The organism is Limosilactobacillus gorillae, assembly GCF_001293735.1.
GTDB classification, from domain to species: Bacteria; Bacillota; Bacilli; order Lactobacillales; family Lactobacillaceae; genus Limosilactobacillus; species Limosilactobacillus gorillae.
In genome coordinates this window covers 1-57,671 of sequence record NZ_BCAH01000007.1, presented here as the reverse complement: position 1 = coordinate 57,671, position 57,671 = coordinate 1, and the positions used below count along the sequence as shown (strand labels likewise).

Sequence of the window (57,671 nt, the reverse complement as noted above, 5' to 3'; positions counted from 1 at the left end):
CGGCACCAGATGGGCGCCGGCCTTTATTTTTAATACCAGGAGTTGTGTGTCAGTCTTAAGTTCCGCAGTTGCGCTGCGTAGCCGACGTACAGGGCCTCCGCAAATTGTAACCACGTGTAAGCTAGCAACATTGCCCCAATCGTGTCGGATGGGTAGTGGGCCTGCAGGTAAACCCGGGAAATAGCCACTAAAACAACGGCAAAGATTAGAACCAGCTGAATGATCACCCGAATGGCCCCGCTCTTAATTAAGGGAACCACCACCAGGCTAATAATCGCCGCCACCAGGAAGAAGCCCAGGACGTGGCCACTTGGGAACGAGAAGCCCGTGTCGGAAGCCAGGTGTTGTGCTGGTCGTTCTCGCTTGATGATATGCTTGATAATTACCCCTAGCACGTCTCCCCCAAAGAGGGTAAATAGTGCCCACAGAGCCGGGATTTTTCCCTTAAAGCCCCAGAGGAAAAAGGCAATCACTAATACCCAGATAATATCCATCTTGGGACTAGCCAAAAAGGCTGTCATGGTCATCAGGCCGTGGACAAAGCCCGTCGTCTTGCTGGAGGCAAAGAGGGCTTGGAAGACCGTGTCCACCGTTGTGATTAACATCGAATTTTTGTAGACCATGGCCGCAACCACCACGAAAATGACTGCCGCTACGATCAGGCGCATCGGACGCTTTGGATCTCGTTCAATTAACATCTTTATGATTCTCCATTTGTAAAGTATGAGCTGAGTATACCACGATGTCGGGTCTCAATCACGCTTTTTCCAACCCTTTAACTGACTAAAGGGGGCGGCATGCCAGTGATGGCGCCCGTAAATAGCCGTGTTAATTAGGTCCCCAAGCCCGAAGCCTAGCGTGATGGCCCCAGCGATCACGATCACCTGGTAGAGGTAGCCTAAGGACACCCCGTAATTTCCTAAGACAAAGTAGCGAACCACCTTATAGGCTTGGCCGCCTGGTACAAAGGGCACCAGGGCCGGAACATTATACAAAATCATCGGCTGACGCTGAAGCTTGGCGGCTACCATCGATAAAATACCGATTAAAATTGCCGCTACCAAATTAGATAAGGCTAAGCCGACGTGCAAATGATAGTAGATAACTACATACAGATCCCAGGTAGTCCCTCCAATCAGCCCGCCGGCCAGGAAGGCGTGCCGGGGAACGTTTAGCAAAATGGCAAAACAAATTGTTGCCACAAAGGCAAAGCCAAAGTGGATCAATAAACGTTCGATCATTTTCCTCCTCCTATAGGTAGCGCAAGACTAAGACAATCGCGCACCCGATTGCCGCGGCCGTCAGCAGGGCCTCTAGCATGCGGGTAATTCCCGAAATACCGTTACCGGAAACAATATCGCGAGCGGCGTTAGTAATTGGCACCCCCGGCACTAGCGACATAATCGAACCGATGATGATATCATCAACCCGCTGAGCCAAGCCAAAGTGCACGACCGTACTGGCGAGAGCACCGATCATAAGGGCGGTACAAAATTCACCTAAGTACCGAACCCTGAAGGTGCTTACCAACCAGAGATAGACCCAATACGAGCTCCCACCAACTAAAAAGGCCGCCAGGGTGTCCTGAGTATCGCCAGTAAAGACAATCATTAGGGTAAAGCTCATGATCGCCGCCGCCAAGCATTGCAATAAAACCGGCTGCTTGGTAGAAGTCTGGTCCACCATGCTCAGGCGTTGATAGGCCTCCTTGAGTTCGATCTTATGGTCGGCAAAATCACGGGAAATGGCGTTAACCTGGGCAATCCTAGTTAAATCGTTACGTCGAATCCGAACATCGACCACCTGAGCGTTGGCACAGTGGTCTGATGACGCTACCACCCCAGTTACAGTCGTAAAGGCCTGAAAGGATTTCAAGCCTGCGTTGGCTGCAATCCGGTACATGGTGTCGTTAACCCGTTCCATGTTTGAGCCATTTTCAATTAGGATCTGGCCCGCCAGCAGGCAGGTGCTGACAGCGAGATTCATTTCTTCCTGCGTCACTTCTGGTCGCCCCCTCATTCAATAGACTTATTATGCAAGGGCGCCCCCATAATTGGCAATAGTTTGACACAAAAAAGGGCGGTGCCTGGTAGGCACCGCCCTTGAAAAGATTAAGCCTTGGAAACGTTGGCTGCTTGGAGTCCACGGTCGCCGGTTTCAACATCGAACGTTACCGCTTGGCCTTCTTCCAAAGTCTTGAAGCCGTCGCCTTGGATGGCAGAGAAGTGAACGAACACGTCGTCACCAGCTTCGCGGGAAATGAACCCGTAACCTTTTTCGTCATTAAACCACTTAACAGTCCCTTGTTCCATAAATGAATCCTCCTGTGTAAAACAAATGTATCAAACTTGGTAATTCTACCTGAGCAAATTGGGAGATTCCTTCAATGAAACAATTTACCATTCATACCCGAGTTAAACTACTTTACGACTATAGCATGGTCCCCGTCATAAAGCTACTTATTTTTCTTCAGAGGCAATAAAAACGTTATGGGCGGCTTTGTAAGAGATGTTTAGCTTTTCTTCATCCGTCAACCGTTCTACAACCACGGGTCCCTCAAAGGGTTCGTGCTTTAAAATTTTGATGTGATCCCGTAACCTTAACCCCACTTCGCTTAAATAGGTTAGTAGGTCATGGTTGTCCAAGAAACGTTCAATAATTACTTCTTCGCCGTCTTTGCCATCGGCCAGCATCCGGTGGCTGATGTTGGTAAAGTGACCGTTAGCACTCGGAATCACCCCGCCATGCGGGCAGTACGCCGGGTGACCCAAGAAATCATCTAAGGCGGTTGCCAAGTGATCACTGGTCTTGTGTTCCAAAACTTCAGCCTCAGGATGGACGTCAGTCATATTATAGTGTAGCTTATCTACCAAGAAGCTTTCCCACAGACGGTGCTTACGAACCAATTCGGCTGCGTAGCGTCCTCCCTTTTCCGTCAGAGCGATCCCTGCGTACGGTTCGTGTTCTACCAAGCCCTCGTCGGACAACTTGGTAATCATTTCGGTAACGGACCCGGCAGCAATTCCCAGTCCTAATGAAATTTCCTTGTTGGAAACCTTCTTACGTCCTCCCCCTAGTTCAAAGATAATCTTTAAATAATCTTCTTTCATCGGCGTCATTGTTATCGCCCCAAACCTTCTTTCTTTTTCATATGGATCACTTTGTCCGGTTGAATCCAGAATGATTATAGCATATCATTAATTTAACGATTTGGATAACCTAAACTTTTGTTTTCAAGGAATTAATTTTACTTCTACGGGAGGAGCAACATGCATAACCACCAGATTAGCGGTGGACGTTTTTTTACCGTTACCATTTTAAACGTTGCTATCACGGTCCTAGAGATCATTGGGGGTCTTCTATCGGGAAGTCTAGCCCTACTTTCAGATGCCTTTCACAACTTAGGCGATTCGCTGTCGATTGTGATGGGGTATGTCGCCCAGTCGATTGCCGGGCGACCGGAAAATCACCGGCGCACCTATGGCTACCGGCGAGCCGAGATCCTAGCAGCAATGCTCAACGCCCTTTTTCTGATCATTGTTTCCCTCTTTTTGATCGTCGAGGCCATCAAACACTTCCAACACCCCGAACACATTAACGGGCCGGTCATGCTGACGGTGGCGGTCGTCGGACTCTTAGCCAACCTCGCCTCTGCCCTTCTCTTGCACCGGGGTAGCCGCCACAGCCTGAACGTTAAAGCCACTTACCTGCACGTCCTATCCGACGCTTTATCCTCGGTGGCCGTCATCATTGGCGGGATTATCTTAACCTTCTTCAACGTTCCCTGGCTGGATCCTGCTTTAACCATTGCCGTAGCGGTCTACATCGGCTACGAGGCACTGCCAATTATTCACCAGACCCTCAGTATCCTGATGCAATCCGCACCCCGGCTTGATTACGATCAAATCAAACACGACCTCCTAAAAATTGACGGGGTCGTCAACGTCCACCACGTTCACGCCTGGTCGATTGACGAACACCGAATTATCTTCTCTGCCCACCTAAACTGCCAGGACATGCTCTTGAGTCAAGTTGAAACCGTCTATCACCAGGCTGAAAAGCTGCTCAAGACTAAGTATGGGATCTGCCACGTAACCATCCAACCCGAGTGTTTACGGGGTCAAGATGAGGACCTCTTCGATACCCCGCCGGACCGTCAAAGTATTTGTCAATAATTAACTAAAACAACGCCCCTCTATGTTTCCACCGAACGCAGAGGGGCGTTGCTATTTACCTAAAATAATTTTCCAACTCCATAGTGAATAATGATCGTGATCAAACCGATAACGATGTTTCTGATTACTGCCACCTTGACCAAACCATTGCCCAATTTGGAGGAGATATAGCCGGTTAAGGCCGACGAGAGAATGACTGCCAGGATCGTAGTGGGCCACTTATAGCCTGCCGGGGTCAGAATCATTGCCATCAGTGGTAAGATCCCCCCGAGGGATGCCGCAAACAGGGAGGCAAAGGCCGCATCCCAGGGATTTAGGTAGTGCCCCAGCTCAATGTCATACTTGACTCGAACCACCGTCTTTAACGGTGACTTATTCATCAGGTCCTCGGCAATCGCTTCAGCCGTCTGTTTACTGAGACCTTTACCACGGTAATAATCACTAACTGCCTGGAGCTCGCCAGCCCAGTCCGTTTTCAAGAGGGCCGCTTCCTTTGCCACCGCCGCTTTTTCGGTGTCCTTTTGGGTTGATACCGAGGCATATTCTCCCGAGGCCATTGAAAAGGCACAGGCCAAGAGGTCGGCCAAGCCAGCAATTAAGATCATAAACTGGTCAGCCGTGGCCGCAGCCACCGAAACCAGCACCCCGACAACGGTTAGTATCCCGTCATTGGACCCCAATACCCCTGCTCGCAAGGTATTGAGTCGTTCCTCCATCGTCTGCTTATGAAGATCTTTTACCTTAACTTCTTGCACATCAATCCCTCCTTAACTTAACGAGCCAAAAGTTGGCCGATAATGAAGGTTACGCCCATCGTGAGCAAACCGGCTACCACGTTTCGGACCACCGACTTACCCCGCTTTGCATCACCCAGGACGGCCGCAAAATACCCAGTGATACAAAGGGCAACTAAGACGGCCCCCACCGTTGCCTCGATTCGCACCTTAGCCGGGGTCATCATTACCGCCACCATCGGTAAGAGGGAACCCAGCGGGAAGGAAATAAAGGAGGCAATGGCTGCGGCGTAGGGGCTGGTAAATTCGTGGGGGTTAAAGCCGTGGCGCTCTAAAACAACCGTCCCCAGGGCATCCTTTTCCATTAATTCACGGGTAGCTTGGTCAGCAAGCTCCGGGGCAATCCCTTGGTCCAGGTACCGTTGCTTCACAAAGTCATATTCACTCTGGTAGTTTTCATCAAGGCGTTCCTTCTCTTCAATCAGGGCCATTCGCTGGGAGTCCTTTTGAGTTGAAACGGACACGTATTCACCCATTGCCATCGAAATTGTCCCGGCCAAGGCTCCTGATAGGCCAGCAATTAAAATTGAATAACCGTTACTCGTGGCGGCCGCCACCCCAATAACAATTCCGGCCACTGAAATGATCCCGTCATTGGCTCCCATTACGCTAGCCCGTAAGATGTTAATCCGCCGTGCTAAGGAAACTTGTTTTTTCGCCACGATAACACTCCTTTTCAGTTACTTTAGAATCATTATAATATAACTAACTATAAAAGCAACCACTTTTAACTGATTTTACTAACTAAATTAGAATAGCTATAAAACCTAAAAAGGGCGTAACCAGCTTTGGCCACGCCCTTTTTAAATAGGATGTTATTGGTAGGTCCGTACTTCTTCGGTCCGAATCACAAAGACAGACGTCCCAGCGTGTTTAGTCATGTATGAGGCCTGTGAACCAACCGCTTTCCGGTTCCCCGGCTTGCTAATTGACCCCACAATCAACAGGTCCGGTTGGAATTCCGGAATCACGTGGTTACAGATCCGTTCAGCGGGGCGATCACCTTCGTCAACAATGGCCGTAATCTTCTTAGGGTCGATCCCGTAGTCAATGGCGGCTTGAACGTACTCGTCGATCCGCTTTTCCAGGTCCTGACGGCTTGAGTGAACATATTCCTTATCAAGGGCTTGAAAGACGTTTACTGAGTTGGTCTCGTAAATCGAGACAATCCCCAGCTCACTTCCGTCGCGCTTAGCCTTACCCACCGCGTAGGCAAAGGCCGCCCGAGCGTCGGGGGCATCATCAACCCCGACCAGGATCTTATGGAACGTTTTTGGCTTAATTTCAAACATGAAATTTCTCCTCTCTTTCGGGGGCCGGCAACCCGGATACGTTCCCCCTAACTATGTTCGTAAATTAGTATTACACTAATTACGATGATTGTAAATTGATTTTTTAGCCAAGCCTAATTTTATTTTCTAACTTTAGAAATTTCCGACCTAGGACGTTAATTAAGGAACGGGTGATAGCACAATAAGGATTATTTCCCGGGAAAAGCTAACAACCTTCATGCCCAACAACTAGCCCAAATTCTTTTTCCCGGTCACTGACTCACCCAACCCCATAGAAGCAAAACAGCCCCCCGCTGGCAGTATTTAATCACCCTAGCGAAGAGCCATCATAACTTAAAAGCGAAAATCAAGTCGGTAACCAAAGTGTTGATCCTCACCGATCAAGCGGTTTGCGTGGCGCTCAATTACCACCCGTCGCCGACCATTAAGCATCCAGATCGTCACCAAGGCAAACATGGCTAGTTCAACCAGTACTGCCAACCAGTTGGTCCAGTCAGGCGTTCCGTTCATCACCGTTGTGCCACTGACACTAAAGGAGAACCAGTCAAGCAAGAAATGCATTAGAATTACCAACCAAAGCTGGCCCGTGTACAAGAATACAATGGCAAAGAAGAGGCCGATGCCAGTCACCCCCACCACCTGATAAAGGGTGATTGCTAACGGCTGGGTCGTCAGGTTAAGCAGGTGAGCAAGGCCAAAGAGCAGGGCCGAGCTAGTAATGGCCAGCCCTAGCTGCCATCGTGTATTCCGAAGGGCTAGCAACAAGACGGTTAGGATGACAAAGCGAAAGAGGGCCTCCTCACTGACGGCTGCACTAACGGCCACCAAGATGTTACCCTCGTCCAAGAGACGATGGCCCAGTCCCTTTACGATACTACCTCCCACCGTGTTGTAAACGGTAAAGAGCAGGTCGATTACGATTAAAGCCGCCAGAGTCCACCACGACCAGCCCCAGCCAAACTTAGGCCAGAGACCTGGCCAGGCAAGTTTCCAGGCTCGCATCAGAGTAATAGCAGTGATTAAAAAGGCCAGCGCCCCAACAACGTCGGAGGCCGCAATTGTCTGTATAACGGGCGGGCCAGCAAACTTTACCGGCAGGGAAATGGTTATCCCATCCACAATCATTAAAAACCAAAAGAAGCTATAACCGATTCGAGTGGCAGCCCACTTGAATTGGCCGCCGATCTCGCTTGCAAACGGGGCGAACATAATTAAATAATACAACAGCGCCAGCACAACCACTCCACGGGCCGGCAAGTGCAGGCGCACGATAATCTGACGGGTGACGATCCCCCAAACCATGATTAAAGTTAGGGGTTGAAAGATGGCCTGGAGCCCCTGGTTGACCAGTTCTAACCAGTGCGGAACCGCTGGTAGGGAGGAAACAATCAGCCCAAGTACCATGATTATACCTAAAAAGATCATCAAGTAGCCCTGATTGATCCCAACATAAACTTCCCACCCACTAATCACGAGAACGAAGAAAAGCGTGGCGACCAATTGGGTTTCGTACCAGATGTGCAGGTAATCCCTTCCTGACATCTCATTACCTCCAATCAAACTTCTATTTGTTCATTATATTGATCATAACAAAGCACCCGGCCAAGAAAAAGGGCTAAACAAAGAAATCCTCGCCCAAAACTGAGCGAGGATTATTAACTATTCCGTTACTGCCGCTTCCTTTTTAGCGTTGGAACGGCGCTTCCGGTTATTACGTCGGTTGCGGGAGGAATTCTTCCCTCTCCCCTCTTCTGATGTCGAGACTTCCTTTTTTGCCCGGCCCTGAGCGTCGGCATTTAGAATCGTCACCATTGGAATGATCACTGGCCGACGTCCCGTTCGGTCGTACAAGAGCCGTTGAAGGCGCGAGACGATTGTCCGGTTAATGGCCCGGCGGTCAACCCGCTTATGATTCTTGAAGGTGTTTAGGATGGCCCAGAAGACTTCGTGGTTGGCCGCCTTGATTAGTTCCTGGGACTCGTGCATATAAACAAAGCCACGGGAAACGATGTCCGGACCTGCCACAATTTGGTAGTCCTTTAAGTCAACAACGGCCACAGCCGTCACAACCCCTTCTTCAGACAGCATCCGCCGTTCACGGATTTCAGGGTCCCCGACGGAGTCGTTTACGTCACGCCCATCAATGTAGACGTCCCCCATCGACTCGATGTGGTCGGCCAAGCGGCAGGAGTCCTTAGTCAGGGCTAAGACATCCCCGTTTTCTAAGATGAAGGTATTTTCCTTCGGGACCCCCGTCAGCTGAGCCAGCTTGGTGTGAATCTTTTGCATCCGGTATTCACCATGGACCGGAGCAAAGAACTTCGGTTTCATCAAGCGTAACATCAGCTCTTCGTCAATTTGACCCCCGTGCCCGGAAGTGTGAATGTTGTTAACGTAACCGTGAATGACGGTGGCGCCGCTTTCCTCAAGCTTATTGATCAATGTGTTAACCGAGGTCGTGTTCCCCGGGATCGGGTTGGATGAAAAGACCACTGTGTCTTCCGGCTGAATTGTAATCTGCCGGTGGGTTCCGTTGGCAATCCGGGACAGGGCAGCCATTGGTTCCCCCTGTGACCCCGTACACATGATCATAACCTTTTCCGGCGGGTAAGAGTTTAATTCGTTCGGGTCGATCAAGGAATCCTCTGGAATCTTTAAGTAGCCCAGGGCCTGACCAGCCGCAATCGCGTTTTCCATTGATCGCCCGAAGACAGCGATTTTGCGGCCCTGACGCATGGCGGCGTCAGAAGCTTCACGAAGACGATATACGTTAGAGGCAAAGGAAGCGAAGATGATCCGACCCTTAATTCGTTCAAAGACCCGCCGGATGTGGACATCGACCCAGCGTTCCGACTTGGTAAACTCTGGTCGTTCGGCATTGGTAGAGTCAGAGGTTAACAACAGGACCCCTTCTTCGCCTAGCTTGGCCATCTGTTGGAAGTTGGGCGCTGGCAGGTTGCCAACCGGCGTTAGATCAAACTTGAAGTCCCCCGTTTGAATGATCGTCCCCTGCGGGGTGTGAATCGCAATCCCAACCGTGTCTGGGATTGAGTGAGTGGTCCGGAAGAAGGAGACCCACAGCTTCTTAAAGTGCACCTCGGAGAATTCATCGATCTCATGCAGCTCCGTACTCCGTAAAAGGTGTTTTTCATCCAGTTTTCCCTTGATCAGGGAAGTTGCAAACGGACCGGCGTAAATCGGCACGTTCACCTTTTGCAAGAAGAAGGGTAGTCCTCCAATGTGGTCTTCGTGACCGTGGGTGATGAAGATCCCCTTAATCTTGTCCTTGTTCTCAACAAGGTAGTCGTAGTTTTGAATAACATAATCGACCCCAAGAAGTTCATCTTCAGGGAAGAGAACCCCACAGTCAATGATCACAATTTCGTCTTGGAACTGAACACAGTACATGTTCTTTCCGATTTCACCAAGGCCCCCGACTGCAAAGAAGGCCACTTCATTATTCTTGATTTGTAACTTACGCATAAGTACCTTTCCTTTTTAATTAAGTTGCGATAACGATCGGAACTTCTGGGTACACCAAAAGAGGGGCTTTCCCAGTTATTGCCGCCCCGAAGATTCAGTTTTCGTTATTTTTTCGTCCGTAATAAACTATGATTAGTTTACCACATGTGTCTGGTGAATCCTAGTTAGATCCCTTGCCTAAGCCTAAGCAAATCCCCCGCTAAATAAAAAAGCCCAGCAGTTCGTTTTTTACGAACTACCGGACTTTTGGGTAACCGAAGAGAACTTTGTTACAGCCCTTGCAAATTAGTTTTCCTTAATCAACTTAGCGTGATGCTCAGCATACCACTGCGCCCACGGTTTTTTCGGAAATCCCGCTTGGTCATAGGTCATGTCAAGGGCGCGCAAGATCCCCTGGTAAGAGGCCCGCGACATCTTCAAACTAATGGCGGTGTCTTGGTCAATCGTCCCCCGCCGATTTTCGGCGAGAACATGGTTAACTTCGGCCACTAAGCGGTCATCCGCCAGCGCCGCAATAATTTCCAAATCATCATTTTTAAAACGGGCCACGTAAAAGGGGACAAACCCTTCTAGCGCCACCGTGGCGGCCTCTTGACTCAGTTCATCAAAGCTTGCATCTTCTTGCACAGTTTAGACTTCCTTTCCCCATATTCAGTATTTTTCTACTTAATTAAGGGTAGCACTTTTTAAGCTGACTGGTGTCGGAAAGGGCGTAATTATTTTGTGTCATATAAGCGTAACTCAACGTGATCTTCTTCCTTAACCAGGGCCTCAACTGACATTTGCGGATTATCGGTCAGCGGTCCCAGATCAATACGGGTTCCCTCCCGAGTGTCCTCCAGGTCAAAGATTCGGTCAACGATAAAACGCTGGAAGTCCTTCATTTGGTTACGCTTTTCTTCTTCTTTAGCCACCGCAATTGGCAGGGTAAAGCCTTCGTCCAAGAAGTACTTAATCCCCATCACCTGAAAGAGCGTCGTTAAGCGATACTTGTGGCTTGAATTCTCCTGGAACTGTTCAGAATGGATATACCCCTTTCGTTCCCAGTAGCGTAATTGACTAGGTGAAACCTCCGTTGCCTCCGCCAGTTCGCTCATGCTGATCCGTAAGTTAGCACTAGCAAACTGCTTGCGATAGATTGACGTTAACGACACCATTTTCCCTCCCTCTCTAATTTAAAACAGAATTATTATCATATTTTTTGAAATCTTTGTCAAATTATTTGACAAAGATAACCAAAAGGGCTACATTTATCTCTGTTTGAAATTTACTAGATAATAAGAAAGAAGGCTTTATCTTGCAGTCCAATCAGCAACCAATGGACATCAATGGCAAGCCCTACAACCGAGCAATCTTGGTTGCTGTGCTGACCATTGGTTCCTTCTTCACCATGTTAACTGGAACCTTCTTAGCGACCGCTTACCCCGCTATCATGCGTTCCTTTGACATCTCCACTTCAACCGTTCAGTGGCTAACAACCAGCTTCATGCTTGTGACCGGGATTATGATTCCGATCTCGGCCTGGTTGATCAACAAGCTCAACTCGCGGGTAATGTACATATCAGCAATGACGACCTTTTTAATCGGGACGATCATTGCCTTTACCGCTCCAAACTTTGGTCTCCTCCTCACCGGACGGGTAATTCAATCGATCGGGGTCGGAGTTTCAATGCCGTTAAACCAGACCGTTATGTTATCAATTTTCCCGCCAGAAAAGCGAGGCGCCGCCATGGGGGTGGTTGGAATCGCCATGGGGCTGGCCCCTGCCGTTGGACCAACCATGTCCGGACTAATTGTTGATAATTGGTCCTGGCGGGACCTCTTTGGGATCATGATCCCGGCAATTGTAATCGTGATCGCTCTGGCCCTGGTTTACATGAAACCGGTCTTGAAGGTTCACCAACAGCCAATGGATATCTGGTCAATTATCACCTCAACCGTTGGGTTTGGGGGACTATTATACGGGGTCTCAGAAGCCTCTGATCGGGGCTGGGGTGACACCCTGGTCTTATCCTGCATTATTATCGGGATTATCTTCATCATCCTCTTTGCCCACCGTCAGCTTCACTTGGACGATCCGTTCTTAGACCTGACCGTCTTTAAGTATGGTGAGTTTACCCTAGCGGCCGTCTTGTCCAGTGTCGTTAACCTAGCCATGGTCGGGGTCGAAATGCTTTTGCCGCTTTACATCCAAAATATCCGTGGCGAATCAGCCTTCCACTCCGGATTGATGATGCTACCAGGGGCCCTGATGCTGGGGCTAATGTCACCAGTGACTGGGCGACTATTTGACCGCTACGGGGCGCGCTTCCTTTCGATCACCGGGTTGACCCTCTTGATCATTGGAACGGTACCGTTTTTAACCCTGACGAAGAACACGCCGGTTATCTCAATCGTTGTCTTTTACGCTATCCGCCTATTTGGGGTCTCGATGGTCTTCATGCCAGTGACAACCTCCGGGATGAACGTCTTACCAATTACGGAAATGGCTCACGGAACGGCCGTTAACAACACCTTCCGTCAGACAATGAGTTCAATTGGGACCGCCGTTATGACGACCGTGTTAACCAACGTTACTAACATGCAAAAGCCAAGCCACGCCCTATTGGAAAGGGCGCCGCTGTCTTACAAGGACCACTACACTAACGCTACGCTGGCTGGTTTCCACGCCGCGTTTATGGTTGCGGCCCTCTTTGCCGTAATCTCCTTAATTCTCGCCTTCTTCTTGAAGAACGGGAACCGGGCTCGCGAAATCGCCTTAAAGCAACAGAAGGGGGCCTAAGCAATGATCATCATCTTAGTATTACTATCAACGATTGCCTTTTACCTTTTCACTGCCGTTTGGCAAAAGATGCCGGGCCGGACGATTTGGTCTTTGATCAGTCTGGCTGTCCTAGTCTTTTCAATCGTCTCCTTTGTGCTCCACGATAATCGCCACATGGGGATGAAGCTTGAAACGACAACAACCACCTCTACCCTTGCTTCACCAAATAAGCAACTCGACATCTTAATTTACAAGCAACTCGGGTCTGGCAACGAAAAAGTCTACGTCTATAAGACTGACCCTAACGCTAAAAAGACGACGACTACTCGAGTGGCGGCAAATACAACTTCAACGATTAAAAGGACTGACGCTACTAATGCAACAGTGGTCAAGAAAACCAAGCGTTGGGTTTATAAGGATGGCTTTTCCAAGTTGATGTTTGGTATCTTAAGCGATAATAACGAGGTTGACCAGGTTAGCTACACCTTTAACATCAATAACCAGTGGCTGGTTCTTTCCAGCACCCAGGCAACCAAGTTACAAGCTCTAATGAAAAACACCACTGCCCAGGCTGAAATGAAAGCTAAAGTTAGCGCCCTAGTTAATGAAGAACTAACCGCTAAGTTAGCAGCCAACCCAACCATGAGTACAACGGAACAAGCTGCACTTCAGGCTTCCGCTCTCAAGAGTGCGGAAGCAACCGTCATCAGCCAAATGCTAAAATAAGTCAACTAACACAAAAAGGGACTCCGCTTTTGGGGGTCCCTTTTTGTGGTTAGAGTAGTTTTTTGTTGAAGAATACTTAATGTTAACGAATAAAATTTATACTAACCCATTCCATAAGGTCTTAAAGTCCGCTGGCATTTCAACGTCAAAAGCCAGGTCCGTTTGAGTAAATGGATCGGTGAATGCCAGGTGATTGGCATAAAGTGCCTGGTGATCGGTCATACTCAGATCACCCCCGTATAGGTGGTCACCCAAGAGGGGGTGCCCGATACTGCTCATGTGAACTCGGATCTGGTGGGTCCGCCCGGAATGCAAGCGTAGACGCACCAGTGACCACGGTCCCCGGCTTTCTTCAACCCAAAACTCGGTTAACGCCGGCTGGCCGTCTTCACTGATTTCGCGTTCAACCTGACCCTTGACCCGGGCGATCGGAGCGTCAATCATCCCGTGATCTTGTTCAAGGGTTCCAGTTACAATGGCCCGATATTCCTTTTGCATCGTGTGCCCCTCCACCTGGGGACTGATCATACTCGAAGCTACGTTGTGCTTGGCTACCAAAAGTAAGCCTGCCGTGTCGCGGTCCAGACGCGTAATTAAGTGGGGGCGCTGATCAATCGAATCGTTAGCAATCAGGTAACCCTTGACCCGGTTTAAAATCGATCCATTAGCCACATGGGGCCCTGGCACTGATGCGACTCCCACCGGCTTATCAACCACCAGCCAGTTAGCATCTTCGTAGACAATCGTTAGCGGCTCCTCGGAAACCGCCACACTCGAATCACTAGGTTCCGGTTGAACCGTCACGGTCAGCGGTTGATTGGGCAAGACCTTGGTAGTTGGACGCACCCGACGGTGGTCAACTTGAAACTCACCGGCCCCGTTTTTTATGTCGTTGAAGAGACGGTGCCCCATCCCTAGCGAGTGTAAGAAGGTTTTAATTTTAATTGGCTCTTGGCCCTGGTAGACCCATGTGTTTTCCATAATGACTCCTTTTCTGACACAAAAAAACTGGATCCGAAGACCCAGTTTCTCGTAATTATATACGGTCCGTACGAGACTCGAACTCGTGATCTCATCCGTGACAGGGATGCGTCCTAACCAGCTAGACCAACGGACCATTTAACAACAAATAATAGTATACGGGAGCGGTCCGGTACCGTCAACCATTTTTTCACTTTTTGTTTAAAAAATGAGCTCCCTTTCCCCATTCCCCGGTATAATGTAAGTAAATAGGAGGAAAAACATGAGTCACCTGATTAGTCAAGTTGAGACCCTTTGGGGACGCTATTCACGCTACTTAAAGGTTATCTTTATAATTTCTGTAATTATATTCGTAATTACTTCTTTAACTAGTTTCCTGCACGACGTAGACTGGAACCGGGTCAGCGACGGGCTAAGCTCGCTTTCGCCCTCAACGATCGGAATCCTGACGGCTGGTGGAATCCTCGCCGTGGTTCCGATGCTGGGTTATGATGTCGCAATTACCCACCTCTTACCGGGGAAGTTTTTAGTTGGTCACATCATTAGAAGCGGTTGGGTCACCAACACCCTAACCAACGTGGCTGGTTTCGGTGGGCTCCTGGGCGCCTCCTTGCGCGCCACCTTTTACGGTCAGCAAGCCAGCAAAAAGCAAATCTTGAACGCCATTGCTAAGATCGCTATCTTCCTGGTGGCCGGCCTGTCGGTAATGTGCTGGGTTGCCCTGATCATTATGTTTGGCTTCCATCAGGGAGGCCACTTCAACCGCTACGCCATCTGGCTAGTCGGAGGTGGATTGTACTTCCCAGCAGTTTTTGCCGTGACCCGTTGGAAGTCCAAAAGCCTCTTTGCTGACCTCTCCTGGAAACTGGAAGCCCTGATCATCACCTCTTCCATCCTGGAGTGGTTGGGAGTCTCACTCTTCTTTATCCTAGTCGGGGCCATGATGGGTGTCCACGTTAACCTCGTGGCTGTCTTTCCCCTCTACGTGGTTGCCCAGGTCCTGGGGGTTGTTTCAATGCTACCGGGGGCACTGGGCTCCTTTGATCTAATGATGATGGTCGAGCTGGTTATGCTGGGGGTCCCCCACGCCACCACCGTTGTCTGGCTGGTCTTGTTTAGGGTCTTTTACTACTTAATCCCCCTCGTCTTAGCGGGCGTCTTCTTTGTCCACCACCTCTGGATTCAATTAGACAATTTTTTTAACCACCTCCCCCAGGCAGCCGGGCGTCAGGTTGCCCATTTGGTGGTTACCACCTTCATGTACGGCTCTGGGATCTTGATGCTTCTAGCCGCTTCGGTCCCAGACCTAACTGACAACAATAAGTTCTTGCAGCAAGTCTATCCCTTTACCTTTTTCTTTTTGCACCAGCTGACGACGGTCGCCTTTGCCATCGCCCTGTTAGCCTGCGCCCGGGGGATTCAGGCTAAGGTCGCCAAAGCCTACTGGCCGGCGCTGGTCCTGCTCGTGATTGGGATCGTCAACACCCTCTGGTACTTAGGGACGCTGAGCCTAACCATCTTCTTGGCAGTCCTGTTTGTCCTGACCCTTTCGATGCGCCACGTCTTATACCGCAAAAAGCTCCAGTACTCACTGGGTAAGTTTACCCTGGATAGCTTCATTTACGCCGGCGCAATCATCCTCTATGTTATCGTCGGCCTGGTCAATAATCCAACCTACGTCGCTAAGCATACCGTTCCAAGTTTTCTACTCTTTCCGGGGGAAAAGGTGTGGCTGTCCGGTCTCATTGGAATCTTGATTGGGATCTCGATCATGTTTTTAATTATTTACTACTTTACCTCCGGACCCGATCCCTTTACTGGTGAACAAAAACTACCGGTTGACCGGATCAACGCCCTAATTGAGGAATTTGGTGGCAACGAAACCAGCCACTTAGCCTTCTTAAGGGATAAGAACCTCTACTTCTACCAGGTTGACGGCCATGACCGCCTCTTCTTCATGTACCGCCGGAAGTACGATAAGCTGATTGTGATGGGAAACCCCGTCGGTGATCAGTCAGTCATCCAAGAAGCTAGCCTGGCCTTTTTGGACGAGGCTGACCACTACGGTTACCAACTTGTCTTTTACGAGGTCGACAGCAAGTTAACAATGCTTCTGCACGAGTTTGGCTTTGACTTCTTAAAGACCGGCGAAGATGGGTTAGTTAAACTTGCCGACTTCACTTTGGCCGGCAAAAGGCAGCGTTCTCAGCGGGCCTTGATGCATAAGTTTGAGCGCGAGGGCTACCAGTTTTCAATCGTTGAACCGCCGTTTTCTGATGAACTAATGAAGGAAATGCGGGCCGTTTCTGATGACTGGCTGGGCGACCAAGTCGAAAAGGGCTTCTCGCTAGGCTTCTTTTCACCAGACTATATCAACACCGCCCCAGTTGCCCTAGTTGACGACAAGGACGGTAAGCTAGTCGCCTTTGCCACCTTAATGCCAACTGGGGGCAAGGAGATCTTGACGATTGATTTAATGCGTCACTCCCACGCCGCCCCATCGGGGATCATGGATATGATCTTTGTTTCCCTCTTCCTGTACGGCCAGGAACAAGGTTATACCTACTTCGACCTTGGGATGGCACCACTGGCCAACGTTGGTGAAACCCGCTACTCCTTTACCGAAGAGCGAGCAGCTCACTTTATCTACGAATACGGAACTAATCTCTACGGCTTTCAAGGGCTGCGCCGCTACAAGAATAAGTACGTCAGCGAGTGGCATTCCCGTTACACCGTCTACCGTAAGAAGAATTCCCTATTGGCCGCAATGATTGCCCTAGTCTCAGTGGTTAACCAACGTGCCGATCACCAAGTTGACCGCCACCCACTGATGATATGGTGGAAACAACGTTAATAAAGTGAAGAAACGCGGATGAAGTCGTGGTAGCTTCATCCGCGTTTTGTATTATTAGTGGTTTTGGCTCAGCAAGTATGGGTACAGCATCTGGTGGCTAACCTCGCTAGGGTCAACACCTAAGACACCGGCAATGCAGTAAGCAAAGGCTAGGGCAGTCGCTGGCCCCCGGCTGGTAATCAACTTACCCCCTTCGTCAACCACCGTGATGTCCTCGTGGAAGCGGCCACTTGGTGCCACCTGGGTGATCTCTTGGTCAACCCCTGGGTAGCAGGTGTAGTCGTGATTATCCAAGAGGCCATAGCGGGCAAAGGCAATTGGTGCGGCGCACATGGCAGCATTCCAGGCCCCGGATCTTTGACGCTGTTGCATCAATTCCATCAGCTGATCATTATCGCGCAAGGCTCGGGCCCCACCTGATCCACCAGGAAAGACCACGCAATCATAACTAAGCAAACCACTACCGACCTCGGCCAAGCTTGTATCGCAGGTTAGGTTGATTTGGTGGGCCCCCATTACCTGACGGTCATCTAAACCAATCATGATGGTTTCAATTCCCAGGCGCCGGAAAACATCAACTGGGGTCAGAGCCTCAATCTCCTCACACCCCGGGGCGATCATTACCGCAACTTTTGTCATCAAACTTCCTTCTTTCTATCAGTTAACAATCCTTTGAACCACTTTGAGGGCCTGAGTACTTTCTGGTGATGAGTAAACTGGGTAAATGTGAAAGAGGCTGCGCCCGATGTGAGTGGTCACCGGTACGTGTTGTTCACGTAGTCGCTGGGCAAAGTCCATTGCGTCTGGGTACATGATCTCTTCGGTTCCGACAAAGATCGTCACATCACGCAAAGGCGATAGGGTACCATACAGGGGGCTCACCCGCCAGTCACGGTGATCGCGTTTTCCCGCCCACATGGCGCCAAGCTGGCGCAGGCCACTAGCATTTAAGGTAACATCCTTCTCCTCGTAATCACTAACCTGGGGGTTGGCCAGATCAATGTCCAGCCAGGGTGAGAGCAGGATCAAGTGGCCAGGTTGGGGGAGTCCCCGCTCCCCCAAGTACTCGCAAAAGCCAGTCGCCAAGCCGGCCCCAGCCGAATCCCCCATCATCGTGACTCGGCTGACTGGTACCCGGGTGTAGACGTCATTGTAGAGCTGCTTTAACATGTTGTAAGCATCGTCAACCGTGTAGCTCGGTAATTGGGGGTAGATTGGAACGATTACCTCGGCATCCGTCACCCTGGCCAACCGGTCCAAAAAGCTCCAGTGCTCCTTTAAGGGGCGCTTAAAAAAGGCACCCCCGGTCAAGTACACGATGACGGGGCGTTCATGCAGCCCTGCATTCAGAATAAAACACTGACTATTTGCTATTGTTACTTCCTTGACCGGCACCGTTATCTTAACATCGGCAGGCAGACGCAGTGGCTGTTCATTTTCTACAGCCGTTGTTTGTAGAGCGTCAGCAAGTTTTGCCGGCGTGGAAAGCATCTTTTTAAATCCCGACACCCGGATCGCCATTTCGGTGATCGTCGCCTGTCGAGAACGATGATGACCACACTTAGTGGCCTCCGTTAAACTGGTCTTAATGCTCGCCACAATTCCACGAGCCAACTGGCCGTCAAAGTAGCGCCTCTTAACGTTCCTCATCATTCAAGTTCCCCTTCAAAGTAAATTCTGTGTCCGTTCGTTCTCTCACTCATCTTTATTAAGATCCTAACACGGAATAACGCCCGGCCGTTAGCGTTTCCCCGTTAAGTTTTGGTAAAGGGCACGGGCTAAAAAATCCCAACTTTGGGTGGTCATAAAAAAGGGGTCGTGACAAGCTGTCACACCCCCTTTTCACATGGCAGAAAAGCCATCTTTTTGAGCCACTTACCGAATTCCTGCCAGTCAGCCTGGACGGTTGGTTCTAGGCGCCGGGCATACAAAAAGGCAGCCGGGTGGTACATGGGAACGATGTAGTAATCCCTAGTTCCAATTTGATAGCCCGTCCCATCAGGCTTGGTCACCAGAACCGGTCGGTGGAGAACCTGACCATGTAATTCACCAATCTTCGCCCCGGGGCCCAGCAGACGTTGTAGGCTACTGTTACCCAGCGGAACCAACACTTTGGGGGCCACGGTGGCCAACTCCCAATCAAAAAGCGGACCAAAGGCCAGTACCTCCCGTTTGGTTGGCGTCCGGTTAGGTCGTTTTTCGACCTTTTCACCGGTCTTTTTGTCTGTAACCACCTTAATTGAATAGGGACGCTTGCGGACCACTGAAGTGATGTGGACCGTTTCTCGCGATAGGCCAACCCCTTCAATCAGCTTCATTAACTCCTTACCTGAGGTCCCACTGAAGGGAACCCTTGAATCGGTTTCACTCCGCCCCGGGGCCTCGCCAATCAGCATCACGGTTGGGTGCTTTGGCCCTGCTCCGGCCACAAAGCCGGTCAGGGGCCGATCCTTGACCGCCTCTTCCACCTGAGCTAATAATTTTGCGGGGTATTTAATTTGCATGTCCACAACCCCCTTTAACCGTTATGACGCCACTTGGTATCCGTCAAAACCCGGGCGGCTACCTGGCCAAGCGGTAAGAAAAATATAATCAGCATTGCTTGGGTCATCCAATTTGCCCCGCTGTGGATCGACTGGAGGCCAAGGTTGTAGACCGCCCGATACATATACAACCCGGGCACCATAATCACCACGGAGGGAATTGTAATTGCGATCCGCGGGTAACCAACCCGGTTACGAACAACCGCGGCCAACAAACCGCAGACTAGTGCTCCAATGAAGGCCGCCGGTCCCCCGGCCATCCCAAAGTCAACCAGCTCTAACCGAAGGGTATTTCCTAATGCCCCGATCACTCCCGCCGTGGCCGCCATCTTAGGGGAGGAATTAAACATAATCGAAAAGCCAAAGACTCCGCAAAAGGAGGCGGGTAATCGTAAGAGTAAGAGCTGCCACTTGTTTAGGGGGAGGGCCGCAAAGTTACCTGGCTGTAGGTGAACCATCAAGGCCACTAGCCAACCAACCAGCGTGGCGACGGTGATGATTAAAAGGGCGTAGGTCGCTCGCTCTAATCCCGAGCGCATGTCTAGCTTAGCCAAATCCAATCCCGATGTGATAAAGGGAAAACCAGGGATGATAAAGAGCATGGCCCCGATATAACCAGCCTCGTGGTGCACATTGATACCAAAGAGGTTTTGTAAAGCCATGAAGGGGATTAGGTATAACAGACAGGCCACCGCCACGGAAACCGCCACGCCGGCCAGAAGGGTAATGTGGCGATCGATCATCTTACGCCGGACAAAGTTACCACTCCCGGCCCCAATAAAGGAGCACAACATTTCAACCGGGCCACCCCCCAGCAAGAAAACGAAGGCCGAGCAGGCTACAGCAGCCGCCAGGGCTACCTGGTAGGGGCGGTAATTGCCCTTCATCTGTTCGATTTTGGTCAGGCGCCGGTCGATTTCGGCAATCGTCCATTCGTGGCTCCCTCGTTCGATCTCCTTAACAAACTTCTCCAGGGCATTCAAACGGGTCGTGTTGACCCCAGTGGTTGGTAACGAGATTGCCTGGGTGTAACTGTGATTGTCATCAATGCAGGTATATTCAATCGACACCAGTCCAATGTCAGCTGAGCAGGTCAGCCCCAGGGTCCGGGCCATCACGTTCATTGAATCACGGACACGCCAGGACCCGGTCCCACATGCCAGAATCATCAGTCCTACCCGGCCGACGATCATTGACCGTTCGACCAACGGGGCCTGTTTAGCCGGGGTGACGTTATCATCTTCCACAAAATCTTGCCACGGAATCTGCATGTGGTGGTGGTAGTCTTTCCCCACCGTTTGTTCTTTGTCCATTGTCTCTAATTCTCCTCATATGACCATGAAGGCCAGAAATTAAGTCTTATTATAGGAGGATCGGTTCAACTTGTGTAGGCGTAATTAGTCCACCCCAAATAGTTCAAGGTGCTTTAAGGCGTTAACCAGCATCTGTTCGTCTTCGCTTAAAACGTAGCCCTCACGGGTGGCCACCGAAATGAAGAAGCTGACCGGAGCCACGTCAGTCAAGGTTAACGAGACAATTCCCGGTTCATCTTTGACCGCATCCAAAACAATTAGGCTAATCCCAAGGTTTTGGCGAACCAGCTCCTTGATCCAGGAGATGTTGGGTAGCGGGTAGAGGGTGACCTCCGGACGGACCCGGGCCGCGTCACAGTATGCGTCAAAGGCTGCCCGGTGAACATACTGATCGCTGTAATTGATGAAACGTTCGTTAGCTAAGTCACTAAAGGCCACCCGTTTTTTCTTGGCCAGCGGGTTATCTTCACTAACTACCACGGTGAAAGGACGCTGGGCGACCCGATCGACAAAGAGGCCCGGTTCATTGATCGGAGCAATGGAACCCAAAACGGCGATGTCAATCTGACCATCCTTCAACAGCCGCATCAGCTCGCCCGATCCCTGGTCGGTAATCCGTAAACACGATAAGAGGTCGGGCGGGCAGTTTTTGACCAAACCTGGTACGTAAATCTTACCAATGATTGGTGGTAGTCCAAAGCGAATATCGCCGCGAGCGGCCTGGGCAATCGATTTTTGGGCGAGGTCGAGCTGATTATTGATCCGATCAGCAGCCTGGTAGAGTAATTGCCCGGCCCGGGTAATCCTCATCCCGCGTCTCCCCCGGGCCACGTCGACCAGTTGGGCGCCAAACTCCCGCTCCAGCCGCTGGATGGCCTGAGTGACGGTGGGCTGGGCGACCCCAAACTGGCCGGCAACCTGGGTATAGTTTTTCTTTTCCACTACCGCCGTAAAGTATTGCAAATCGCGCGTATTCATATGGGCGTTCCCCCTTTAGTTAGAAATTTTATCACAATTCAGTTCCTTAAACGTAAAAGCAGCCTGGAGCGTTCGTTACTTACGGGCGCCCCAGGCTGTTTAATTACGGTATTATTCGATTTTAGGTAAAGGTAACTACCACATACCCAGAACCTTCATCCACAGGCTTCCGACCCCGATCCAAACAACCAGGTAGAAGATCCCGAGGACTAGGTTCAACGACCACCACTTGCTTTGCGGAACGTAACCCGAACCGAACAAAACTGGTGCTGGACCAGAAGCATAGTGGGTCGTCGAAGCGTTCAAGTTTCCGAAGAACCCAAGCAACAAGGCAGCCAGCATTGGTGGAACATGAGCAGAGATGGCAACCGCTAACAGTGCGGAGTACATCGCCGTCACGTGGGCCGTAGAACTGGCAAAAAGGTAGTGACTGTAGAAGAAGAAGACAATTACAATGATCAAAACCACAAACCAGTTCATCCCGTGAAGCATGCTCCCAATGCTTTCAGAAAGCCATGGAATAAAGCCTAAGGTGGTTAAGGAACCGGCCATCATAACCAGAACGGAGAACCAGGTCAAGGTGTTCCAAGCCCCGGTTTCGTGCAGGACATCGGTCCAGCTCAGGACCCCAACGATCAAGAGCAAGCCCAGGGTTATGAAGGCGGCTAGGCTGGCATCGATCTTGGTTAAGCTTCCAGTCATCCAGAGGACCAGGGCGATCACGAAGATCACGGCCATTAGCTTTTCGGGCAGGGTCATTTTACCCATGTCAGCCAGTTCCTTTTCCGCCCACTGCTTAGCGTTAGGCGTTTCCTTGATTTCAGGCGGATACAGCTTGTAGATTAACCACGGAACGACGATCAAGGAAATGATCCCCGGAACCAGGGCGGCTAGGAACCAGCTCCCCCAGCTGATGTTGACGTGGCTTGATTTGGCCAGGGTTTGTACCAAGGGATTGGCGGCCATGGCCGTCATGAACATGGCGGCGGTGATCATGTCACCATGGTATTCAGCAAAGATCAAGAAGGAACCGATCTTGCGTTCTGTGCCATCCTTAGGGTCGGAACCAAAGGATTGGGCCAAGGACTTGATGATGGGGTATAAGACCCCACCAGCCCGGGCAGTGTTTGAAGGAGTGGCCGGAGCCATGATCAGGTCCACCCCGATCAAGGAATAAGCCAAGCCCAGTGTCTTTTTCCCAAAGATGCGGACAAAGGTTAAGGCAATTCGCCGGCCCAACCCGGTTTTAATAAAGCCCCGGGCAATGAAAAAGGCCATTGCGATCATCCAAATTGAACTGTTCCCGAAGCCCAAGATTGCCTTGTCCATCGGTAGGGTCCCGGTTAAAACAGTCAAGGCAAACGCAAGGATTGATACCCCACCAATCGGCAGGGGCCGAGTGATGCAGGCAATAATTGTTGCTACAAAGAGAGCAAACATGTGCCAGCCGGCAACGGGAACGGCAGCTGGTTTCATTGGTGTGAGCAGCCATAGAATGACCCCCACGATTACCGGCCAAATAAAGCCCCGGTAATTAACTCTTTCTAAATTCTTCATTTACTTTTCCCTAATCAATTCTCTTTTCTCTTTTTTCGCTTATTGCTTCTTTTGTTGGTATAGGGCAACTTGTTGACCGGCTTGGCGACCAAAGATCACAATTTCTGCGATTGAGTTACCTCCAACCCGGTTGTTCCCGTGCAGACCACCGGCAACTTCACCGGCCGCAAACAGGCCAGGAATCACGTTACCGTTGCCATCCAGGACTTCAGTACGGGTGTTGATGTGCAATCCCCCCATTGTGTAGTGGATGGCCGGAGCGATGTGAATGGCGTAAAAGCCTGGTTTGGAAATATCACGATCCATCCCGGTTGTTCGGTTGAATTCTTGGTCGTCATGGTCCTTAACCGCCTTGTTCCAGGTGGCAACCGTCTTTTCCAAAGTAGCCGGGTCCATCTTCAGCTTAGTGGCCAGCTCCTCGATCGTTTCACCGGAAACCACTAGGCCAACCTTGTCGTAGAATTCGACCGCCTTGGCCCGGTCCCGGATTCCCCGGTCAAAGATCAGGTAAGCAGAGTGTTCCGGCAACGCCGTGATTGCGTTGGAAACAATCTTACGGGTGTTTAACTCGTTAACGAAGCGTTGGCCCTTGGCGTTAACCAAAATGGCCCCTTCGCCTCGAACAACTTCCCCAATCAGGTAAACGTGCGGGTTGTCTTGTTGAACGGTTGGGTGTACCTGAATCAGGTCCATTTGAACCAGTTGCGCCCCGACGTCTTCGCCAAGCTTCAGGCCGTCCCCAGTAGCCCCTGGCTGATTGGTGGTCTTGTAATCAATCAGGTCTGGGCGGTAGCGTTTCATGTATTCCTTAGAAGCACCAAAGCCCCCGGTGGCCAGGATGACGCTGTTAGCCGCTATCGTCTTGGTCCCCCCGGCAAATTCAACTTCGACCCCGTTGACCGTACCGTTATCATCCTTTAAGAGCTTAGTGACCTTGGTCTTGTTAAAGACGTCGATCCCCTCTTGGCCAGCCACCCGAAGTAGTTCGCTAACCAGGAAGCCACCGATCGGAGCTAATGAAGCTGGCCGGTGGGTCCGCATTACCGACATCCCCCCGGTAATCGTGACATCTTCCAACTTAATCTGGTGGTCAGCCAGCCAGTCAATGGCTAAAGCGGAGTGGTGGACAAAGTAACCCAGGAGGTCCTTATCGTTTAAGCGGCCCCCATCCTGGTAAGTCTCCCGGTAAAAGGAGCCAACGTTATCGATAACGCCGTGGTGAAGCTGAACGTTGGTTTCGGCGGCGTTCATCCCGGATGAGGCCCGGTTGGTGTTACCCCCGAGGCCCTCTTCCTTTTCCAAGACAGCCACTGAAAGGCCAAGTTCATGGGCCTGAATGGCGGCCGTCAAACCAGCACCCCCGGACCCGATGATCACCGTATCGTAACGTTCTTTCAATTCACTTGCCGAACGTGGTTGATATTTTTCGCCCATCTTTTCCTCCTAGTCTTGCTTATCGACGTTGGTCATCTTTAACATGTTCATCCATTCGTCGTATTGTTCTTCGGTTACTTTACCGGACTTTAAGGCCGCTTCCTTCAAGGTTGAGCCGGCTTTGTCAGCGGCCTGGGCAATCTTAGCAGCATCGTGGTAGCCGATGTATGGCGAAAGCGCCGTTACCGTCATTAGGGAGTTGTCTAGCAATTCCTTCATCCGGGCGTCGTTAACCGTTAGTCCGGCAATCATCTTGTCAGCAAAGCCAGTAATCGTCCCGGTTAAGAGGTCGGCGGATTCCAAGAAGGCGTCGATCATAACCGGCTTATAAACGTTCATTTCAAAGTTCCCTTGGCTGGCAGCCATTGAAACCACCGTGTCGTTACCAAAGACCCGCAGCGCTGCCATCGTTACGGCTTCGGCTTGGGTTGGGTTAACCTTCCCTGGCATGATTGATGAGCCCGGTTCGTTAGCCGGAATGTTCAATTCACCGTAACCGGCCCGCGGACCAGAAGCCAAGAAACGTACGTCCTGGGCAATCTTAAACATGTCAGCGGCTAAAGCCTTCAGGGCCCCGTGAACCACGTTTAAGCCGGAGTGGTTAGCCAGACCAAAGAACTTGTTAGTCTTAACCGTGAATTCGTGGCCGTAAACGGCGGACACCTTTTCAGCGATCTTTTCTGGCATCCCTGGAGCGGCGTTCAGTCCGGTCCCAACGGCCGTTCCCCCGATAGCCAGTTCCAAAAGGGTTGGTTGCAGCTGCTTTAGGTAGTCCCGGTCGTGTTCCAAGGCCGCCACGTAACCAGAAACTTCTTGGCCAAAGGTTAACGGAGTGGCATCTTGCAGGTGGGTCCGACCAACTTTAACGACGTGCCAGTACTTTTCCTGCTTAGCCTTAAGTTCATCAATCAGGTGTTGGACAGCTGGCAAAAGGTTGTCCAAGGCTTCAACAGCGACAATGTTCATTGCCGTTGGGTAAACGTCATTGGAGGATTGACCCTTGTTAACGTCGTCGTTTGGCAGGACGGTCACATCCGGGTTCAGGCGACCAGCGAGGTTAGCTACTACTTCGTTGGTGTTCATGTTAGTTTGGGTCCCGGAACCAGTTTGGTAAACCTTGAGCGGGAAGTCCTTGCGCAGGTCTTCATCGGACAGGGCGAGCAGTTGGTCGATGGCTTCGATAATCAGCGTTCCCTTGTCCTTGTCAATCTGGTCTAATTCCAGGTTAGCCTGGGCGGCCGCCTTCTTAATGTTCAACAGCGCACGAATGATCCCTAGCGGCATAAATTGGCCAGTTGGGAAGTTGTGACGGCTGCGTTCAGTTTGAGGGCCCCAAAGCGCTTCTTGCGGGATTTGAACGGGTCCTAAGGTGTCTTCTTCAGTCCGGAATTGTGGCATGATTTTCGTCCTCCAAATTGTGTTTTTTTAGTTATTGTGAAATGTTACACATTTGCTAACAGTTATACAATAATCCCCCCACCAACTTATAGTCAAACCGTCCAGTAATTATAAATTTTGCTTATTTTAACCCGTAATTTATTGCCTAGGTTGATTTTCATCAACTTTACTGCGCCTTTATAAAACCCGTGATGATGCCGTTTTCATAGAAGTTAAATCCATTAATTTTGGCTAGGCCATTGGTACTTAGTGACCCCAAGTCACCTGTAACTTTAAAAATAATTATCATCAATTGATTTTATTTCAAATTTATGTCAAAATAAGGGTGATTTGTTAGCCCTTTAACAAGTGAGCAAACTGAAATGAGAGGATTTGATCATATGAAGCACTACATTGGGATTGCTGGGACCAACCGTCAAGGCTCCACCAACCGCCGTTTGTTGCAGTTCATCAAGGAACACTTCGCCGACGAGGCCGAAATTGAACTGATGGATATTGGCGGCCTGCCAGTCTTTTACAAGACCCCGGACCGCTCGGTACCAGAACGGGTTACCGAAATGGCTAAGAAAATTGATGCATCCGATGGGGTTATTATTTCCACCCCTGAATACGACCACGGGGTCCCAGCTGTCTTGATGAACGCTCTGGAATGGCTCTCCTATGGGATCCACCCGTTTGCCGACAAGCCGGTCATGATTACCGGAGCTTCTTACGGGATGCTGGGAACTTCGCGGGCCCAACTGATGTTACGCCAAATGTTAGACTCCCCGGAATTATCTGCACGAATCATGCCATCATCAGAATACATGGTTGGCCACTCTCTGCAGGCCTTTGATGAGGAAGGTCATCTAAAGGAAGACGCCCTGATTGCCCGCTTAGACGGCCTGTTTGAAGATTTCGCCACCTTTGTGGACGTCAACAAGAACCTGGTGTACGACCGCGAGCACGTGATGCAAGACATCCGTAACTCCGATTTGAAGAACGACTTATAAACTGAGGAGGAACTCACGCATGAAGTTAGTTGGGATTGTCGGCTCAATCGCCGAAGATTCATACAACCGTAAATTAATGACCTTTATTGCTAACCGTTTCAATAACCTTGCCGACATTGAAGTGGTTTCCATTAAGGATGTCCCGATGTTTTCCGAGGATAACGACCAAACTAACGGGATGGCCGTTCAATACTTAAAACACCGGATCGAAAATGCCGATGGGGTTATCATGGCTACGCCAGAACATAACCACACTACGACCGCGGCCTTGAAGTCCACGATCGAATGGCTCTCATACAAAATCCACCCGCTAGAGGACAAGCCGGTCCTGATCGTTGGGGCGTCTTACTTTACCCAAGGGTCATCCCGGGCCCAATTGGATCTGCGCGAAATCTTAGAAGCACCGGGGGTTAACGCCCTGGTAATGCCGGGTAACGAATTCCTACTCGGTAACGTCCGCGACGCCTTTGACGAGGACGGCAACTTGAAGGACGGCGGTACGGTTAACCGCCTAGCCAACCTGCTTGAAAAGTTCTCCAAGTGGGTTAACGTCCTGAAGGCCTTAAAGGGGCCGGAACCAGCCGATGCCTACAAAAACGAAGACCTGACTGCCTCTGGTAAGACTGACACCACCATTGAAGGGGTTAAGCCAGGCGACCCAGATTGGGTTGAAAAGGCCGCTAAAATTACCAACGCCGCTTCCGGCAAGGACTACGTTAAGCTCGATGCCGGGGTCTTAACCGTTGACCAAATCAACTGGTTCTTAAAGTCCATTCCGGCCGAATTAACCTACGTTGACGACAATAACCAGTTCCTTTACTACAACCACAAAGCACCAGCTTCTAAGATGTTTGCCTCCCGGACGCCACAACAACCGGGTTCGCCAATGTCAGTGGTTCACCCTGATGTTCGCAACGTCCACGACCACGTTAAGCAGGTTGTCCACACCCTGCGGACCGGCAAGACCGATCTATTCCAACTGGCCGAACCAGTCGACAAGAAGAACGTCAAGTGGGTTGTTAACAATTACCAAGCCATCCATGACGATGAGAACGTCTACCGCGGGATCAACGAAATCGTCTTTGACTTCTGGCCAGTGGTTAAGAAGTATCTGGAAATGACCGGCCAAAAGCTAGTTGACGACCCGAACAGCAAGGTCGACGCTAACGCTAATGCTAGCGCCAAGGAAGAGACCAGCACCAAACCAGTAGCCGAACCAGTGGCTGCTGACACCGAGGCCAGCGCTTCTAGCACCGAAGAAGAGACGTCAACAACACCGGCACCAGTAAGTCAAGCACCAGCAACCCAAGCACCGGCGATGGACGCCAGTGCCAGCGCCAGTGAAGACGCTCCGGAAGAGCCGGAAGTTGACACTGATGCTTCAGCAAGCAAATAAGAATTAGCCAGCTTTTCTTCACTAATTCTTTATTAAAAAAAAGGATTCGACCGCTCAATCTTGAGTAGTCGGATCCTTTTTTAGTTTTGAAATTTAATTAAACTTAGCTAGTTCTTCTTCAAGCGGCTTATATTCAGCCTGCCAAGTAAAGGCTGCAACCGCCTCCTTGGCATCCGTAATTCCTGGTGAAGCCAAGCCCTGGTCAATCGCCGACTGGGCCACCGCCTCAGCCACCTTCCTTGAGAAGTCAGTCAGCTTATCAACCGGCGGTAAAACCGCTGCCCCAGCCTGCTCGCCGTTAACCAGCTCGCTTAAAGCGTGCGCGGCAGCGGCCAGCATGTTGTCATTAATCTTCTTCGCCTGAACAGCAAGGGCCCCGAAGCCAACCCCAGGGTAGATTAGGGCATTGTTGGCCTGACCAATTTCGTACTTGATCCCCTGGTAGTCAACTGCTGGGGTGGGGATCCCGGTGGCCACTAAGGCCCGGCCGTCCGACCAGTTTAGGATATCGTCTGGCATTGCCTCAATTTTCTTGGTTGGATTAGAAATTGGAAAGATGATCGGCCGCTTAGTGTGGGCTGCCATCTCTTTGATTACTTCTTCCGTAAAGGCGTTGTGAACCGTTGATGTACCAACCATTACCGTAGGATGAACAGCCCTGATTGCCGCTGCTAAGGTGGTTAATTGATCGGCGTCTTTAAATTCATCCCGCTTACGGGTAAAGCGGGTTTGCTCCGGGGTCAAGCCTGGGGTGTCGTCGAACAAAAGCCCCTGGCGGTCAACCAGGTAGAAGTGCTTTTTAGCCTCCTCAGGGCTGAGACCTTGACGAACTAACTCCTCACACAACATTTTAACGATTCCCATTCCGGCTGTTCCGGCCCCAAAACTCAAGAAGGTCTGGTCGACTAGCTTTTCCTTGGTGATCTTCAGGGCACCGAGGATCCCGGCTAAGACGATCACCCCGGTCCCTTGAATGTCGTCATTAAAGGTCAAGATCTTGTCTTGGTACTTATCCAAAATCTTAGCGGCCGTTCCCCGGCCAAAGTCTTCAAAGTGCAGGAGGCTCTTTGGGAAAAGGGTCTCCACGTCATCAACAAAATGATCAATGAAGTCAAAGTATTGCGCCCCTTCGATCCGGTCGTGGCGCTTGCCTAGGTAGTCATCATCATTTAAAAGCTCTTGGTTGTTGGTCCCAGCATCAATCGAAACTGGCAGGACCTGGGCCGGGTCGATACCAGCAGCGGCCGTGTAAACCATTAGCTTGCCCACGGCGATGTCGACCCCGTTAACTCCCCAGTCGCCAATACCGAGGATTCCCTGGGCGTCGGTCACCACAACCAGGCGAATGTCACGCCCTGCGGCAGCATTCTTTAAGATCGTTCGGTTATCTTCCGGGTGATCAACCGTCAGGTACGCTGCGTCCTGGGGTTTCATGAAGCGTTCATTATACTGTTCAATTGCCTCGGCAATCACCGGATCATACACGATCGGCATAAACTCGTTAATGTGCTTTTCCATCAGGTTAAAGAAGAGGGTCCGGTTGTTGTTGAAAATTTCCATCAAAAAGTGGCGCTTTTCAATCAGAGTTCCCTTCTTTTGGTAGAGGGCGTACATTTCGTCTGCCTGTTCATTAATCGTCTTGACCCGCGGCGGCAGAAGCCCTAACAGACCGTGCTGCTTGCGTTCCTCCGTTGTAAAGGCCGTCCCCCGGTTCAAGAAGGGGTTGTTTAGCAATTCATATCCACTAACCATTTTTCTCGTGGTCCTTTCACTTTAAATTAACTTTCTTCTCTCATCGTGGTCGATCATAGTCTGGTGGCCTTGTGATAGTCAAACTTATGGAAGCTAATTAATTTTATTGATATGATAAAAGAAAACCGTTAAGGGAGAAGGGATCAAGCATGAATATTAAGGAGTTACGTTATTTTCATGACCTGGTAATTCACAAAAATTTTTCTAAAGTTGCCGACCACTTTGGGGTTACCCAGCCAACGATCACAATGGCTATCCAACGGCTTGAGAATGATGTCGGGGCGCCGCTTTTCATCCGAAGCCAGTCTCATCACGAACTAACCGTTACTCCCGGGGGATTACAGTTTGACCGTCACGTTCAAACCATCCTAAGTGAGCTTGAGGTTGCCCACCTGGAACTCACCCGGGCTAAACAGGATCGGATCCACTTTGGCCTGCCTCCCATCATTGGTAACTACTTCTTTCCAGCTTATACTCCGGCCCTGTTAGACGCCGGGCTCTTGCAACGCCTGGAAGTTGATGACCACGGCTCCAGCGAGTTAACCAGACTGCTTCAAAAAGGGGTTATCGACATCGCCCTGCTGGGATCGCTCACCCCTTTGCACCAGGATGCCTTTTTGACCCAGGTGATTACCAAGGCCCCGCTTCAGATTATTGTTGCTCCCAACCATCCCTTGGCCCGAACTACCGGGGTTCACTTCAAGGAACTCACCCATGAACGCTTCATTACCCTGGCTGACGAGTACGTACACGCCCAGGCCTTCAAGCAGGCCACTCGTACCGCTGGTATCCGGCCCAAAGTTGCCTTTGAAACCCACGACGTCCACGTTTTGAAGACCCTAGTCGCTAAAAACGCCGGAATCGGGTTTTTAACAACCCTGGCCATCGATCCTAGTGATAACCTAATCACCATCCCCCTGCTGGACCCCGGTGCTCCGGAATTTTTCGTTTCCGTTGCCACCCGGGCCAACCGAATTCTCTCCACCCCCGGCCAAGCACTGTGGGATTTACTGGTGAAAAGAAACTAAAACGGGCGTCCAAGTAAGGGCGCCCGTAAATTAATTATTCTGAAATTACAATGTCTTCAATTACAACGTCTTCTTGCGGCCGGTCACTATAATCACGCTTGACTTTGGAAATCTTTTCGGCCACGTCCATGCCTTCAACTACCTGGCCAAAGACAGTGTGATGGAAGTCCAGCCACGGTGTGCCCCCCTCTTGATAGTGAGCAATAACCTCCTCTGGATAACCAGCAGCTTTCATTTGGCTCATCATGTTGGCCGGTACATTCTCATTAGTAACGATAAAGAACTGGCTTCCATTAGTATTTGGGCCAGCGTTAGCCATCGAAAGGGCCCCCTTAAAGTTGAAGAGTTCCTCTGAGAATTCGTCTTCAAAGGTCCGGCCGTAGATCGATTCACCACCGGCGCCAGTCCCAGTTGGATCGCCTCCCTGGATCATGAAGTCCGGAATTACCCGGTGAAAGATTACACCCTTGTAGTAGCCCTTCTTGGCTAATTCAACAAAGTTCTTCACCGTCTTGGGAGCCTGCTTTTCAAATAGTTGGATCTTAATGTCACCCTGGTTGGTTTTAATGGTGGCCAAAACGTCGTCGACGGCGGCCAAGTTTAGTTGTGGATATTGACTCATGTCTTTCCTCCAAAATAGTAATTGCTCCTCATTTTAACACAACTAGGGCGCCGCATAGTTGTGCGACGCCCCAGTTTAAAGAGAGATGCGAGATGTTTAGTTTTTACCAACGACGGCGATTAGGTCATCTCCGGCCTGAACCGCCCCATCAGCGAGTCGTTTTACAGCACTGTAGTTAGCAGTGTTAGTAACTACGATCATGGTCGTGGTATCGTAGCCGGCCGCCTTAACGGCATCAAGATCAACGGTTCCTAAAACGTCACCTTTCTTAATCTTTTGGCCTTGTGTTACGTTGGAGGTGAAGTGTTCACCCTTCAAATTAACGGTGTCTAACCCAATATGAATCAGGACTTCAGCCCCATCAGTGGTGGTTAAGCCGTAGGCATGCTTAGTGGCGTAGGCAACGGTAATTTCACCGTCAGCCGGAGCCACGATCGTCCCGTCACTTGGGATTACGGCTGCCCCATCCCCCATCATCTTTTGGGAGAAGACTTCGTCGTTAACTTGACTCAGATCTTCAGCGGTCCCGTTAACTGGGCTAGAGATTGTTTCCGTTTGAACAGCTTCGTTAGCACCAGCCGCTTCGGTACCAGATTCGTTAGCTTGAGCCGTTGCATCAGCCGCATCGGTATCAGCAGCTTCAACCACCGGGTTTACCAAGCGATTGTGCGTCTTTCCGTAGAGGTAGGTGATGATGAAGGCAACCACAAAGGAAACCACTTCACACAAGAGATAGAACGGAATAGACTTGGCGCCGATGGATAAGAAGCCGATGAATCCGGCTGAACCCATTGAAACGGCAACAACGTGGAAGAGGCCAGCTAAAGTAGCAGCGGTGGCAGATCCAATCAGAGCACAGAAGAATGGGAACTTAAGCTTCAGGTTAACCCCGAAGAGGGCCGGTTCCGTGATCCCTAGGAGGGCTGAAACGGCAGCCGATCCAGAGAGTCCCTTCATCTTTTCGTTCTTAGTTAAGAAGTAAACGGCGGTCGTGGCAGCCCCCTGGGCAACGTTGGCCATTGAGGCAACGACAAAGATGAAGTCCCCATAACCCGTACCACTCTTGTAGGCGGTCACCAACTGAGTTTCGATGGCTGGGAAGGATTGGTGAAGCCCCGTCAAAACGATTGGCGAGTAGATGGCCCCAAAGATCCCAGTTCCAACAAAGCCTAACGTGGAGTAGAGCCAAACGATCCCATTAGTGATTAAGTCAGACAATTCCTTCATAACTGGGCCGACCACGATGAAGGTCAAGAACCCGGTTAAGATAACGGACAAAAGCGGCGTGAAGGTGAAGTCCACGGCTGACGGTAACTTCTTGTGGAACCACTTTTCAAAAATTGACAGGATCCATACCGCAGCCAAAGCCGGGATTACTTGACCGGTGTAAGACTGAATGTGGACACTGAAGTTGAAGAGGTGCCAAGTTCCCCCTTCCGCCAAGGCCGGCGCCGTCATCATCATTCCGACAACGGCCCCAAGGAACTGGTTAGCCCCGAAGCGCTTGGCCCCGGAGATCCCAACCAAGATTGGCAAGAAGACGTATGGAGCCGCCGACATGACGTTGACCATCCCTTCCAGCCCCTTGATGGCCGGATACATTTCAACAACTGACTTTGGTCCAAATAAACCTTGGGATACCAAAACGTTGTCAAGGGCCATCAAAAGACCGCCGGCAACCAAGGCCGGAATGATTGGCACAAAGATGTCCGATAACAGCTTGATAAAGGCCATGACCGGGTTAAACCTCTGGTTTTTGGCCGCAATTTGCTTCAGGTCTTCGGTTGAGACCTCCTTCAAGCCGGTTTGCTTGATCAGCTCGTCGTAAACGTTGTTGACGTCCCCAGGTCCAATAATAACTTGGTATTGGCCGTTGGTCTTGAAGGTTCCCTTAACACCGTCGATGTTATCGAGGGCCTTTTGGTCGATGGCCTCGTCGTCTTTAAGAACTAATCTTAACCGAGTGGCACAATGGGCCGCCGCAACAATGTTATCTGCTCCGATAGCCTTAATGACATCGGTGGCGACTTGCTTATGATCCATAATCTTTCCTCCATCTGTAAGTATTAATAATATGTACGCTTTGAAAGCGTTTTTCTGCATTACTAATCATACAGGACTATTCGGAATTGTCAACCGTTTGACATACATTTAGAAATCGTTACCATTCGTAAGCTCATCGCAAGCCCGCTATGACGGCATTTCAAGCACGTAAGCGCCATCAATATTTCCTCTAGCAACCCATTTCAGAACCTGGTCAGCCTGGTCAAATGTCACCGGGGTGACCGTTGGCGTGATCCCCAGCCGGTCAGCCAGCCTCAAAAACTCCTCGCCATCTTGGCGAGTGTTGGATTCAACACTGGTGACCGTTTTTTCGTGGAAAAGGTGATCCTGGTAGTTTAGGCTGGGCACGTCACTTAGGTAAATACCAGCCAAGGCTAGCGTCCCACTAGGGGCCAGGTTGGCCAGGGCATTGGGTACCATTTCCCCAGCCGGTGAGAAAAGAATTGCCGAGTCCAACGGTACTGGTGAGCAATCATAAGCCCCCTGGGCCGAGGCACACCCCAATTCCAGGGCAAATTTTTGGGCATCCTTTCCCCGGGTAAAGACATGCACCTCCACCCCCTGCTTAATCGCCAGCTGAGCCGCCAGGTGCGCCGAACCACCGAAGCCGTATAAGCCTAGGCGGCCACCGGCAGGAACGTTAGCCCGTAAGAGGGCCCGGTAGCCAATGATACCAGCGCAAAGAAGCGGGGCCGCCTCCGTACTCTTATAACGTGCTGGAATCCGGTATGCAAAGCCCTCCGGTACGGTTACGTACTCAGCGTAGCCACCATCATGGTCCCAACCGGTGTACTTAGAGTTTGGGCAGAGGTTTTCACGCCCAGACCGGCAGTAACGGCAAACACCGCAAGCGTAACGAAACCAGGGAATTCCGATCCGATCACCGACTTCAAACCGCTGACACTCCAGGCCCAACTGAACTACCCGGCCAACAATTTCGTGACCCGGAGTGACGTTTGGCTGGTGAACCGGTAGGTCTCCTTCTGCAACATGCAGATCAGTATGACAGACCCCACAGGCCAAAACTTTCACCAATACCTCCCCGGCCTTTGGGCTCGGAACTGGTTTTTCAACTAGTTGCAAGGGGCAAGGAACACTTTCGATCGGTGCCGGACTTTTGACAGCCCAGGCCTTCATGGTAGCCGGAATTTGTTCAAACATTTTAGTTCCTCCTTTTGACTAATTACGTTCATTATAGTGCGCATCCAAAACGGCGTTGATCATTTTTTGAAAAGCTAATAATCAATTGACAGCGGTTGCGCCCCAACTCTAAAATAAGAGTAATTTTACTAAAGGAGTACTTTTACCATGGAATGGACTCGCCAACAACGTTACCAATCTTACGATCAGTACAGCGCCCAAACCCTCTTGGACCTGCAACGACAGGCCGCAACCGACCCCAAGCAGGTGCGCTACCACTTACACCCTAGCTCGGGGCTTTTGAATGACCCGAATGGTTTTTCCTACTTTAACGGCCTCTGGCACCTCTTCTACCAGTCCTTCCCGTTTGGAGCTACGCACGGGGTTAAGTCCTGGATGCACACCGTCTCCGAGGACCTCGTCCACTGGCGAGACCTCGGCCTTGCCGTTGCCCCAGACACTGAGTTTGATAGCCACGGGGCCTACTCCGGTTCAGCCAAGGCGATTGGCAACCGACTCTTTTTGATGTACACCGGTAACCACCGGACTAAAGACTGGGAACGAATTCCCTACCAGCTTGGCGCATGGATGAACAAAAATGGTCAGGTTGAGAAGCTCGCTCAACCTCTCTTCGTCAACCCGCCCCACTTCACCGAACACTTCCGCGACCCCCAGCTCTTGGAACAAGACGGTCACTACTACGCCCTCTTAGGGGCGCAAAAGACTGATGGCAAGGTCGGGACCTTTGATCTCTGGGAAAGCACCCAGCTAGAAGAGGGCTGGCACGAAGTTGGTGAAGTCAACGTCGGCCAAAGCGACCTGGGCTACATGGTTGAATGTCCCAACTACGTTGATGTCGACGGCCGGGCCGTAATGATTTTCTGCCCTCAGGGCTTGGACCAAGCAACGGCCTCCTACCAAAACATCTACCCAAACATGTACCTGACTGCCGATTCGTTTGATATGACGGCGCCCCAACTGGTTAATCCAGATCCACAAATGACCAACCTGGATGAAGGTTTTGACGTCTATGCCACCCAAGCCTTCAATGCCCCAGACGGTACCGCCTACGCCGTTTCTTGGGTCGGACTACCCGACACCACCTACCCAACCGACGAAAATAACTGGGCCAACGTAATAAGCCAGGTCAAGGAGCTCCACTACAAGAACGGCCACCTCTACCAGACTCCGGTTAAAGCAATGGCCGATCTGCGCCACACTCACCGGGCTACCATGTTTACGGGTACTCCTACCATGATCAAAGAAGACGCCGGCCAGCAATTTGAACTCCAGGTCACGATCGAACAGGATCAAAAGGGCCGCCTACTCTTAGTTGGCGACGAAGCACAAGAACACGGGGTCTTCTTGAACTTTGATACCGAAAACGGTCAGTTGGTGATTGACCGTGCCATGGCCGGCCAGCCAGTTGCTGAAGACCACGGTACCACCCGTATCCTGACCATCCCAGCTCACCAGTCCCTCAAGATTGACCTCTTCGTTGATCACTCCCTAATGGAAATCTTTGTCAACGACGGTTATCAAGTTGCCACGCTGCGTTACTTTGCTGACCAGTCCCACGGCCAGGTAGCCTTCTTAAGCCCAACCAACGCTACTGGGACCTTATGGCCAATCAAGCCGTGTTAACAAATTAATGCTCAAACAAAAAAGGTGTGATAAAAAAACATCACACCTTTTTTTGTTTGACTTATCCTCGTTTAAAGCGGTCCAGGATTAACTACCGGGGGTGTTGATTCCCAGGCTCTCATTTTCACCCAGTCCTGGTTCAATAATCAGACGCTTAACTAGGTCAGCGATTGAGGCCACTGAGACATCGTGGCCGCCAAAGGGTTGCCCCTTGGTGGTTAGTTCATAGTTCACTGGGCCCCCGGTGAACCAGCCAGGTCGAATCACGGTGTAGGTTAGGCCCGAATTTGCTACAATGTCAGCCGCCCGGCGGTAAGGACGTAAGACCGGTGCCACGGTCCCGTCACCCCCCAAGCGGGCCGGTAACTCACCATAGATTCCCATCGAGGAGATGAAGGCCAGCCGGTGAACCCCCTGGCGTTTCATGGCGTCCACAATTGCCTGAGCGTAAGTTGGTAAATCCCCGTTCAAAGCAGCGAAGACAAAGTCTTGGCCGGCCACCGCCTCGTCCAGAGCCACTGAGTCGGTCACCGATCCATTCAGAACCCGTTCCCGGCCCGGAGTGGGCTTGATCCGGCTGGCGTGGCGGGCAAAGAGGGTTAACTCTACGTCCGTTTCCTTCAGAAGGGTTTGGCGGGCTGCTGATCCCAGCGTCCCGGTTGCCCCAATAATTAAGACCTTCGTCATTTTTTGATCACCTCGTTTAATTTTGTCCATCATACTAGGGGCGCTGGCGAGTTAACAATTCTAATTCTTAATTGGATCAATAAGCAAAAGTGATAAGGAGGCTGCGACAAACTAGTCGCAACCTCCTTATTTATCCACTCCTTTAGCACTACCAACGCACTAACTTAGTCGTCAAGTTTTGCAATTTCACGCTCAAGTGTTTTGGCAAACTCCTCAGTAGCCGGCGTGGTCCGCTCCTGCTGCCAGAAAAGGTAATAATCACGGTGAACCAGGGTTCCCCCGACGCCGCAAAGAGGCACCGCCTTGATCATCGGCAGGTTGATATTGTGGGAACTGATGGCCCCCATCCGGTCAGTAATCATGTAGCCCCGGTTGGCCGCCACCATGACGTGCGCCTCCTCCATCGTTGCAGCAAAGGTAAACTCGCTCTTAATCCCTATCGTTTGTCGGTAATAGTTAGCTTCTTCTTCTTGCTGCTCTTCTGGAGCGATTAGGATACAGGCCAGGTCGGTTAAGTCTGAACGGCCAATCGACTTCTTATTGGACAGTGGGTTGTGGTTAGAGAACAGGACCATCAGATTCGTGGTGGCCAGCTTACGGTTAACGTATTCCTCAGATAGGGCCCGGCGCTGATCAGAGAAGATTAGGTCGACCTTTTCGTCCTTAAGCAGGTTATATAGCTCCTCATGGCTCCCCAGTGTTAGATCGATTTCAATCTTCGGAAAATGCTGGTTGAAGACACTAACGGCCCGAACTAAGTCGAACCCAGTATACTCACGCAGGTAACCCACCGTCAGCTTGGACAGCTGGCGTTGACCGATGGTGCTGGTGGCAGACTCCAGTTGGGATGCCGACTCCAAGAGATCTGGAGCGTGGCGGTAAAGGTATTCTCCCGCTGAAGTAAGAATAAACGAACGGTTACGGCGTTCTAAGAGCTGAACGCCCAGCGAATTTTCCAGGGCCTGAATTTGCTGGGAAATCGCTGACTGCGAAATGTAGGCGGCCGCCGCTGCTTTAGTAAATGAGCGGTTTTCAACGACCTTAATGAAGTAGTCGAGTTGTTTTAAAAGCATAATGACCTCCCCCAATTTCGTTATGGTTAAACTTGGTTACCCTTCTTTAGTTCCTTAAGGGCTTCTTTTAATTCCTTCTTCTCATCCTTGGTGACCAATGGGTACGCCAACGGGAGACGTGAAATCTGGTCAACCAAAGCACTTGCCACAATATAGCGTGAGGTCCACTTATCATCCGATGGAATCACATACCAGGGGCTGTCCTTGGTTGCCGTATTTTGAATCACCTTTTGGTAGGCAGCTTGGTACTGATCCCAATACTGATGTTCACGAATGTCAGCAGCCGAGAATTTCCAGTTCTTATCCGGAATTTCAATCCGGGAAGCAAAGCGAGCGCCCTGCTCTTCTTTGGAAACATGCAAAAAGAACTTTAGGATCTTAAATCCGTTACGGGTCAAGTAGGCTTCGTAATTTCTGAGGTCCTGGTAACGGCCCGTGTAAAAGCTTTCCTTGATATCTTTGACCCTTTCGATGTTGGGCAAGTGTTCACCGACCAGGATCTCCGGGTGAACCCGGGTGATCAAGACGTCTTCGTAATAGGAACGGTTAAAGATCCCGATCTGTCCCCGTTCCGGAAGCTGTTGGTTAATCCGCCAGAGATAATCGTGCAAGATCTCTGTCGAGTTAGGTTGCTTAAAGTTAGCAACCTTAACCCCCACTGGGTTGACCCCGGAAAAGACGTGGGCAATCATACTATCCTTACCGGCGGCGTCCATGGCCTGGAGAATAATGATCACTCCATAAGTCCGTTGGGCGTAGAGAACCTTTTGCAGTTCGCTTAGCCGCTTAGTGCAGTCGCGAACCCGCTTTTTTAATTCCTCAGTGGTAAGGCCCAGGTCAACCCTTGTTGGCGCCTCTTTAATCTCAAATTGATCATCACGATAACGATACTGACGATAGTCCACTCTACTTCCCCCATTCTAAAAAGCTTGTTACACTTACGGTAAACAACAACTATGCTAAAAAGGAGGTCGCCATGTCTGAACAACCATCCCCCACATCGTGGCAAACCACTATTCAACGTCAGGTCGAAAATAATCTCCCCCGGGATTTTACCCTGCTAACCTGCCATCAGTCGCGGGGAAGCGAGAGCTTGTACTTCACCCTCCTAAAGGATGGTACCGTTTTCAATCTCCGTTTATCTTACCATCCTAACGCCCACCCAGCGAACGATCTGATCGAGTTCAACTTGCGATCCTTTGAAGGTAAGCGGGCACTCACCTCAGCACTTAACAAGGCCCTTCTAGTCCCTGGTGCTGGTTATCGATTAACCTACCACGACTTTGTGGCCCTGGCCCTCGTTGAAAAGCTTAGCCAAAGTGACGGAATTTACCTGGTTGGCCAAGAGCACCTGCTCTGTGCTACGGCCACACCACTTCCCCCGCTTTTAGAAACCACCCTACTAGCTCAACGAGCGCATAAGTGGTTACTAACCCGCTTTCGTGACGGTCAGCTCCTCTTATCCCACACGGGAGCAGCCCTGTTAGAAGCCTACTGGGACGTTGCTGATACCTTCATCGATGAAGACATCTGGGATGACAACCCCCGGATCGAAAGTCCCGCTGAAATGATTGCTCATTTTGCCTGATCATCGTTTATCAAGTTATTATTACGATCAACATCACCATACTTAGTGTGACGACGTGCCTGTCCGTTACGGATATAATCATCTTCGGATGCGAAAATCTGTAGTATCGATATCAGGGTTTCTCGTAACCGTTGCTTGCCCCATTTCCATTTAACCATTGATCGCTCTTCCTTTCTATTCGCTTATCTTATTTGAACAAATTTGACAGTAAACAAAAGCTCCCGCACTAAAACGGGAGCTACTTTTTTAGTCTAAGACGTGCATTCGTTCAGCACGGTTGTAGAAGATCCAGGCCACGACACCAAAGAAAACTGGCCCAAAGGCGGTCCAAAAGGCCGTTACCCAATCGCCCTCTAAGAGCGGCTGAACACAGGTAAAGACAATCCCCACGGCGATCACGAGCCAAACTATTGCCGTGACCACCCAGGTGGTAGTCATACTCTTGTAAAAGACGAAGGGACGATCGAGACCCTTTTTCATTTTGAAAAAGGGGAACGCCCCGATTAAGAACAAGTACGGTGCCGATGATGAAACATTCATCATGTCGGTCAGGATCGTGTAGAAAGAGGCTGCCGTGCTCCCCCCAAAGGTGATGAAGAAGACGATCACGGAAACCACAATCATCTGCATCCACATGGCAAAGGCCGGCATCCGGTACTTATTTAAACTGGTCAGTTTTTTAGGCAACAGGCGCGGGTCGCACCCTTCAACGAAGGACTTGATCGGTGAGTAAGTCATAACAAAGGCGGCCCCTAGCCCCCCGAAGACGTCGGACAAGGCGGTAATCTGTGAAAAAACCCGACCAAGGGTAAGTGAAGCGGCATGGCTGAGTCCGAGGTGGTGCCCAAAGACTAAGCCCATGTTATTGATCAAGACATACTCGACATTGGCCAGGTCGACGTTTTTCTTTCCTAGCACCGCATGCCAGTTGGTGGTAACCCCACACATAAAAATGGCAATGATGTACAGCATAGTCATGATCACCATCCCGATGATTAAGGCCTTAGGGAAGGTCCTTTCCGGCTTATGAACCGAATCAATCACCCCGGCCATCGTTTCTAGGCCCCCGTAAGCAAAGAGAGCGTAGACGATGAAGGAAATAACGGCGATCGGCGTCACAAAGGCGCTATTGGGCGACCGGACAAAGTTGACCGCCGTTACCGGTTCGGCCGTGGCTCCGTGATCCATGATCCAGATCACCAGCGAAGCCAGAATAAAGACGGCCGCGATCCCCAGGGTGAAGACCCCACAGATTGAGGTTACCTTGGCAATCTTATCAATTCCACGACTAGCTAAGTATGTAACAACGGCTAAAAAGGCAATTTCCATGATCCCTAAGGTCTGGTTGGCCCCCAGCCCAAAGAGGTGCCAGGTCTGAGTCTTGTCGCTACCGAAGAGCAGGGTTGAACAGGACACCAAAAAATACTGGGTGGAAGATACCAGCCAGACCACCCAGGCAGCTAGCCAGATAAAGGTCCCGATGAAGGCCGGTTTTTCACCGACCGACCCCCGCATCCAAGAGAAAATCCCACCCCGGGCGGCCTTAAAGGAGGCCCCATATTCAGCAAACATCATTGCCGACGGGAGAAAGAATAGGATGGCGGTTACGATATACCAGATCATACTTGCGTAGCCCATTTGATAGTAGGCTGTCAGCGAGTTACTAAAACCAAAAATTGACGAAAAGATCATCAGTACCAAACTGGCAGTCCTGATTTCCTTATCTGAACGTTGTTCGTCCATTGGATTTTCATCCCCTAAATTAAAATTAACCTTAATTATACCCCTTTATCCCCCCTTTCTGTAAAATCCTTAGATCTTTCCTAGTAATCTCTTTAAATAAATTAGCAGCGCCCCGCCTTTATTCATCGCCGTAGCAGCATAAATTCGCCTTTTTTCAAAACCATCACCGCAATTTTAAGTAAATGTGATATACTACTAAGGACGTTCCAGATTTTCAACACTTCGAGCGGGGGCCTGCGTCGGGTCCCGCTCTTTTTTTGAATTTTTAGACCTTCTTCACACTTTCTGTGTATTATGAAAGATAATGATTTTTTGAGAAAGAAGAATTAGTGCCATGTCACAACGGCCAACTCGGCAACGCCGTTCTGAGGTTCGTCCAGCGCGCTCCCGTCTGATCCCCCGCCTGGTGAGCTTTTTGTTCATTTTTGTGGCGGTGGTGATGATCATCGCTATGGTCAACGGGAACGGCTCCAACGACAACAAACAGTCGACAAACCCCCTTACCACTATGAAAAGACAATTTTTTGGTGATCAAATCGGCGATCGCCTTCAACAAGCGTGGCAAAAGCAGCTCAGCGGTACGGATCAAAACGTATCAATTGCCATCTACTCTCCAGTAACTGGACAGACCTACCGCCTAACAAGGGCAAGCCACGGTCATAAGTTTCACACCGCCTCCACAGTCAAGGTGGGGGTAATGGCAGCTCTTTTGTTAGACAACAATGGGCAGCTAAACGATACTGAAAATTCCCTGGCCCAAACAATGATTGAAAACTCCAATAACGACGCCACTAGCACCCTTTTTGACGATTACATTGGGGGCCAATCCGGCCTGCAAGACGTCTATAACCGCGTTGGCATGGACCACACCAAGGTCAATCAAGCATGGGGGCTGACCACCACCACTGCTTCCGACCAGGTCAAGTTGCTCAACAACATCTTTTACAAGTCTAACCTACTAACTCCCGATGAACGCCAGCAAATCTACTCTTTGATGGACAACGTCGAGGAAGATCAGTCCTGGGGGACATCGGCCGGGGCCGCTTCCTACCAGCTTAAAAATGGCTGGCTCTTCTACGGCAGTGACCAATGGATCGTCAACTCAATTGGCCACGTGACCCTAAAGAACGGTGTCGACTACACGATCGCCATTTACACCGATGGCTCCTCTTCCATGAACGAGGGGGAAACCCTGATCGAAAACCTAGCCAAGGCGACCGCCAAGGTAATGAAGAATGCCAACCTAACCAATAACAACTAAATTAATGAAAAAGACCAGGCTTGCCAGAAATGGCATTGCCTGGTCTTTTCTAAAACCAACTTCCCTTTTCTTTTTCAATTGTCTTGGTGGCATACACCGGCAAGTCAACGTTTTCGGCACCTAACTGGCCCGCAACGTGAACCCGCAGGACCCCTACCCGTTCACCCTTTTTAACCGGGGCGCGGAGCTTGTGGCCACCAATCGTACGCTTGTTTTTATCCAAAATTAATTCAACGTCAGCATGCTTTAAATTGACGTTCTTACCTAGCCATAGAGTGACCGGCTTCTTGATGGTTAGCGGTACCGTCTTAACACCCTTACCCTTGGCGTGGGTGACGATGACCGATTGAACACCCTTCTTAAAATCGCTAAGCTTGTTTACACTTAGGTAGTGCTCCTTGTCTAAAACCAGCCCCAACATCGCGTCGGTAACCTTAAACTGGTTGTTATATTCGCCCGGCACCTTTAAGACAACTGTAATTAGGCGCCGGCCGTTGAAAATCCCAGTGCCGACAAAACAATTCCCCGCTGAATCGGTCATCCCGGTCTTTAAACCTTCAACTTCCCCATGGGTTGAGGCAGCCGCGTTTTGAGGCAGCATGGAATTGATATTGACCATTTGATACTGCTGGTTTTCTGAAACCTGAAAGTTAACAAACTTCTGCTTGGTAATCTCCAAGACGCTCGGGTACTTATCAATCAAGTACCGGGCAATCTTAGCCACATCCTCAGCTGACAGCTGATTTTCTGCCTCCTTAGAAACACCCTTTAATCGCTGGGCACCCAAGTCACCATTAGCCAGGCCGATCATGTTGTAGATCTTAGCGTCGGTAACCCCGGCCTCCCTGGCCACGGCTTGCATCTTCTTATTAAAGGCCGCCGTCGAGCCGGCCGAAGCAAAAGCTAATGCCTCGGCCGACCCATCGGCTGAAACGATCATCATCGATTCAACCAGTGACTGAACGGTGTACGATTCCCCCTCATTTAGCGGAACGTTAGAGAAGTGCCAGTCGTTAGCAACTTTAGCAACGTCCTTTGAAATCGTGATCTTCTGGTCCCACTTAAGTTTTCCCTGGGCAATATCTTGTTCGATTACTGCTAGGGTCAGAATCTTAATCACTGAGGCAATCGGGTACCGCTTAGTGGCATTTTGGGCGTACAGCACCTGACCGGTTTCGGCATCGATCGTAATCGCTGCTCTGGCATCAACAGTTTCACTGGCAGAAGTAACGATGCTTGTCATTGACATACTAGTTAGGGTTAAGATCACCACCAATAGGTGAGCCATCACCCGGCGAAGTTTTTTCATGATTGTTACACTCAATCCTTTTTTAGACATAAAAAACGGTAACGTTACCGCTACCGTTCTCTATATTAGCGAATCCAATCTGCTAATAGTTATTTTATTGAAAACTGTTAATAAAATGTAATCTATTTGTGAACTAAGCCTGTGGCTCCTGGTTCGGGAAATGCATGGCTACTGGCCGTCCCGGTTGGCCTGGCTGACTACGACGGCTAACCATCTTCTTTTGCATCTCGCGAATTGATTCCTCACGAATTTGCTCGGCCTGCTTCTTTAAATCGGTATCACTCCCCGATTCGTAAACCGAGAACTGGCCAACGATCTGAATATCAATTAACTCCAGCTCGTTAGGCACCAAAAACTCGCTCTTGAGCAGGCTGGCCAGGTACTTGGTCGCGTCCGACAGGTCCTCTAAGCGCCCAAAGCTGTCGCCGTAGTGCTTCATCTTGGCTTCCTTTTCGGTATGCCACTGGTAGTACTCGTTGAATTGGTCAACGACGTGGTTTAGCGTGCGGCGGTATTCACGCCGAAACTGCGGAATCCCCTGCAGGTTTTCGGAAATGAACTTTTCCTTAGCGATAAATTCCATGTTAAAGCCAGAGGGGTTCTGTCGCTGGTCTTCGGCCGTCTCCCCCTCCAACTTAGGAGTAATATGGAACTGAATTAAGCGTGCGTCCATTCTTTCACCTCGTTTTGTTGTTACTACTAATTTTATATTAATTCCCTAGTACTGACAAGCGAAAGAGGGTGCGCCCCGCCTTCGTTGCGCAACAGCGAACTAGTCAAAGATTAGCTGGTAGAGTACGGTACTGATTATAAACCAGGCTCCGGTAAAGAGGATCGTCCCGCCAACGTCGCTGACGTGGTGAGCCCGTAAAAAAAGGCGGGATCCGGCGACTAACAACCAAGCCACCCCACCGATAATCATCACCGGCCACGTTGGCCATAGTTCAACAACTATTAGGTACAGGATAGTACTACCCAATACGTGGCCACTGGGAAAGGAGTAGCCATTATCGTGTTCCAGGTGGTCCCCCGGGCGTTCGCGTTTGAGGAGCTTTTTGGTGATGATTCCCAAGATGTTGCCAAACCCTAGTGTCCACAGCACCCACATGGCCAGCTGCTCTTCATGATCGACCAAAAGGGCCCCGGCCATGATCAGAACGTAGGTTACAACTGCCCAGGGTTCGCCAATCCAAGCAACCAGGTTCCAGAAGCGGTTGTGGGGCTGGTGGGCTAAGTGGGTAAAGGCCCAGTCGTCAAAACGGGCTACCAGGCCGTGATGGGCCAGGTCCAGCAAGAGTAACACTAACAAAAGGATTAACCCTGCTACCCAGGCACCCCAGTAAGGGATAACGGTCACGCTCACTAGTCTTCCTCCTTCCAGTACCGGTCTTGGTCGACCTTCATTTTCTTAACAATTTCTTGGTAGTCCATGCTTTCTCCTAGTCAATAAAGGTATGATAACGGTTGTGCTCCACGGGGGTGTCCAACAACAGGTCCATTGCCAGGCGCGGCACGCCCTCTTGTGACTCCTTTTGAATGGTGTTGTTTAAGTAGCGGCAGGTCCCCAGGTAGTAAAATTCGATCTTATCATCGGCCTCCGACTTCTGTACAAACAGCCGTAACTTATAGTCACTACCCATGAATTTTTGAACGTTTTTAGAGGTCAGCTTAATGTCACGGGTATTGGTGTAGTAATGTAAAACATGGTCGTTGATGAAGCGGTTTTCGTAGTTGATCTCCTTACGCACGTTGCTAGCCTTCTTGTAGGTAACAAAGATAATCGCCTCATTTAGGGCCGTTTCGTTCCGGGTGAAGTAGTACCCCGATACGATTTGGGCATTAACGTTTAAGGGGTTATTAATTAAGCGAACAGCATCCTTTCTGGTATAACGCTCACCAACTGTAAAGGGCTCGTTGGCCTGGTAGCGCTTAGCCCGCATCAGCCCAGTTTCAATCGCATCAACCCACAGCCGGTAAAACCAACCGCGGCTGTCCAGATCACGTTTAAGCCGGTTCCCCAGTCGGTAGGTCGCTTCCTTTGGATCATAGTTGACCAGTGCAACGCCCCCATAATCCGCTCGGGTCGGGCTCGCCTTTTCGGCAAAGAACTGCAGATTCAAGACCAGCCGTACTGAGTTAAGGGTTGCTTCATTCACGTAGCACCTTGCCGCCTTTAATGCCGCTACGTAATCGGTCTCTTTTACAACGGGGTTCTTCAACAAGAGTTGCAACAAAATCAATTCGTGTTGGCGCTTGCCGTTCAATAATTCCGTTGAAAGTAGGGACAAGACCCGGTCTTGGTAGTCGCTTAATTCGACTGGTTCCTTCATCTTCACTAGGAACTGATTGTAATTACGGATCGTTCCCGCGGAGACCAGGATCTGAGGGTCGACGGAATCCATCTTTAAAAAGTCGCTGAGCATTGGGATCCTGCCCACCCGACGCTTAATGTTTTGATAAGCCGGCCTTAAACTGGTCATCCCGTCTAACTTAACCTTCTTTAATGATGCATAGATCCGTTCCTTGGCCACCTGGTCAAAGGCGATGGTTGAAAGGCCGACGGTTGGTTCGATGTCAACGGTATCGCGTGCCTGATCCTTAGAATAGGAATTGTCCCCGGTTAAGGCGATTGGGATCATGTAGTTATTCTTGTAGTTACCAATGAAATCCAGCACCTCAACGTACTCCTTACCGGGGTACTTACGTAAGCCCCGTCCTAGCTGCTGGATGTAAACGATCGCCGACTGGGTGTTCCGTAAAAAGACAACCTGGTTGACACAGGGGATGTCGATCCCCTCATTGAAGATGTCGACCGTAACGATGTACTCGATCTGCCCACTCTCCAGTTCGTGAATGACTTGGCGGCGCCGCGTTCCATCGTCAGCCCCGGACAGGGCCTTTGCCGGGTGACCAGCCGTCGTAAAGGCATTCGCCATCGCCGTTGCTTCAGCCACCGAAGAGCAGAAGACCAGGCCGTGCAAGATCGGACCGGAGTAACCGTAGTAATCCGTCTGAGCCAAGATATAATCGACCCGCTCCTTGCTCGTCAACAGGGCCACGGCCCGTTGCTCTTCTTGACGGGTCTTTTTGGTCCCCTTCTTTTCCTTGTTTCGGTACGCATCCACTTCTTGTTCATCAGCCGTCTTAAATGAGTAATCGGTGATTCCCACGTAATGAAAGGGCGCTAGCATGTTCAACTCCAGGGCCTGCTGGAGGCGAATTTCGTAGGCAACGTTATAGTGAAAGAGATTAAAGATATTGAAATCATCACTTCGCTCTGGGGTTGCCGTCATTCCCAAGAAGAAGTGGGGCTTAAAATAGCCCATTACCTTCTGGTAGCTATCCGCCCCGGCGTGGTGAACCTCATCAATTAAGATGTAGTCAAACGTTCCCGGGTCAAAGCGATGCAAGTGCTCATCCCGCGATAGGGTCTGAACGCTCGCAAACAGGTACTTAGCGTCCTTGTCCCGCACGTCTCCCGTGTAAAGACCATAGGCGGCCGGATTACCACCCAGGATGTTTTGAAAACTCCGGCATGCCTTTTGCAGGATCTGTTCCCGGTGTGCCAAAAATAGCATCCGCTTGGGCTTGACTGCCTGAACATCAAAAGCCCCCAGGTAGGTCTTCCCAGTCCCGGTGGCTGAAACCACCAAGCCCCGATCCTTACCGGCAATGCGCAGGGCCGCAATTTCGGTCAGGGCTGCCTTTTGCATCTGGTTGGGTTTAATTTGCTGGCTATCCTTTTGGGGACCTTCTGGTGTAACGTAGTCGTGGACCACCCGGTGAGCCTGATGGTCGGCCTGGTAGGATTTTCGGTAGTCCTCCAACCACCCCTCATCGAGTAGACGGGCCTCTCTCCACTCAGCTTCAAAATTGTGATTGATTTGATTGATGATCTCTCCGTTGTTAAGGGAATTGATCTTCAGACTCCACTCGTAATTTTGGTTCTTCATCAGGGCACTAGCAGTCAAATTTGCACTCCCAATAATTGCCGTTTGATAATCACGGTGCTTAAAGAGGTACCCCTTCTGGTGAAAGCCCCGAACAGTGGCAATTCGTACCTCCAAGTTCTTGATCTTTAGCAACTCTTTGAACATATCTGGCTGATTAAACTGCTGATACGTGGAGGTTAAAAGCCGCCCTCGAACGCCACGAGCCGCTAGACTCCTAAAGAGTGGCTTGAGGTTAGAAACCATCACGTCGGTCACAAAGGCCACTGCAAAGGCGAATTCCTCAGCGTCATTTAGTTCCGAGCGTAGTTGGTCCCAGATCTGGTTATTGAATTGATTCGTCAGTAACTTGGGGCCAAAGTCACCAATTGGTTGAAAGTTCTCCTGATCAACATAACCGTGGAGCAGGGAGGCACTCATTTCCTCGGCAAGCGTCCCCTGTGCTTCACCTAACTGGGTTAACAGCCGGTTGTAATTAACGTCCTTATGCATTTTATTTCCCACTTTGACTAATCTAACTTAGTCAGATCAGTTGCTTCAATTATCCGGGCGATTTCTTGATCGGCAGCAGCCCAATTGAGCTTGGTTAACTGGGCCTGGTCGCACCAAAAGGCTTTTCCATGGGCTACCAAACGTAAGTTATTGGTGAGCAAACGAACGTAGTAGACCGTTAGGTGAACGATGCCGAAGTCATAGTGGTGGTCAATTGCCGGCCCCACCGCCGCGCCGACCACTGCCTGATCTGAAAACTCCTCTTGAATCTCTCGTTTAAGGGCCTGTTGTGGCGTTTCGCCGTCCTGAACCTTGCCACCGGGGAATTCCCACTGGGTCCCCAGGGTCCGGTCATCCCCCCGTTCGGTTGCCAATACCTGGTTTTGATCATTAATGATCGCCGCCCCAACCACGTTAATCTCTTTTTTCATTTTGATCTCCCGTTTTTCTTCAGCATTGCAAATCCAACGTACCATCAATCTGATAATTAATTCGTGACCACTTACCTTTTCCAACTATACTATAATTCCAGTCCTATTATTAACATAATCTTGTGTTGAAAAGGAAGAATTGGGCTGTAGCATCAAATAAGTAAGGGCGTTTTAGTGTTAATTAAAAACGGCCCCAAAGCTCATCCGAGCCCCAGGCCGTTTTTCCCACCGTAACCAGAGTTTAAATGAGCTCCTCCCGAAAGTGGTAGCATCAAGTCGAACCCCCATCCGACTTGATATCTTTATTATGGCAGACACCTCCGACGTATATTGTCGTTCTCCTAAAAAAGTGCTAAAATTTCTGAAAAAAGGACGTGAGCCTATCAACAACCGTCAAGCAGCCATCATCTTGACCCTGCTGACCCAGGGCCAGATCAGTAAAAACCAGCTCCAAAAAGAATACAATACCACTGCCAAAACGATCGAGCGCGATATAGTTAGCGTCGGTAACCTACTCAGCGACTACCTTGGCCTTGAGGTGGTACACAAAAAGGTAGTCACCGACGACAAGAAGCGCGATGTTCTCTACCAGGTCGACGCTACCAAGGGCCCCTTTTTAACCCAGCGCGAGGTATTTGTTGTCACTAAGCTGCTCTTGGCCAGCCGCTCCTTTGACCCCACCGTGGTTGAGAAATTAATCACCAAACTCACCCGGCCCCTGAAACAGCTTCGCCTGGACCAAAATGGTTCCAGCGCAATTAATGCCTTATTAAAGGGAGAGCGCCAATACTACCAGGCGGTTGCCCGGCCAACCAAGTTGACGGTCCTAGACGCGATGATCAACGCTGTTTATGCCCATAAGAAGGTGATCGTCCGCTACCAAAAGAGTAATGGTGAGATCGACAATAACTACCTCTTCACCCCCCTCAGCATCGAACACTTCGATTACTACTGGTACGTGCGCGGCTATAAGGAAGATAATGAAGCCTCGACCCGAATCCTACGCTGTGACCGGGTCTTGGATATTAAGATTAGCGAAGACGCCACTAAACACGACTTGGAGGGGATCGAGGCCGACCGTAACACCGTAATTGGCATGTTCAAGGGTCAGGACCACCAGACCCAAACGTTGATCGTTAAGGCCGACTACAAGGCTGCTGATTTAACCATCGATCGCTTAAATGCCAGGGTGGTCGCCTACTACGATGGTGACCAGGAAGTCCCCACCACCGCACTCAGTGAAGTTCCCATTGGTAAGCCCGTCAAACTGATTACCCGGCTAATGGCAGGAGCTGGGCTCTACTTAATTCTCGGCCTGTCCGGTGTTGAAGTCCTTGCCCCAGCTAGCCTACGCCAACAGATCAAAGCTGAGTTGGCCCAGGCCCTGGACCGCTACCAGGATGATGAAAAACCTTCCAATTAGTCAAAGGGACTGTGACAAAAAATTGTCACAGTCCCTTTTAGTATTCATCATAATTAGGGCGATACCTAGTCAACCACGTGGCGTTCAAATGGTTGATCGGAAATCCCCTCAGCCAAGATCTTCTTAGACCATTCTTTAGCAGAGAAGAGTGAATGATCGCGGTAGTTACCGCAGCTTTCAATCGTCGTTCCCTGGACGTCCTTCCACTCGATGTGGTAGGCAATTTCTTCCAAGGCAGATTTAAGAGCCTTGGCCACGTCGGTCGTGGAATGTTCCCCCCACGTAATCAGGTGGAAGCCGGTCCGACAACCAAATGGCGAGCAGTCGATTACCCCAGTCAGGCGGTCCCGTAACAGGCCCGCTAACAGGTGCTCAATCGTGTGCAGACCAGCGGTTGGGATTGCGTTTTCGTTCGGTTGTACCAGCCGCAGGTCGTAGTTCGCGATCTTATCGCCCTTGGGTCCTTCTTCAACCGTGATCAAGCGGACGTAAGGGGCCTTTACTTTTGTGTGATCAAGCGTAAAACTTTCAACCTCTGCCATTGTCATCTTCTCCTTTAATTTAAAATTAATTTCTTTCTATTATACAACCTCGGGTCAAGGATTAACCCCAAACCTGCTTAGCCACGGCTATAACCAGCTTGATCTTGGCCCACTGCTGATCCTCAGTCAGCTGGTTTCCCTCTTCTGTTGAGGCAAAGCCGCACTGCGTCGACAGGGCTAAGTCTTCCTTGGCCACGTACCGGCTCGCCTCTTCAATCCGGGCCTTCAAGGACGTTACCGATTCTAATTCCTGGTTCTTAGAAGTTACCAGGCCAAGCACAACTTCCTTTCCGGCTGGCACCTCTGCAAGCGGTTCAAAGCCCCCGGAGCGTTCGTCGTCAAATTCTAGGTAGAAGGCATCAACGTTTTCCTTGGCAAAGACATATTTAGCCACCGGCCCATACCCTCCCTTGGCGGCCCAAGTGGAGTGATAGTTGCCCCGGCAAATGTGGGTAGATACCCGCAAGTCCTTTGGCAGGTCCACCAAGGCAGCATTGTTAATGGCCAGGTACTTTTCGGCTAATTTATCACGGTCAAAGCCGGCCTCGGCCATGCTCTTCCAGAAGTCATCATCGACAACCATTCCCCAGGTACAGTCATCCAGCTTTAGATCGCGACAACCGGCATCGTATAGGGCCAGGATTAAATCGCGGTAGGCCTTGGCGAGGTCTCTAATTAGATCCTCCTCCCTATCGTAAACCGCCTGGAGTTTAGTGATGTTTTCTTCACCCCGGTACAGCTCGGCGTAACACTGAGCCGGCGACGGAATCGACTGACGCGGCGTCAGATTGGTCCCGTCTGTCAGGCTCTTCAGGTACCTAAAGGCCGTCAGGTCCGGGTGCTCGCCGGTAAATTCAATCTTCCCCACAACCTGAGCAGAATCATTCCGGGTTTCCTCGGCGTGGAAAAAGTAGCCATGTTCTTGGGTCGTGTGTTTAATACCCCCAAAGCCCCAGAAGGTGTCTAAGTGCCAATAGGAACGGCGGAACTCACCATCGGTTACCACCTTTAGGCCGGCGTTGGCTTCCTTTTGAACCAGGGCCTTGATCTCTTGATCTTCAATCTTAGCCAGATCAGCAGCCGAAAGCGTACCGGCCACAAATTGTTGCCGGGCAACCTTTAAGGTTTGTGGGCGCAGGAAGGAACCAACGATGTCGTAATGTAATTGTGTAGTCATAGCGAGAACCCCTTTCGTGTGATTAAGTTACCTAGGTTAACAGTTGGAAAAGTCCTGAGCGATGGAATGAAAAAACGTCCCTGAAGCTCGTTAGCTTCAGGGACGTTGCTACGTGTTACCACCCTTAATTTAACCCCCACCTTACGATCGGGGCCCTCAATGGGTACTTAAAATACCCAGACGCGTTATCAGGCGTCACCTGCGGTCCGCTCACCCTGGGGCTAGCGGAACCGAATTGCTCCAAGACCATCTTCAGGACCTTGCCAACGGCGGCTTGCACCTCCCCCACCTCTCTTCAGAAGGCATTGGCCCTTACTCATCTTTTCTCAGCTATTTCTCATTAAATTATCATCATCTTAGTCCCCCCACCGGCATATGTCAACCAGCTTTTTGGGTATTTAAGAGGGTAATATCGAAAATTAATTGTTAATACCCTTACAATAACTGAATCTTAGCCTTAGCACATTCTTCTTTCATCGCTTCCGGCCAGATGGAGGCTTGTACTTCCCCCACGTGAGCCTTACCTAATAAGAGCATGCACAGCCGCGACTGACCGATCCCACCCCCAATCGTGTATGGCATCTTACCAGCCAAGAGATCGCGGTGGAACGGGAGCTCAGCCCGGTCAGTCGCATTGGCCTTTGCCAGCTGTTCGGCCATCGACTGTTCATCGACCCGGATTCCCATACTGGAGACTTCAAGTTTGGTTTGCAACGGTTCATACCAAAAGATAATGTCGCCGTTTAAGGACCAGTCATCGTAGTCTGGTGCGCGGCCGTCGTGAGGTTCTCCAGAACGTTGTAACTTGTCACCGATCTTCATCACAAAGACGCACCCTTGTTCCTTGGCAATCTTATCTTCACGCTCCATCGGCGTAAGGTCCGGCCAGCGATCCTCTAATTCCTGGGTCGTCACAAAGTGGATTTCGTCCGGCAGGTGGTAAACGGCCTGCGGAAACTTGTACCAAACCTCGTGTTCCATGTGTTTGATAACCTTAAAAACCTGGCGAACGGTTGCCCTTAGGGTTTCTTCTGTCCGTTCCTCCTTAGCAATCACCTTTTCCCAGTCCCACTGGTCGACGTAAATCGAATGGAAGTTATCGAGGTCTTCATCCTTACGAATGGCATTCATATTGGTGTAGAGCCCTTCGTGAAGGCCAAAGCCGTACTTCTTTAGGGCAAACCGTTTCCACTTGGCCAGCGAGTGAACAATCTCAATTGTTTCACCAGGCAGATCCTTCATGGTAAAGGAAACTGGGGCCTCAGTCCCGTTTAAGTTATCATTTAACCCGGTGCTTTGCTCAACAAACATTGGCGCCGACATCCGTTGCAAATTCAATTCCTTACCGATCTCATCTTGAAAGGTTTCGCGAATGTAGCGAATCGCCTCTTCAGTTTCACGAATTGACAATTTTGGCTCGTAGTTTGCGGGAATAATCAGTGACATCGTGGTTCCTCCTTTATTCAGCATCACAGTGGGCACTTTTAATTACTCATTAATCATAATTTAATTTTAACGAAGGGGCGCCCCCATTTCAATTAAGTTTTGGGCAGGAAGCCCACGATTTTAATCGGGAGAGGAATGCCCCCGTTAGCGCTGTCGGCGCTACTTTTGCCGCTTTTGTGGAGGCCGACCCGCGTTGCTTTTAGTCGTTCGTTGATTGGCAATGTAGTTTTCGACGACCTCCTTGCTCATATTACCGAGTGTTCCCATGTAGTAACTCCGTGACCATAAGTGACCACCCCAATATGGCTGTTGCCGAATTTCGGGGTGATGACGCAAGAAAATCCGCGCACTGCCGCCTTTGAGTGCCTTGATAACATTAGTTGCCGAGTACTTTGGCTTAAAGCTAATTAACATGTGAACGTGGTCTGGCATGACTTCCATCTTTTCGATGGTGATGTCATGTAGTTCCGCAATGTGGCTGAGAATTTCTTTCATTTCCTTAACTAGGACGGGAGTGGTGAAGGTTGCGTGCCGATACTTGGTCACCCATACGAGATGAAAATGGAAGTTATAGACGTAATCACGCTCGTAAACTGCATCATCTAACTTAACCATTAGGAATCGACCTCCTTTTGATAATAGTATCTTGACAGTTATTTTAGTAGTATAATAGTAATTAGTAAAGAAGGTGAACTGACATGGCTAAACAAACAAATTACCCTTACATAATGGGATTGAAATTGCGCTTATATCCGAACCGTAAGCAGGCGAAAATTCTTTGGAAGAACTTGAACGCTTCGCGTTTCATCTATAATCAACGTTTAGCCAACAGTCGCACTGATAGCTTAATCATCAAGAATAAGCTTGATCAACAGTTTCCGATTCCGGAACAGTATTGGCGTTACAACAAGAGGGCCAAGTGATTAAAAAGAGTACTAAACGGCCGACAGGTTTAGATCGAATTACTACTAAACAATATCCATGGCTTAGCGATGAATACCTTGATAGTGACATGTTCACCAACACGAAGGTTCATTACCAAAACGCATGGAACATGTTTCGCAAGGTTCATTCAGCGGGGATTCCTAAATTTAAGCGAAAAAACCGGCCGGTTCAGTCATACTCAACGTCTAACCACTATTCGACCAAGACGGTTAAGAATAATGGCGGCGTTTTTTCACTCTATAATGGCTCGATCAAGTTCCTTGATGGCAGTCATATCCAGCTCCCAAAAGTTGGCCGCATTAAGGTCAAGTTGCACCGGGCCTTGCCAACCAATCGGTTGGTAAGAATTGCCACCGTAACAATTAAGCACTACGCTACGGGTGATTGGACGGTTTCGTTACTGCTGAAAAGCGATGAACCATTCCACCAAGCCTTGCCGAAAACCAATCAAACGGTTGGCATTGACCTAAATACCGATAACTTCCTAACCACTAGCGAGGCGGCGGTAACGGCTAATCCACGCTACTATTGCACTATCAAGAAACGACTAGCTAAGGCCCAACGAGTATTATCACGCCGAGAACGCCGGGCTAAAAAGGAACATCGTTCCTTACGTAAGAGCCGGAATTACCAAAAGCAACGGGGCTTAGTTGCCAAAATTCACGTTCAAGTTCGTTGTCAACGGCAAAACTTCCTTCATGGCCTCGCAACTACACTTATCAAGAACCACGATTTGGTAGTTGCTGAAAACTTGAAGAGTAAGAACATGCTTCGTAATCATGCCCTCGCTATGAGTATCTCCGATGTTGGCTGGCGTACTTTCCTGAGTATGCTGGAGTACAAAGCCCCTTTATACGGTCGGCTTTTCGTTAAAGTTAATCCAGCCTATACCACCCAAACCAAACTTGTCATGATTGTGGCTTTGTAATGGGCAGTGCCGATACCAAACGGCTTACTTTGCGTGATCGGGAATGGACTTGTCCGGCTTGCCACGTTCACCACATTCGTGACCATAATGCCGCCCAAAACATTCTAACTAAGGGTCAACAATGGCTACAAAGCAGCAAGCACTTAGCCGCCATCTATGGCTAATTCTTTTTGGGGCGTTTGGCAACTTGCGTCCTTTGCCAAGCGTGAGCTTGGTATAAATGGCCTAGTTTTAGCTCGTAAGTCAGCGATTCTTCCGAAACTAGTTTGCTAGTCGAGAAGAATCGCTGCAAGGCCTTATCTAGGCAAATTGCAGCTAGTAACCCATTCGATGATGAATCAGTGGGTGAAGCCTACAAGCCCCCGAATCTCATTCGGGGGTAGTTGACTGGTCCTTTCTAGTTACTGTTTACCTCGGTACTTGCTATAATGGGCTAAGATTTAGAAAGGATGATGTTTGTGAAAAAGACTGACGACGTAATCACTATCATAGCTGGCCTAATCGTCAGCCTTCTGGTTGTAATTGGCGTCGGGATTGGGGCCGCCTACTACCACCAAACCACCCTAACCGAGACCCACTCACCCAAAATCACCACCAAGCAGTTTATTAAGGAGATTGCTCCGGCCGCCCAGCAAGTAGAAAAGAAGTACGGGATCCCCGCTTCGATCATCATCGCGCAGGCCGGGACCGAATCCAACTGGGGCCGGGCCAAACTAGCCTATAAATATAACAATCTGTTTGGTATCAAGGCTAGCACCAAGAACCGGGTTAAGATGTACACCAAAGAAACCTTAAACGGGAAGACCGTTACCATTAAGCAGTACTTTCAGGTCTACCCCTCCTGGAAGGCTTCGATTCAAGCCCACACCAGGCTGATTTTAAACGGGACCACCGATAACCCCAATCGCTACAAGGGCATGATTACCAAGTCGTACACCCAGGCCGCCTGGGCCCTGCAAAATAACGGCTACGCCACTGACCCCAATTACGCCAATGAATTAATCTACGCGATTCAAAAGTTTCACCTTGCTCAGTATGACTAAACAAATAGAAAGGAGACTGTCTATGCAGCCTAATTTAACCATTACTCCAGCCCAAAGCGAGGATGGCTCAGCAATCCTTACGATCATCGACCACGCTAAGGCTTTCTTAAAGGCAGCGGGGTCCTCGCAGTGGCAATCCGGCTACCCTAACGCCACTACAATCACCACCGACATCACCAACAAGGCCGGCTGGGTCTTAAAGGTCGATGGCCAAGTAGCTGGCTACGCGGCCGTCATTGTCGGCATCGACCCCAATTACCAATCCATTGACGGGGCCTGGCAAAATGATACCGCCCCTTACGCCACCATCCATCGAATTGCCGTTTCCAACCAGTACCGTGGTCAACACCTTGGATTGCACTTCTTTGAACTGATTATTAACCATTTCTTAGCGGAAGGAATTCGTAATTTCCGGGTCGATACCTTTAAACTCAACCGACCAATGCAACACATCGCCAAAAGCGCCGGCTTTGCGTACCGGGGAGTCATTGAAGTCGAGGATCCTATTGACCCAACTCGGTTAGCCTTTGAACTAAATAAGTAATCATTTAAGTGGGGATGTAACAGAAATCCGTAATTTCATCGATATATTATGGGCTGGATACCCGTCACTTTAGTGATGGGAGGAAAGCCCCCACTCAAGCACCTACGGTGCTTCTTTTTTGACCTTTTCCCTTTTTTCACATCTAAATATGATATAATA

50 protein-coding genes, 1 tRNA gene and 2 pseudogenes are annotated in these 57,671 nt (G+C 50.2%); 14 read left to right on the top strand and 39 right to left on the bottom strand.

From position 1 onward, the window contains the following. Positions 1 to 29: 29 nt before the first annotated feature. From AOQ57_RS01325 to AOQ57_RS01305, 5 genes are all read right to left on the bottom strand, one after another. Positions 30 to 698, bottom strand: a complete 669-nt coding sequence (locus tag AOQ57_RS01325; protein WP_093624450.1) for a phosphatase PAP2 family protein — start codon at positions 696 to 698, stop codon at positions 30 to 32. A 54-nt stretch (positions 699 to 752) separates the two neighbouring features. Next, positions 753 to 1,241, bottom strand: coding sequence for a threonine/serine exporter family protein (locus AOQ57_RS01320; RefSeq protein ID WP_093624448.1), 489 nt, complete (start codon positions 1,239 to 1,241; stop codon positions 753 to 755). A 10-nt stretch (positions 1,242 to 1,251) separates the two neighbouring features. Next, positions 1,252 to 2,001 (bottom strand): threonine/serine exporter family protein, encoded by a 750-nt coding sequence (locus tag AOQ57_RS01315; protein WP_093624446.1) that lies wholly within the window; start codon positions 1,999 to 2,001, stop codon positions 1,252 to 1,254. A gap of 110 nt (positions 2,002 to 2,111) precedes the next feature. Further along, positions 2,112 to 2,312 carry a cold-shock protein gene (locus AOQ57_RS01310; RefSeq protein ID WP_049183686.1) on the bottom strand — a complete coding sequence of 67 codons (201 nt, stop codon included), beginning with the start codon at positions 2,310 to 2,312 and terminating at the stop codon, positions 2,112 to 2,114. 147 nt (positions 2,313 to 2,459) lie between these two features. Continuing rightward, positions 2,460 to 3,119, bottom strand: a complete 660-nt coding sequence (locus AOQ57_RS01305; RefSeq protein ID WP_093624444.1) for a metal-dependent transcriptional regulator — start codon at positions 3,117 to 3,119, stop codon at positions 2,460 to 2,462. 150 nt (positions 3,120 to 3,269) lie between these two features. Here AOQ57_RS01305 and AOQ57_RS01300 point away from each other — a divergent pair, with 150 nt between their 5' ends. Beyond that, on the top strand, positions 3,270 to 4,175 hold the full coding sequence (locus AOQ57_RS01300; RefSeq protein WP_093624442.1) for a cation diffusion facilitator family transporter: 906 nt from the start codon (positions 3,270 to 3,272) through the stop codon (positions 4,173 to 4,175). 59 nt (positions 4,176 to 4,234) lie between these two features. Here AOQ57_RS01300 and AOQ57_RS01295 read toward each other — a convergent pair whose 3' ends face one another. From AOQ57_RS01295 to AOQ57_RS01265, 7 genes are all read right to left on the bottom strand, one after another. Beyond that, the gene (locus tag AOQ57_RS01295) at positions 4,235 to 4,891 is read right to left on the bottom strand and encodes a VIT1/CCC1 transporter family protein (protein ID WP_093624485.1); all 657 of its coding nucleotides are present in this window, start codon (positions 4,889 to 4,891) and stop codon (positions 4,235 to 4,237) included. Between the two features lie 56 nt (positions 4,892 to 4,947). Then, positions 4,948 to 5,631, bottom strand: a complete 684-nt coding sequence (locus tag AOQ57_RS01290) for a VIT1/CCC1 transporter family protein (protein ID WP_093624440.1) — start codon at positions 5,629 to 5,631, stop codon at positions 4,948 to 4,950. Positions 5,632 to 5,784: 153 nt separating this feature from the next. Continuing rightward, positions 5,785 to 6,261 carry a universal stress protein gene (locus AOQ57_RS01285; protein WP_093624438.1) on the bottom strand — a complete coding sequence of 159 codons (477 nt, stop codon included), beginning with the start codon at positions 6,259 to 6,261 and terminating at the stop codon, positions 5,785 to 5,787. 333 nt (positions 6,262 to 6,594) lie between these two features. Beyond that, positions 6,595 to 7,803, bottom strand: coding sequence for a CPBP family intramembrane glutamic endopeptidase (locus tag AOQ57_RS01280; protein WP_093624436.1), 1,209 nt, complete (start codon positions 7,801 to 7,803; stop codon positions 6,595 to 6,597). A 117-nt stretch (positions 7,804 to 7,920) separates the two neighbouring features. Then, positions 7,921 to 9,744 (bottom strand): ribonuclease J1, encoded by a 1,824-nt coding sequence (rnjA, locus tag AOQ57_RS01275; RefSeq protein WP_093624434.1) that lies wholly within the window; start codon positions 9,742 to 9,744, stop codon positions 7,921 to 7,923. A 285-nt stretch (positions 9,745 to 10,029) separates the two neighbouring features. Beyond that, positions 10,030 to 10,371, bottom strand: a complete 342-nt coding sequence (locus tag AOQ57_RS01270) for a hypothetical protein (RefSeq protein WP_093624432.1) — start codon at positions 10,369 to 10,371, stop codon at positions 10,030 to 10,032. Positions 10,372 to 10,460: 89 nt separating this feature from the next. Then, positions 10,461 to 10,901 (bottom strand): MerR family transcriptional regulator, encoded by a 441-nt coding sequence (locus AOQ57_RS01265; protein ID WP_235788983.1) that lies wholly within the window; start codon positions 10,899 to 10,901, stop codon positions 10,461 to 10,463. A 161-nt stretch (positions 10,902 to 11,062) separates the two neighbouring features. Here AOQ57_RS01265 and AOQ57_RS01260 point away from each other — a divergent pair, with 161 nt between their 5' ends. Together AOQ57_RS01260 and AOQ57_RS01255 are read left to right on the top strand one after the other, a co-directional pair. Further along, the gene (locus AOQ57_RS01260) at positions 11,063 to 12,526 is read left to right on the top strand and encodes an MDR family MFS transporter (RefSeq protein ID WP_167336620.1); all 1,464 of its coding nucleotides are present in this window, start codon (positions 11,063 to 11,065) and stop codon (positions 12,524 to 12,526) included. Positions 12,527 to 12,529: 3 nt separating this feature from the next. Beyond that, positions 12,530 to 13,234: a DUF4811 domain-containing protein gene (locus AOQ57_RS01255; RefSeq protein ID WP_093624428.1), complete on the top strand. Its 705-nt coding sequence runs from the start codon at positions 12,530 to 12,532 to the stop codon at positions 13,232 to 13,234. A gap of 96 nt (positions 13,235 to 13,330) precedes the next feature. On the opposite strand, the gene AOQ57_RS01250 is transcribed toward AOQ57_RS01255, so the two are convergent. Beyond that, complete coding sequence (locus AOQ57_RS01250) at positions 13,331 to 14,215, bottom strand: RluA family pseudouridine synthase (protein WP_093624426.1); 885 nt, start codon at positions 14,213 to 14,215, stop codon at positions 13,331 to 13,333. A 62-nt stretch (positions 14,216 to 14,277) separates the two neighbouring features. Beyond that, positions 14,278 to 14,351, bottom strand: a tRNA-Asp gene (locus tag AOQ57_RS01245). A gap of 126 nt (positions 14,352 to 14,477) precedes the next feature. Between AOQ57_RS01245 and mprF the strand changes: the two genes are divergently transcribed. Next, positions 14,478 to 17,069 carry a bifunctional lysylphosphatidylglycerol flippase/synthetase MprF gene (mprF, locus tag AOQ57_RS01240; protein WP_093624424.1) on the top strand — a complete coding sequence of 864 codons (2,592 nt, stop codon included), beginning with the start codon at positions 14,478 to 14,480 and terminating at the stop codon, positions 17,067 to 17,069. A 54-nt stretch (positions 17,070 to 17,123) separates the two neighbouring features. Here the strand turns inward: mprF and AOQ57_RS01235 are convergent, their stop codons facing one another. The 8 genes from AOQ57_RS01235 to AOQ57_RS01200 all read right to left on the bottom strand — a co-directional run bounded on the left by AOQ57_RS01235 (position 17,124) and on the right by AOQ57_RS01200 (position 26,292). Beyond that, positions 17,124 to 17,708 (bottom strand): DJ-1 family glyoxalase III, encoded by a 585-nt coding sequence (locus AOQ57_RS01235; RefSeq protein ID WP_093624422.1) that lies wholly within the window; start codon positions 17,706 to 17,708, stop codon positions 17,124 to 17,126. 18 nt (positions 17,709 to 17,726) lie between these two features. After that, a complete protein-coding gene (locus AOQ57_RS01230) occupies positions 17,727 to 18,722 on the bottom strand; it encodes an alpha/beta hydrolase fold domain-containing protein (protein ID WP_093624420.1) in 996 nt (331 codons plus the stop codon). Positions 18,723 to 18,898: 176 nt separating this feature from the next. Next, a complete protein-coding gene (locus tag AOQ57_RS01225) occupies positions 18,899 to 19,573 on the bottom strand; it encodes a uracil-DNA glycosylase (protein ID WP_093624418.1) in 675 nt (224 codons plus the stop codon). 14 nt (positions 19,574 to 19,587) lie between these two features. Beyond that, complete coding sequence (locus AOQ57_RS01220) at positions 19,588 to 20,925, bottom strand: threonine/serine exporter family protein (protein WP_093624416.1); 1,338 nt, start codon at positions 20,923 to 20,925, stop codon at positions 19,588 to 19,590. An 84-nt stretch (positions 20,926 to 21,009) separates the two neighbouring features. Next, on the bottom strand, positions 21,010 to 21,903 hold the full coding sequence (locus AOQ57_RS01215) for a LysR family transcriptional regulator (RefSeq protein ID WP_093624414.1): 894 nt from the start codon (positions 21,901 to 21,903) through the stop codon (positions 21,010 to 21,012). Between the two features lie 135 nt (positions 21,904 to 22,038). Then, entirely contained in the window at positions 22,039 to 23,460 is a 1,422-nt protein-coding gene (locus tag AOQ57_RS01210) for an anion permease (protein ID WP_093624412.1), read from the bottom strand. A gap of 39 nt (positions 23,461 to 23,499) precedes the next feature. Beyond that, entirely contained in the window at positions 23,500 to 24,894 is a 1,395-nt protein-coding gene (locus AOQ57_RS01205) for a flavocytochrome c (protein ID WP_093624410.1), read from the bottom strand. Positions 24,895 to 24,903: 9 nt separating this feature from the next. Further along, on the bottom strand, positions 24,904 to 26,292 hold the full coding sequence (locus AOQ57_RS01200) for a class II fumarate hydratase (RefSeq protein ID WP_093624408.1): 1,389 nt from the start codon (positions 26,290 to 26,292) through the stop codon (positions 24,904 to 24,906). Between the two features lie 380 nt (positions 26,293 to 26,672). Here AOQ57_RS01200 and AOQ57_RS01195 point away from each other — a divergent pair, with 380 nt between their 5' ends. Together AOQ57_RS01195 and AOQ57_RS01190 are read left to right on the top strand one after the other, a co-directional pair. After that, positions 26,673 to 27,284 (top strand): NADPH-dependent FMN reductase, encoded by a 612-nt coding sequence (locus AOQ57_RS01195; protein WP_093624406.1) that lies wholly within the window; start codon positions 26,673 to 26,675, stop codon positions 27,282 to 27,284. A 19-nt stretch (positions 27,285 to 27,303) separates the two neighbouring features. Then, entirely contained in the window at positions 27,304 to 28,680 is a 1,377-nt protein-coding gene (locus AOQ57_RS01190) for an NADPH-dependent oxidoreductase (protein WP_093624404.1), read from the top strand. A gap of 93 nt (positions 28,681 to 28,773) precedes the next feature. Here the strand turns inward: AOQ57_RS01190 and AOQ57_RS01185 are convergent. Continuing rightward, positions 28,774 to 30,435, bottom strand: a pseudogene (locus tag AOQ57_RS01185) (malolactic enzyme); the annotation flags it as partial. Positions 30,436 to 30,581: 146 nt separating this feature from the next. Between AOQ57_RS01185 and AOQ57_RS01180 the strand changes: the two are divergent. Beyond that, on the top strand, positions 30,582 to 31,460 hold the full coding sequence (locus AOQ57_RS01180; RefSeq protein ID WP_093624400.1) for a LysR family transcriptional regulator: 879 nt from the start codon (positions 30,582 to 30,584) through the stop codon (positions 31,458 to 31,460). A gap of 34 nt (positions 31,461 to 31,494) precedes the next feature. On the opposite strand, the gene AOQ57_RS01175 is transcribed toward AOQ57_RS01180, so the two are convergent. The 3 genes from AOQ57_RS01175 to AOQ57_RS01165 all read right to left on the bottom strand — a co-directional run bounded on the left by AOQ57_RS01175 (position 31,495) and on the right by AOQ57_RS01165 (position 35,307). Further along, positions 31,495 to 32,082, bottom strand: a complete 588-nt coding sequence (locus tag AOQ57_RS01175; protein WP_093624398.1) for a peptidylprolyl isomerase — start codon at positions 32,080 to 32,082, stop codon at positions 31,495 to 31,497. 96 nt (positions 32,083 to 32,178) lie between these two features. Further along, positions 32,179 to 34,125 carry a sucrose-specific PTS transporter subunit IIBC gene (locus AOQ57_RS01170; RefSeq protein WP_093624396.1) on the bottom strand — a complete coding sequence of 649 codons (1,947 nt, stop codon included), beginning with the start codon at positions 34,123 to 34,125 and terminating at the stop codon, positions 32,179 to 32,181. A gap of 147 nt (positions 34,126 to 34,272) precedes the next feature. After that, positions 34,273 to 35,307, bottom strand: a complete 1,035-nt coding sequence (locus tag AOQ57_RS01165) for a zinc-dependent alcohol dehydrogenase family protein (RefSeq protein ID WP_093624394.1) — start codon at positions 35,305 to 35,307, stop codon at positions 34,273 to 34,275. A 147-nt stretch (positions 35,308 to 35,454) separates the two neighbouring features. On the opposite strand from AOQ57_RS01165, the gene AOQ57_RS01160 reads away from it, so the two are divergent. Further along, positions 35,455 to 36,930, top strand: a complete 1,476-nt coding sequence (locus AOQ57_RS01160; RefSeq protein ID WP_093624392.1) for a sucrose-6-phosphate hydrolase — start codon at positions 35,455 to 35,457, stop codon at positions 36,928 to 36,930. 87 nt (positions 36,931 to 37,017) lie between these two features. On the opposite strand, the gene AOQ57_RS01155 is transcribed toward AOQ57_RS01160, so the two are convergent. The 3 genes from AOQ57_RS01155 to AOQ57_RS01145 all read right to left on the bottom strand — a co-directional run bounded on the left by AOQ57_RS01155 (position 37,018) and on the right by AOQ57_RS01145 (position 39,595). Further along, positions 37,018 to 37,617 carry an NAD(P)H-binding protein gene (locus tag AOQ57_RS01155; RefSeq protein ID WP_093624390.1) on the bottom strand — a complete coding sequence of 200 codons (600 nt, stop codon included), beginning with the start codon at positions 37,615 to 37,617 and terminating at the stop codon, positions 37,018 to 37,020. Between the two features lie 164 nt (positions 37,618 to 37,781). Beyond that, positions 37,782 to 38,690: a LysR family transcriptional regulator gene (locus tag AOQ57_RS01150; RefSeq protein ID WP_093624388.1), complete on the bottom strand. Its 909-nt coding sequence runs from the start codon at positions 38,688 to 38,690 to the stop codon at positions 37,782 to 37,784. Between the two features lie 26 nt (positions 38,691 to 38,716). Next, entirely contained in the window at positions 38,717 to 39,595 is an 879-nt protein-coding gene (locus AOQ57_RS01145) for a PPK2 family polyphosphate kinase (RefSeq protein ID WP_093624386.1), read from the bottom strand. A 71-nt stretch (positions 39,596 to 39,666) separates the two neighbouring features. Between AOQ57_RS01145 and AOQ57_RS01140 the strand changes: the two genes are divergently transcribed. Further along, positions 39,667 to 40,278 (top strand): hypothetical protein, encoded by a 612-nt coding sequence (locus AOQ57_RS01140; protein ID WP_093624384.1) that lies wholly within the window; start codon positions 39,667 to 39,669, stop codon positions 40,276 to 40,278. Positions 40,279 to 40,524: 246 nt separating this feature from the next. Here AOQ57_RS01140 and yjeM read toward each other — a convergent pair whose 3' ends face one another. Further along, positions 40,525 to 42,021 (bottom strand): glutamate/gamma-aminobutyrate family transporter YjeM, encoded by a 1,497-nt coding sequence (gene yjeM / locus AOQ57_RS01135; protein ID WP_093624382.1) that lies wholly within the window; start codon positions 42,019 to 42,021, stop codon positions 40,525 to 40,527. 334 nt (positions 42,022 to 42,355) lie between these two features. Between yjeM and AOQ57_RS01130 the strand changes: the two genes are divergently transcribed. Next, complete coding sequence (locus AOQ57_RS01130; protein WP_093624380.1) at positions 42,356 to 43,282, top strand: serine hydrolase; 927 nt, start codon at positions 42,356 to 42,358, stop codon at positions 43,280 to 43,282. A gap of 49 nt (positions 43,283 to 43,331) precedes the next feature. On the opposite strand, the gene AOQ57_RS01125 is transcribed toward AOQ57_RS01130, so the two are convergent. From AOQ57_RS01125 to AOQ57_RS01105, 5 genes are all read right to left on the bottom strand, one after another. Next, a complete protein-coding gene (locus tag AOQ57_RS01125) occupies positions 43,332 to 44,591 on the bottom strand; it encodes a D-alanyl-D-alanine carboxypeptidase family protein (protein ID WP_093624378.1) in 1,260 nt (419 codons plus the stop codon). Between the two features lie 133 nt (positions 44,592 to 44,724). Continuing rightward, positions 44,725 to 45,264, bottom strand: a complete 540-nt coding sequence (locus tag AOQ57_RS01120) for a hypothetical protein (protein ID WP_093624376.1) — start codon at positions 45,262 to 45,264, stop codon at positions 44,725 to 44,727. Positions 45,265 to 45,363: 99 nt separating this feature from the next. Then, positions 45,364 to 45,954: a phosphatase PAP2 family protein gene (locus AOQ57_RS01115; protein WP_093624374.1), complete on the bottom strand. Its 591-nt coding sequence runs from the start codon at positions 45,952 to 45,954 to the stop codon at positions 45,364 to 45,366. A 76-nt stretch (positions 45,955 to 46,030) separates the two neighbouring features. Then, positions 46,031 to 49,033 carry a DUF3427 domain-containing protein gene (locus tag AOQ57_RS01110; RefSeq protein ID WP_093624372.1) on the bottom strand — a complete coding sequence of 1,001 codons (3,003 nt, stop codon included), beginning with the start codon at positions 49,031 to 49,033 and terminating at the stop codon, positions 46,031 to 46,033. A gap of 17 nt (positions 49,034 to 49,050) precedes the next feature. After that, the gene (locus AOQ57_RS01105) at positions 49,051 to 49,464 is read right to left on the bottom strand and encodes a (deoxy)nucleoside triphosphate pyrophosphohydrolase (RefSeq protein ID WP_093624481.1); all 414 of its coding nucleotides are present in this window, start codon (positions 49,462 to 49,464) and stop codon (positions 49,051 to 49,053) included. Between the two features lie 262 nt (positions 49,465 to 49,726). On the opposite strand from AOQ57_RS01105, the gene AOQ57_RS01100 reads away from it, so the two are divergent. After that, a complete protein-coding gene (locus tag AOQ57_RS01100; protein ID WP_235788982.1) occupies positions 49,727 to 50,887 on the top strand; it encodes a helix-turn-helix transcriptional regulator in 1,161 nt (386 codons plus the stop codon). A gap of 65 nt (positions 50,888 to 50,952) precedes the next feature. Here AOQ57_RS01100 and AOQ57_RS01095 read toward each other — a convergent pair whose 3' ends face one another. From AOQ57_RS01095 to tnpA, 4 genes are all read right to left on the bottom strand, one after another. Then, positions 50,953 to 51,429 (bottom strand): S-ribosylhomocysteine lyase, encoded by a 477-nt coding sequence (locus AOQ57_RS01095; RefSeq protein ID WP_093624368.1) that lies wholly within the window; start codon positions 51,427 to 51,429, stop codon positions 50,953 to 50,955. A gap of 61 nt (positions 51,430 to 51,490) precedes the next feature. Next, positions 51,491 to 52,606, bottom strand: coding sequence for a 5-methyltetrahydropteroyltriglutamate--homocysteine S-methyltransferase (locus AOQ57_RS01090; protein ID WP_093624366.1), 1,116 nt, complete (start codon positions 52,604 to 52,606; stop codon positions 51,491 to 51,493). Between the two features lie 435 nt (positions 52,607 to 53,041). Further along, entirely contained in the window at positions 53,042 to 54,052 is a 1,011-nt protein-coding gene (gene asnA / locus AOQ57_RS01085) for an aspartate--ammonia ligase (RefSeq protein ID WP_093624364.1), read from the bottom strand. A 159-nt stretch (positions 54,053 to 54,211) separates the two neighbouring features. Further along, on the bottom strand, positions 54,212 to 54,667 hold the full coding sequence (gene tnpA / locus AOQ57_RS01080; protein WP_093624362.1) for an IS200/IS605 family transposase: 456 nt from the start codon (positions 54,665 to 54,667) through the stop codon (positions 54,212 to 54,214). An 83-nt stretch (positions 54,668 to 54,750) separates the two neighbouring features. Here tnpA and AOQ57_RS01075 point away from each other — a divergent pair. The 3 genes and pseudogenes from AOQ57_RS01075 (at position 54,751) to AOQ57_RS01065 (ending at position 57,512) form a co-directional block, all read left to right on the top strand. After that, positions 54,751 to 56,089: pseudogene (locus AOQ57_RS01075) on the top strand (RNA-guided endonuclease TnpB family protein). A gap of 285 nt (positions 56,090 to 56,374) precedes the next feature. Beyond that, the gene (locus AOQ57_RS01070) at positions 56,375 to 56,968 is read left to right on the top strand and encodes a glycoside hydrolase family 73 protein (RefSeq protein ID WP_093624360.1); all 594 of its coding nucleotides are present in this window, start codon (positions 56,375 to 56,377) and stop codon (positions 56,966 to 56,968) included. A 22-nt stretch (positions 56,969 to 56,990) separates the two neighbouring features. Then, the gene (locus AOQ57_RS01065; protein WP_093624358.1) at positions 56,991 to 57,512 is read left to right on the top strand and encodes a GNAT family N-acetyltransferase; all 522 of its coding nucleotides are present in this window, start codon (positions 56,991 to 56,993) and stop codon (positions 57,510 to 57,512) included. Positions 57,513 to 57,671: the final 159 nt, after the last annotated feature.

Bases quoted from the DNA above. Each gene is read 5' to 3' on its own strand.
- AOQ57_RS01325 (WP_093624450.1), bottom strand. From the start codon at position 698: ATGTTAATTGAACGAGATCCAAAGCGTCCGATGCGCCTGATCGTAGCG.
- AOQ57_RS01320 (WP_093624448.1), bottom strand. From the start codon at position 1,241: ATGATCGAACGTTTATTGATCCACTTTGGCTTTGCCTTTGTGGCAACA.
- AOQ57_RS01310 (WP_049183686.1), bottom strand. From the start codon at position 2,312: ATGGAACAAGGGACTGTTAAGTGGTTTAATGACGAAAAAGGTTACGGG.
- AOQ57_RS01305 (WP_093624444.1), bottom strand. From the start codon at position 3,119: ATGACGCCGATGAAAGAAGATTATTTAAAGATTATCTTTGAACTAGGG.
- AOQ57_RS01300 (WP_093624442.1), top strand. From the start codon at position 3,270: ATGCATAACCACCAGATTAGCGGTGGACGTTTTTTTACCGTTACCATT.
- AOQ57_RS01295 (WP_093624485.1), bottom strand. From the start codon at position 4,891: ATGGAGGAACGACTCAATACCTTGCGAGCAGGGGTATTGGGGTCCAAT.
- AOQ57_RS01285 (WP_093624438.1), bottom strand. From the start codon at position 6,261: ATGTTTGAAATTAAGCCAAAAACGTTCCATAAGATCCTGGTCGGGGTT.
- AOQ57_RS01280 (WP_093624436.1), bottom strand. From the start codon at position 7,803: ATGTCAGGAAGGGATTACCTGCACATCTGGTACGAAACCCAATTGGTC.
- rnjA (WP_093624434.1), bottom strand. From the start codon at position 9,744: ATGCGTAAGTTACAAATCAAGAATAATGAAGTGGCCTTCTTTGCAGTC.
- AOQ57_RS01265 (WP_235788983.1), bottom strand. From the start codon at position 10,901: ATGGTGTCGTTAACGTCAATCTATCGCAAGCAGTTTGCTAGTGCTAAC.
- AOQ57_RS01260 (WP_167336620.1), top strand. From the start codon at position 11,063: ATGGACATCAATGGCAAGCCCTACAACCGAGCAATCTTGGTTGCTGTG.
- AOQ57_RS01255 (WP_093624428.1), top strand. From the start codon at position 12,530: ATGATCATCATCTTAGTATTACTATCAACGATTGCCTTTTACCTTTTC.
- AOQ57_RS01250 (WP_093624426.1), bottom strand. From the start codon at position 14,215: ATGGAAAACACATGGGTCTACCAGGGCCAAGAGCCAATTAAAATTAAA.
- mprF (WP_093624424.1), top strand. From the start codon at position 14,478: ATGAGTCACCTGATTAGTCAAGTTGAGACCCTTTGGGGACGCTATTCA.
- AOQ57_RS01235 (WP_093624422.1), bottom strand. From the start codon at position 17,708: ATGACAAAAGTTGCGGTAATGATCGCCCCGGGGTGTGAGGAGATTGAG.
- AOQ57_RS01230 (WP_093624420.1), bottom strand. From the start codon at position 18,722: ATGATGAGGAACGTTAAGAGGCGCTACTTTGACGGCCAGTTGGCTCGT.
- AOQ57_RS01225 (WP_093624418.1), bottom strand. From the start codon at position 19,573: ATGCAAATTAAATACCCCGCAAAATTATTAGCTCAGGTGGAAGAGGCG.
- AOQ57_RS01220 (WP_093624416.1), bottom strand. From the start codon at position 20,925: ATGGACAAAGAACAAACGGTGGGGAAAGACTACCACCACCACATGCAG.
- AOQ57_RS01215 (WP_093624414.1), bottom strand. From the start codon at position 21,903: ATGAATACGCGCGATTTGCAATACTTTACGGCGGTAGTGGAAAAGAAA.
- AOQ57_RS01210 (WP_093624412.1), bottom strand. From the start codon at position 23,460: ATGAAGAATTTAGAAAGAGTTAATTACCGGGGCTTTATTTGGCCGGTA.
- AOQ57_RS01205 (WP_093624410.1), bottom strand. From the start codon at position 24,894: ATGGGCGAAAAATATCAACCACGTTCGGCAAGTGAATTGAAAGAACGT.
- AOQ57_RS01200 (WP_093624408.1), bottom strand. From the start codon at position 26,292: ATGCCACAATTCCGGACTGAAGAAGACACCTTAGGACCCGTTCAAATC.
- AOQ57_RS01195 (WP_093624406.1), top strand. From the start codon at position 26,673: ATGAAGCACTACATTGGGATTGCTGGGACCAACCGTCAAGGCTCCACC.
- AOQ57_RS01190 (WP_093624404.1), top strand. From the start codon at position 27,304: ATGAAGTTAGTTGGGATTGTCGGCTCAATCGCCGAAGATTCATACAAC.
- AOQ57_RS01180 (WP_093624400.1), top strand. From the start codon at position 30,582: ATGAATATTAAGGAGTTACGTTATTTTCATGACCTGGTAATTCACAAA.
- AOQ57_RS01175 (WP_093624398.1), bottom strand. From the start codon at position 32,082: ATGAGTCAATATCCACAACTAAACTTGGCCGCCGTCGACGACGTTTTG.
- AOQ57_RS01170 (WP_093624396.1), bottom strand. From the start codon at position 34,125: ATGGATCATAAGCAAGTCGCCACCGATGTCATTAAGGCTATCGGAGCA.
- AOQ57_RS01165 (WP_093624394.1), bottom strand. From the start codon at position 35,307: ATGTTTGAACAAATTCCGGCTACCATGAAGGCCTGGGCTGTCAAAAGT.
- AOQ57_RS01160 (WP_093624392.1), top strand. From the start codon at position 35,455: ATGGAATGGACTCGCCAACAACGTTACCAATCTTACGATCAGTACAGC.
- AOQ57_RS01155 (WP_093624390.1), bottom strand. From the start codon at position 37,617: ATGACGAAGGTCTTAATTATTGGGGCAACCGGGACGCTGGGATCAGCA.
- AOQ57_RS01150 (WP_093624388.1), bottom strand. From the start codon at position 38,690: ATGCTTTTAAAACAACTCGACTACTTCATTAAGGTCGTTGAAAACCGC.
- AOQ57_RS01140 (WP_093624384.1), top strand. From the start codon at position 39,667: ATGTCTGAACAACCATCCCCCACATCGTGGCAAACCACTATTCAACGT.
- yjeM (WP_093624382.1), bottom strand. From the start codon at position 42,021: ATGGACGAACAACGTTCAGATAAGGAAATCAGGACTGCCAGTTTGGTA.
- AOQ57_RS01130 (WP_093624380.1), top strand. From the start codon at position 42,356: ATGTCACAACGGCCAACTCGGCAACGCCGTTCTGAGGTTCGTCCAGCG.
- AOQ57_RS01125 (WP_093624378.1), bottom strand. From the start codon at position 44,591: ATGAAAAAACTTCGCCGGGTGATGGCTCACCTATTGGTGGTGATCTTA.
- AOQ57_RS01120 (WP_093624376.1), bottom strand. From the start codon at position 45,264: ATGGACGCACGCTTAATTCAGTTCCATATTACTCCTAAGTTGGAGGGG.
- AOQ57_RS01110 (WP_093624372.1), bottom strand. From the start codon at position 49,033: ATGCATAAGGACGTTAATTACAACCGGCTGTTAACCCAGTTAGGTGAA.
- AOQ57_RS01105 (WP_093624481.1), bottom strand. From the start codon at position 49,464: ATGAAAAAAGAGATTAACGTGGTTGGGGCGGCGATCATTAATGATCAA.
- AOQ57_RS01095 (WP_093624368.1), bottom strand. From the start codon at position 51,429: ATGGCAGAGGTTGAAAGTTTTACGCTTGATCACACAAAAGTAAAGGCC.
- AOQ57_RS01090 (WP_093624366.1), bottom strand. From the start codon at position 52,606: ATGACTACACAATTACATTACGACATCGTTGGTTCCTTCCTGCGCCCA.
- asnA (WP_093624364.1), bottom strand. From the start codon at position 54,052: ATGTCACTGATTATTCCCGCAAACTACGAGCCAAAATTGTCAATTCGT.
- tnpA (WP_093624362.1), bottom strand. From the start codon at position 54,667: ATGGTTAAGTTAGATGATGCAGTTTACGAGCGTGATTACGTCTATAAC.
- AOQ57_RS01070 (WP_093624360.1), top strand. From the start codon at position 56,375: ATGATGTTTGTGAAAAAGACTGACGACGTAATCACTATCATAGCTGGC.
- AOQ57_RS01065 (WP_093624358.1), top strand. From the start codon at position 56,991: ATGCAGCCTAATTTAACCATTACTCCAGCCCAAAGCGAGGATGGCTCA.